Origin of the sequence: Kitasatospora griseola, assembly GCF_044999035.1 — a bacterium.
Taxonomy (GTDB): domain Bacteria; phylum Actinomycetota; class Actinomycetes; order Streptomycetales; family Streptomycetaceae; genus Kitasatospora; species Kitasatospora griseola.
On sequence record NZ_CP173360.1, the window covers coordinates 5,286,355 to 5,343,315 of the forward strand.

The following is a 56,961-nucleotide window of genomic DNA, read 5'->3' on the forward strand; positions in this document are numbered from 1 at the left end:
GCCCAGTTCGTTCTGTCGGAGATCGGCGTCGGTCTCCGCCGCAACCTGACCATGACGATCGCCGTCGTGGTCAGCGTCGCGCTCTCGCTCGCCCTCGCCGGTGCCTCGCTGTTGGTCCGCGACCAGGTCAACTCCATGAAGGACTACTGGTACGACAAGGTCGAGGTCAGCATCTACTTCTGTGCGAAGGCGGACCACAACTCGCCCCAGTGCGCGGCCGGAGCGGCCACCGACGACCAGATCAAGCAGGTCAAGGCCGATCTGGACAAGCTGACGCCGCTGGTGCAGAGCTCCACCTTCGAGAGCCCGCAGGAGGCGTACCAGCACTTCAAGCAGTCCAACCCGGACAACCCGCTGCTCGCGGCGGTCGGTGCGGACGCGCTGCCGGCGTCCTGGCGGGTCAAGCTCAGCGACCCGACCAAGTACGACGTGATCCAGAGCGCCTTCGCCGGCAAGCCCGGCGTGAAGTCGGTCGAGGACCAGCGCAAGATCCTGGAGAACCTGTTCGGCCTGCTGCGCGGCCTGCAGACCGCGGCGTTCGTGATCATGGCGCTGATGCTCTGCGTGGCGCTGCTGCTGATCGTCAACACCGTCCGCGTCTCGGCGTTCAGCCGACGGCGTGAGACCGGCATCATGCGACTGGTCGGCGCGTCCAACTTCTACGTGCAGATGCCGTTCATCGCGGAGGCCGCGTTCGCGGCGCTGCTCGGCGCGGGGCTGGCCTCGCTGCTGCTGGTGGGTGGGCACTTCTTCATCCACGGGTGGCTGGCGAAGAAGGTGCTGTTCATCAACTTCATCGGCCTGTCCTCGGTGTTGGCGGTCATTCCGCTGCTGGTGGTGGTCGGCATGGCGATGGCCGGCATCGCGGCGTTCTTCACCCTCCGCAAGTACCTGAAGGTCTGACGGTCCGTCGGCGGACCCGGCGGGTGGCCCTACACTCGCCGGTATGCCGACAGGACCGCGTGTACGCCAGGGGATGACCCTCGGCCTGGTGTTCGGCGCCGTGCTGTTCGCCGGAGCCGCTTCCGGGGCCTGGGGCGAGCCGATCGGTTCGCCCCGGGCCCCGTCGTCGTCCGACGGGGCCCGGGGCGCCGACCTGTCCGGGGCCGACCTGAGCCCGCAGGAGGCCCGGCAGTTGGTCGGCACCAGCGGCGACCGGTGGGCGGCCTACCTCAGCCCGCAGCAGTACCGGGACTTCACCGGCGGCCGCTACCCGGGCATCGGCCTGTCCCTGGACCGTGCCGCCGACGGCCCCACCGAGGTGGCCGAGGTGCTGCCCGGCTCGCCCGCCGCCCGGGCCGGGATCACCGCCGGCGAGAAGCTGGTCAGCGTGGACGGCGTCCCGGCCGACCGGCTGCCCGTGACCGAGGTGGTGTCCCGGCTGCGCGGCGGCCCGGCCGGCAGCGCGGTCGCGGTCGGCGTGCAGGGCGGCGACGGGCCGGTCCGCGAACTCAGCCTGACCCGGGCCGAACTGGCCGCCCGTGAGGTCGAGTCCGACCGTCCCCGCCCCGGGGTGGCCCGGATCGCCGTGCACGCCTTCACCGAGGGCGTGGCCGACCAGGTGCGCGCCGCCGCGGCCGGCGCCCGCGGCGTGGTGCTGGACCTGCGCGGCAACTCCGGCGGCCTGGTCGAGGAGGCCGTCGGCGTCGCCTCGGCGTTCCTCGACGGCGGCCCGGTGGCCAGCTACCAGGCGCACGGCGAGCGCCGCGAACTGACCGCCGCCCCGGGCGGCGACACCGCCGTCCCGCTGGTGGTGCTCGTCGACGGCGGCACCATGAGCGCCGCCGAACTGCTGGCCGGCGCCCTGCAGGACCGCTCCCGGGCCGTCCTGGTCGGCGGGCGCACCTTCGGCAAGGGCACCGTCCAGCAGCCCAGCCGGCTCGCCGACGGTTCGGTGGTCGAGCTCACCGTCGGCCGCTACCAGACCCCGGCCGGCCGCTCCCCGGACGGCACCGGCGTCCAACCCGACGTTCCCGGCCCCGCCGGCGACGACGACGGGACGGACGCCCTGGCGCTGAGGGTGCTGGAGGGGCTGAGTCCGACCGGCGCGCCGTAAAGGGGCTGCCGAGGCCGCCCCCGAGGTGCGAGAATGACGGAGCTATGGCAAAGGAAACGGGCAAGAAGCTGGTCGCGCAGAACAAGAAGGCGCGGCACGAGTACACCATCCTCGACACCTACGAGTGCGGCATGGTGCTCACCGGAACCGAGGTCAAGTCGCTCCGCGAGGGCCGGGCCAACCTGGTCGACGGCTACGCGTACATCCAGGGCGGCGAGGCCTGGATCGACAACGTCTTCATCCCCGAGTACACCCAGGGCACCTGGACCAACCACTCGGCCCGCCGCAAGCGAAAGCTGCTGCTGCACAAGATGGAGATCCGCAAGCTCGAGTCCAAGGCCAAGGACACCGGCCACACGCTGGTCCCGCTGTCCCTGTACTTCAAGGACGGCCGCGCCAAGCTCGAAATCGCCCTCGCCGTCGGCAAGAAGCTCTACGACAAGCGGCAGACCCTGCGCGAGCGCCAGGACCGCCGCGAGTCCGACCGCGCGGTGGCCGCGGCCCGCCGGCGGCAGGGCTGACCCCGCCGCCGGGGAACGGCTGAACCGGAGTCAGGTAAACAGTACCTCCCGGTTGTACGCGGACAGTTGGCGCGACCGTACGATCTGTGCGTGGAGATCTCACTGCTCAGCGGCTGGCTGCCCTGGACCTTGCGGATACTGGCCCTGGTGGCGGTCGCGGCGGCGCTGGCCCGCATCAGCCCGTTCTGGTTGCGCCGCAGACTGCCCTGGGTGGTCGGCGGCTCGATCGGCCTGACGGCGCTGACCGCGCTGCTGGTCGCCCTGGTCGGCGGCGTCGACGACCCGCTGCCGTTCGGCCTGTGGTTCTGGCTGTGCTGCGCCCTGCTCGGGCTCGGCGGCCTGGCGGCGGGCATCCGCAACTCCAGCTGGTGGAACCTGGCCGCGGTGCCGGTGGCGGCCGGGCTGTCGCTGCTGTGCGCCGCCAACTCGCTGAACATCTCCACCGGCTACTACCCGAGCGTGGACGCCGCCGTGGGCGACCTGTCGGGCGCCCCGGTGCCCCAGCAGATGAGCCTGGACGAGGCCCGCAACACCGTCGGCAAGGCGACCGAGGGCCGGGTCGTCCAGGTCGACATCCCCGCCGAGCCGAGCGGCTTCAAGCACCGGCGCGAGCTGGTCTACCTGCCGCCGGCCTGGTTCCGCAGCAAGGTGCGGCCCAAGCTGCCCGTGCTGGAGATGATCGGCGGCCAGTACGCCGCCCCCGACAACTGGATCCGGGCCGGCGAGGCGATCAAGACCGCCGACGAGTTCGCCGCCGCGCACAACGGCTTCGCCCCGATCCTGGTGATGGTCGACGCCACCGGAAGCTTCAAGACCGACACCGAGTGCGTCAACGGCGCCCACGGCAAGGCCGAGGACCACCTGGTCAAGGACATCCCGCAGTACATGGAGAAGACCTTCGACACCGCCACCGGGCCGCGTTCCTGGGGTGTGATCGGCTGGTCGATGGGCGGCACCTGCGCCGTCGACCTGGCCGTGGTCCACCCCGACGTGTTCGGCCGGTTCGTCGACATCTCCGGCGACGACGGCCCCAACGTCGGCAGCAAGCAGGTCACCATCACCCAGCTGTACGGCGGCGACACGGCCGCCTGGGAGGCGCACGACCCGGCGACGGTGCTCGGCAAGGCCAAGAAGGGCGTCTACCAGAACTCCAGCGGCCTGTTCGTGGTCGGCGACCAGGAGACCGAGAAGCACCTCACCGCCGCGCAGAACCTCGACAAGGCCGCGAAGGCCGCCGGCCTGACCACCGAGGTGCGGGTCCGCCCCGGCAAGCACGACTGGCAGCTCGGCTCCCTGGCCTTCAAGGAGTCGCTGCCCTGGCTGGCCAAGGAGTTCGGCCTGCCGGGCGTCACCGGCTGACCGGCGGCACTGTCGCAGCTTCGTCACCGTCCGCCGGGCGGTCCGCACCAGGGCCGCCCGGACGCCTACCATCCCGGGGTGGACATCTCGCTTCTGGACGGCTGGTTCCCGTGGACGGTGCGGGCGCTCGCCGTCGCCGCGCTGCTGGCCGTGATCGGCCGCCGTGAGCGCACCTGGTGGCAGCGGCGGCTGCCGGTGGCGGTCGCCGCGGCGGCCGGCACGGCGGCGCTGCTGGCGGTCGGGGTGCTGGAACTGTCCGGGATCACCGACCCGCTGCCGACCGCGCTGTGGATCTGGCTGGGCGTGGCGCTGCTGGCCGTCCTGGCCGTGGCGCTGGGCCGCCGCGGGGCCCGCTGGTGGCACTGGGCGGCGGCGCCCGTCGCGGTGCTGCTGGCGGTGCTGGCCGGCGCGAACACGCTGAACGCGGAGACCGGCTACTACCCGACGCTGGGCGACGCGGTCGGCGAGCTCTCCGGCTCCCCGGTGCCCGACCAGATGAGCCTGGACCAGGCCCTGCGCACCACCGGCCGCACCGGCACCGGCCGGGTGGTCGCGGTGGACGTCCCCGCCGACCCGAGCGGCTTCGCGCACCGGCAGGAGCTGGTGTACCTGCCGCCGGCCTGGTTCCGCAGCAAGGCCCGGCCCAAGCTGCCGGTGGTGGAGATGGTCGGCGGCGAGTTCGCCGCCCCCGACAACTGGGTGCGGGCCGGCAACGCGGTGAAGACCGCCGACCAGTACGCGGCCAAGCACAACGGCTTCTCCCCGGTGCTGGTGTTCGCGGACGCCACCGGCGGATTCAAGGTCGACACCGAGTGCGTGGACGGCCCCGCCGGGAACGCCGCCGACCACCTGGTCAAGGACCTGCCGAAGTACGTCGAGAAGACCTTCAACGCGTCCGCCGACCCGAAGAAGTGGGCGATGGCCGGGTGGTCGATGGGCGGCACCTGCGCGATCACCCTGACCGCCGCGCACCCCGAGGTGTTCGGCCACTTCCTGGACATCTCCGGCGACCTCGGCCCGTACATCGGCGACAAGCAGCAGACCATCGCGAAGCTGTACGGCGGCGACGCCGCCGCCTGGGCCGCCTACGACCCGCAGACCGTGCTGGCCGCGCACCGCGGCAAGTACCGGGGCGTGACCGGGATGTTCGACGTCGGCGACCAGGAGAGCGGGCAGATCGCGCACGCCAAGCAGCTGGAGGCGGCGGCCGGGAAGGCCGGGCTGGCCACCCACCTGAGCGTCGAGCCCGGACGCCACGCCTGGCAGTTCGCCGCGGGCGCGTTCGAACGCCAGCTGCCGTGGCTGGCCCAGCAGTTGGGCACCCCGGGGACGGTCGGGAAGAACCCGCCGGCCGCCGCCGGTTAATGCGCTGGACCCTTGACGCGCTGCCCGAGTACTATGGCAGCGCATCACCCGGAGGGCTCGTCCCGTCGGTGCTGTTTGTCAAATCAACATGGGGATGATCGGTTTCGACAGTGGTAGTCGAAACAGGAGAAGCGAGCCGAGGAACGCGGCAATGATCTCGTTAACCATCTGTCGCAAAAAAATAATCGCCAACTCTAAGCGCGATTCCCAGCAGTTCGCTCTCGCTGCCTGATCAGCGAAAGTGAATGGGTGTCAGCCCGGGGCGTTCCCGACCCGGATCCTGGCATAATCTAGGGAACTCAACCTTCCACCCCGGCCGCGGGGGTGGCGGGGAAACCAAACAGTGGCTGGGCCTGTTGGCGGCTTGTCCGCGTGACCGCCAGGGCCGAGAAACTCACAGCGGACTGCGCTCGGAGAAGTCCTGAATCCGCTCCACTGGACCCGGGTTCGATTCCCGGCATCTCCACCACCCCATGTGCATCGCAGAGCCGTCCTCCGCCCGGAGGGCGGCTCTCGTGCGTTCCGGAACGTGCGGTCCGGCCCCGGCCGCCCGCACGCTTCGGGGCGGGGGACCTCGTCGGCGGAACAGTTCATCCCTTAAGATCGTCCGTCCGCCTTTTTCTCCGCACCTCTGGGGGCTCCTTGGGCGCGCACGGCTCTGCCGAGCACCACACCGACACTGTCCGCGACCGCGAGATCGCGGGGGAGCAGCAGCATCTCGACACCGTCTACCAACGGCTCGAGGAGAAGCTCGCCGAGGCGGAGTACATCCTGGAGGACGCCGCGAAGCGCGTGCAGGTGGGCACACCCGGCGCGCTCGCCGAGCGTGACGCCCAGGTGTACCGCGCCGGCGCGCACCTGCAGCGACTCAACAACGAGTTCGAGGACTTCCTCTTCGGACGCATCGACCTCCAGCAGGCCGACGCGCCCGAGGAACACGGGATCCCCTCGCAGACACCGATGGACCCGGCCGACCCGGCGGTCGCCGAGAGCCTGCACATCGGCCGGCTCGGCGTGCTCGACGCCGAGTTCGGCCCGCTGGTGATCGACTGGCGGGCCCCCGCGGCCGCGCCGTTCTACCGGGCCACACCGCTGGAGCCGGGCCGGGTGATCCGCCGCCGGGTGATCCGGTCCAAGGGCCGCAAGGTCATCGGCGTCGAGGACGACCTGCTGCGTCCCGACCTGACCCCGACGCTGGACGGCGAGGAACTCGCCGTGGTCGGCGACGGCGCGCTGATGGCGACGCTGGGCCGGGCCCGCGGCCACACGATGCGCGACATCGTCTCGTCCATCCAGAAGGAGCAGGACGAGGTGATCCGGGCCGCCGCGGCCGGCGCCACCCTGGTCACCGGCGGCCCCGGCACCGGCAAGACCGCCGTCGCCCTGCACCGCGCCGCGTTCCTGCTCTACCAGGACCGCCGGCGCTACGCGGGCGGCATCCTGGTGGTCAGCCCGACGGCGCTGCTGGTCTCCTACACCGAGGGCGTGCTGCCCTCGCTGGGCGAGGAGGGCCAGGTGGCGATCCGCGCGGTCGGCAGCCTGGTCGACGGCATCGAGGCCGGCCGCTACGACACCCCCGAGACGGCCCGGATCAAGGGCTCCTCGCGGATGGTGCAGCTGCTGCGCCGGGCCGCCCGCGCGGCCCTGGAGCTGGGCGCGCCGACCGAGCTGAAGGTGTTCGCCCGCGGCCGGGCGCTGCGGCTGGACGCCGGCCGGCTGAAGACCGTGCGCGGCAACGTGGTCGGCGGCGGCGGCACCCCGCTGAACCTGCTGCGCCCGCGCGCCCGCCGCCTGCTGCTGGACGCGCTCTGGTCGGAGGCGGTCCGCGACCTGCCGAAGCCGGTCAGCCACGGCGAGCGCGAGCAGCGCCAGGAGGAGCGCGAGTCCTTCGACGAGTACGTGTCCGACGAGGCGGTGTTCCTGGACTTCCTGGACGCCTGGTGGCCGGCCGTCACCCCGCGCCGGGTGCTGGCCACGCTGCGCCAGCACCGGCACACCAACCGGATCGCCCGCCGGGCCGTCACCCCGGAGGAGTCCCGGCTGCTCGCGGCGTCCTGGCGGCACCTGGACGACCGGGGCGCCGGCGACCTGTCGGCGCACGACGTGGCGCTGGTCGACGAACTGCAGGTGCTGCTCGGCGAGCCGGCCCGCCCGAAGGTCCGCGAGGTCGACGCGATGGACCTGCTGACCGGCCTGGACGAAGTCACCACCTACGGCGAGCGGGCCTACGGGCGGCGCGAGCGCGAGCGCGTCCCGGAGGAGCGCCGCGAGTACGCGCACGTCATCGTCGACGAGGCGCAGGACCTCACGCCGATGCAGTGGCGGATGATCGGCCGCCGCTCCCGGATGGCGACCTGGACGATCGTCGGCGACCCCGCGCAGTCGTCCTGGCCGTTCCCCGAGGAGGCGCAGGCGGCGATGGACGAGGTGCTGGCGGGCAAGCCGCGCCGCCGGCACACGCTGACGGTCAACTACCGCAACCCGGCGGAGATCGCCGAGGTGGCGGCGAAGGTGCTGGCGCTGGCCGCGCCCGGCACCCCGTCGCCGAGCGCGGTCCGGGCGACCGGCGCGCACCCGCGGTTCGCGGCGGTCCGGGACACCGACGCGGCGTCCTTCGGCAAGGCCGCCCGGGCCGAGCTGGAGCGGCTGCTGGCCGAGGTCGACGGCACCGTCGCGATCGTCGTCCCGATGGACCGCCGGGCGGAGGCCGCGAGCTGGGCCGAGGGCCTGGGAGAGCGGGTGGTGGCGCTGGGCAGCCTGGAGGCGAAGGGCCTGGAGTACGACGCCACCGTGGTCGCCGACCCGACCGGCATTGCGGGCGAGTCGGAGGCGGGCCTGCGGGTGCTGTACGTGGCGCTGACCCGCGCCACCCAGCGGCTGACGGTACTGTCCGGCCCGGACGACCTGCCGGATGCCGCCGGAGTCCCCGCCCTGCTGAAGTAGGGCGAGCAAGCGCGAAGGCCCCCCACCTGGAGGTGGGGGGCCTTCGTCAAGCAGAACACCGACCCGCCATGCTCGCCTCGCGGCAAGTGGTCCCTCGAAGGGACGAAGGTTGGGCCCGGGGGCTTGGATCGAGCCGGTGCCGTTCCAATGTAACGCATCCGGGCCCACGGGCAAGGAGGCCGCCGGTCGGGGCCGGGCCGGTTTGTCGGATCCGCACACTCAATGAACGTTATTTCTGGCTGACCGCCGGTAGGTGCGACGATCGATACCTAGCATGCTGCGCGATTACCAGGCCGTACACGGTCTGCTGATTCTAGGAAGAAGGACGTCGATGGCGACGGTGCCCAGTGTCTCGAACTCGATCACGGTCCGGTTGGAGGTGCCGGCCACCGGCAACGCGGTGAGCTCCATCACCACCGCGGTCGAGTCCTCCGGCGGCTCGGTCACCGGCCTCGACGTCACCGCCTCCGGCCTGGAGGCGCTGCGCATCGACGTCACCGTGGCGGCGTCCTCGGTGGCGCACGGCCAGGAGATCGTCGAGAAGCTCCGTGCGATCGACGGCGTCACCATCGGGAAGGTCTCCGACCGTACGTTCCTGATGCACCTCGGCGGCAAGATCGAGATGTCCTCGAAGCTGCCGATCCGCAACCGTGACGACCTCAGCATGATCTACACCCCGGGCGTGGCCCGGGTGTGCATGGCGATCGCGGAGAACCCGGAGGACGCCCGCCGCCTGACCATCAAGCGCAACTCGGTCGCGGTGGTCACCGACGGCTCGGCGGTGCTGGGCCTGGGCAACATCGGCCCGAAGGCCGCGCTGCCGGTGATGGAGGGCAAGGCGGCGCTGTTCAAGCGCTTCGCCGGCATCGACGCGTGGCCGCTCTGCCTGGACACCCAGGACGCCGACGAGATCGTGGCGATCGTCAAGGCCATCGCCCCGGGCTTCGCCGGCATCAACCTGGAGGACATCTCCGCGCCGCGCTGCTTCGAGATCGAGGCCCGGCTGCGCGAGGCGCTGGACATCCCGGTCTTCCACGACGACCAGCACGGCACCGCGATCGTGGTGCTGGCCGCGCTGACCAACGCGCTGAAGGTGGTCGGCAAGGAGATCGGCGAGATCCGGGTCGTGATGAGCGGCGCCGGCGCCGCGGGCACCGCGATCCTCAAGCTGCTGATGGCCGCGGGCGTCTCGCACGCCACCGTGGCGGACGTGCAGGGCGTGGTCCACCTGGGCCGCGAGGACCTGAACGACAACCTGCGCTGGATCGCCGAGAACACCAACCGCTCCGGCCGCACCGGCACCCTAAAGGAGGCGGTGGCGGACGCCGACGTGTTCATCGGCGTCTCCGCCCCGAACGTGCTGGACGGCGACGACCTGGCCACCATGGCCAAGGACGCGATCGTCTTCGCGCTGGCCAACCCCGACCCGGAGGTCGACCCGGCGGTGGCCCGGCAGACCGCCGCGGTGGTCGCCACCGGCCGCAGCGACTTCCCCAACCAGATCAACAACGTGCTGGTCTTCCCGGGTGTCTTCCGCGGCCTGCTGGACGCCCAGTCCAGCAGCGTCGACACCGAGATGATGCTGGCCGCCGCCCGTGCGCTGGCCACCACCGTCACCGACGACGAGCTGAACCCGAACTACATCATCCCCAGCGTCTTCCACCCGGGCGTCGCCAAGACCGTCGCCTCGGCCGTCCGGGACGCCGCCGTGGCGGCCCGTGGCGACGCGGAGACGGCCCCGTCGAAGCCCACCCCGGGCATCGTCGGAACGCTCGACACCGCCGCGTTCCCGGCCGTTCAGCTCTGAGTCGGCGAGCGCCCGGCGCGTTCGTCGCACCCCGATTGCGGCGAACGTGCCGGATCCCTTGCGACACAAGGGAAAGGGGCGTGTTTGGGCTTGTCGGTGCCAGGGCGTACGGTAGCCCTGCGACGGGGTGGCGTGTCCGACAAGTACGGAACGTCCCTTGTTGCGCAACGGCGTGTCGTCCCGGCCGCCGCCCGCCCCGGCCACCCCGGAGCCGACGGAGCGTCACACCTCTGTCCGGCGGGCGCTGTTCGGGTCAACCACGCCGGTGCCCGATTGGCTTTCTCAGTGCCGGTCGGGGCAGGATTCGTACCCAGGCGGGCAGTTTGCGGCGCTTCGCGGTGCGAGCCCGGCCCCTGACCACCCCTCGCCTGAACGAGCACCGTCGCGCGGACCGGCCATGCCTCCGCGCACGGCAGAGCAACAGACCACAGGAGTACACATGAACCGCAGTGAGCTGGTGGCCGCGCTGGCCGAGCGCGCCGAGGTGACCCGCAAGGACGCCGACGCCGTGCTGGCCGCCTTCGCCGAGATCACCGGCGAGGTCGTCGCCAAGGGCGACGAGAAGGTCACCATCCCCGGTTTCCTGACCTTCGAGCGCACCCTGCGCGCCGCCCGCACCGCCCGCAACCCGCAGACCGGCGAGCCGATCCAGATCGCCGAGGGCTTCAGCGTCAAGGTGAGCGCCGGCTCGAAGCTGAAGGAAGCCGCGAAGGGCAAGTGACCCTCCGCTGAACGCACCGGTGGCCGGTCTCCCCTCGGGGGAGGCCGGCCACCGGCTTGTGCGGGCCCTGCGCGGTCAGGCGGTCAGCTGGACCTCGGCCGGCTCGACCTCCGACGGCAGCTCGATGTGCGCGCCCAGGTCGCGCAGCTTGTCCATGAAGTTCTCGTAGCCGCGGTTGATCAGGTCGATGCCGTGCACCGTGGAGGTGCCCTCGGCGGCCAGCGCCGCGATCAGGTACGAGAAGCCGCCGCGCAGGTCGGGGATGACCAGCTCGCCGCCCATCAGCTTGGACGGGCCGGAGACCACCGCGGAGTGCTTGAAGTTGCGGGCCCCGAACCGGCACGGGGTGCCGCCCAGGCACTCGCGGTACAGCTGGATGTGGGCGCCCATCTGGTTCAGCGCGCCGGTGAAGCCCAGCCGGGACTCGTACACCGTCTCGTGCACGATCGACAGGCCGGTGGCCTGGGTCAGCGCCACCACCAGCGGCTGCTGCCAGTCGGTCTGGAAGCCCGGGTGCACGTCGGTCTCCAGGGCGATCGCCTTGAGCTCGCCGCCCGGGTGCCAGAACCGGATGCCCGCGTCGTCGATCTCGTAGGCGCCGCCGACCTTCCGGAAGGTGTTCAGGAAGGTCATCATCGGGATCTGCTCGGCGCCGCGGACGTAGATGTCGCCCTTGGTGGCCAGTGCCGCGCAGGCCCACGAGGCGGCCTCCAGGCGGTCCGGCAGCGCCCGGTGGGTGTAGCCGTCCAGCTCGTCCACACCGGTGATCAGGATGGTGCGGTCGGTGCCCAGCGAGATGATCGCGCCCATCTTCTGCAGCACGCAGATCAGGTCGACGATCTCCGGCTCGATCGCGGCGTTGCGCAGCTCGGTGACGCCCTCGGCGAGCACCGCGGTCAGCAGCACCTGCTCGGTGGCGCCGACCGACGGGTACGGCAGCTCGATCTTGGTGCCGCGCAGCCGCTGGGTGGCCACCAGGTAGGTGCCCTGCGGGTGCTTCTCGATGGTGGCGCCGAACTGGCGCAGCACCTCGAAGTGGAAGTCCACCGGCCGGCCGCCGATGTCGCAGCCGCCCAGGCCCGGGATGAAGGCGTGGCCGAGGCGGTGCAGCAGCGGGCCGCAGAACAGGATCGGGATGCGCGAGGAGCCGGCGTGCGCGTCGATGTCCGCCACGTTGGCGCTCTCGACGTGCGACGGGTCGAGGATCAGCTCGCCCTCCTCGTCGCCGGTGCGGACGGTGACCCCGTGCAGCTGCAGCAGGCCGCGGACGACCTTGACGTCCCGGATGTCCGGCACGCTGCGCAGTCTGCTGGGGCCCTGGCCGAGCAGCGCGGCGACCATGGCCTTGGGGACCAGGTTCTTGGCGCCGCGGATCTGGATCTCGCCTTCGAGCGGGTTTCCGCCGTGGACCAGCAGGACGTCGTCGGTCATCGTTCTCGCAATCCGGGTGCGCAGGGGAGGTTTTCGGCTGCGGAGCTGAGGGAACGGCCCTTCGCCACCTCATAGATGGTAGAGGGTGGGCGATTGGTTCCCGTGTGCCCTATTGGTGATCATGCTGTGAGGCGTGCCGACCGGCACCGCCATTGGGCCGGACGGGTGGCCCTGCGCACGGCCTGCCGGGTGTCCCGCAGGGCCCGTCGGGAGGCATCATGGCAGGCATGGAAGCGGCCCCCGTGCTCACCGGCCGACTGCTCGTGGCCACGCCCGTGCTGACGGACCCGAACTTCGCCAGGTCGGTCGTCCTGCTGCTCGACCACGACTCCCAGGGGGCGCTCGGGGTGGTGCTCAACCGGCCCACCCCGGTGGACGTGGCCGCCGTGCTGGACGGCTGGGCCGCGCTGGCCGGCGACCCCGCGGTGGTGTTCCAGGGCGGGCCGGTCGGGCTGGACTCGGCGCTGGCGATCGCCGTGGTGCCCGGCGAGGAGACCCACCCGGGGCCGCTCGGCTGGCGGCGGGTGCACGGGGCGATCGGCCTGGTCGACCTGGAGGCCCCGCCGGAGGTGCTGGCCGGGGTGCTCGGCGGCATGCGGGTGTTCGCCGGCTACGCGGGCTGGTCGCCCGGCCAGCTGGAGCAGGAGATCGCCGAGGGCGCCTGGTACCCGGTGGAGTGCGAGGCCGGCGACGTCTCCTGCGTGGAGCCGGACCGGATGTGGCGGGCCGTGCTGCGCCGCCAGCGCGGGCCGCTGGCGATGCTCGCCACCTACCCGGACGACCCGACGCTGAACTGACCGGCGGGCCGGTTCCGCATGGTGGCCGGGTTCCGGGCGGCCCCCATAGACTTGGCACCCATGAGCACTCTTGAGCCCGAGCGCGGCCTCGGCACCGGCACCCTGGTCGAGCCCGTCCCGCAGACTTCGCACGGGGACGGCGACCACGAGCGCTTCGCCCACTACGTCCAGAAGGACAAGATCATGGAGAGCGCGCTCTCCGGGTCCCCCGTGGTGGCGCTGTGCGGCAAGGTCTGGGTGCCCGGCCGCGACCCGAAGAAGTACCCGGTCTGCCCGATGTGCAAGGAGATCTTCGACGGGCTGAACAACCCGGGCGGGGACGACAAGAAGGACTGACCGTCCGGCCGGAGCGAAGCCCCCGAGTGGTCTATGCCAATCGGGGTGAACCGGGGCAGGATGAGGCGCATGGACCTCATCCCTGCCCCGTTGCACGTCCACACCCCCGCCGACACCGCCCCGTTCGAGCTGCACGCCGGCACCCGGATCGCCGCCGCCCCCGGCGCCGAGGGCGTGGCCCGTCGGCTGCGCGCCGAGCTGTCCGCCGCCACCGGCTTCGACCTGGACCCGGCCCCGGCGGGGCAGGACGGCGGCCTGGTGCTCGCACTGGACGACGCCCTCGCCGCCGAGGAGTACCGGCTGAGCGCCGGCCCGGACGCGGTGCGGCTCACCGGCGGCGCCGCCGCGGGCCTGTCGTACGCCGCCCAGACGCTGCGCCAGCTGCTCGGCCCCGCCGTGTACCGCACCGCCCCGCTGCCCGGCGCGCGCTGGACGGTTCCCGCGGTGGAGATCCACGACGCGCCCCGGTTCGGCTGGCGCGGCGCGCTGCTGGACGTCTCCCGGCACTTCATGCCGAAGGCCGGGGTGCTGCGGTTCGTCGACCAGCTGGCCGCGCACAAGCTGAACGTCCTCCACTTCCACCTGACCGACGACCAGGGTTGGCGGATCGAGGTCAAGCGCTACCCGGAGCTCACCGGGACCGCCGCCTGGCGGGAGCGGTCGATGGTCGGCTTCCGGGCCGGCAAGCGGCACGACGACCAGCCGCACGGCGGCTACTACACCCAGGACGACCTGCGCGAGATCGTCGCCTACGCCGCCGCCCGGCACATCACCGTCGTCCCCGAGGTCGACCTGCCCGGCCACAACCAGGCCGCCATCGCCGCCTACCCCGAGCTCGGCAACACCGACGTGGTGGACACCGCCGCGCTCGGCACCTGGACCGACTGGGGCGTCAGCGAGAACATCCTGAACGCCTCCGAGGCCACCCTGCGGTTCTACGAGCACGTGCTGGAGGAGGTGCTGGAGATCTTCCCCTCCACCTTCGTCCACCTCGGCGGCGACGAGTGTCCCAAGGACCAGTGGAAGGCCAGCCCCGCCGCGCAGGCCCGGATCGCCGAACTCGGGCTGAGCGACGAGTTCGAGCTGCAGAGCCACGTCATCCGGCACTTCGACGGCTGGCTGGCCGAGCGCGGCCGCCGGCTGATCGGCTGGGACGAGATCCTGGAGGGCGGCCTCGCCCCCGGCGCGGCGGTCTCCTCCTGGCGCGGCTACGAGGGCGGCATCGCCGCCGCGCAGGCCGGGCACGACGTGGTGATGTGCCCCGAGCAGCACGTCTACCTCGACCACCGGCAGGACGGCGGCGAGGACGAGCCGATCCCGGTCGGCTGGGTGCGCTCGCTGGAGGACGTCTACCGCTTCGAGCCGGTGCCGCCGCAGCTCGACGAGCGGGCCGCCCGGCACGTCATCGGCACCCAGGCGAACATCTGGACCGAGTTCATGTTCGACGGCCGGGACGTCGACTACAAGGTGTTCCCGCGGCTCGCCGCGTTCGCCGAGGTCGCCTGGTCCGACCTGCCGCGCGACCCCGAGGCGCGCGACTGGGCCGGTTTCGAGGCCCGGATGGCCGGCCACTACCCGCGCCTCGACGCCCTCGGCATCGAGTACCGCCGCCCCGAGGGCCCGCGCCCGTGGCAGCGCAAGCCCGGCATCGTCGGCCGGCCGATCGAGGGTCGTCCCGGCGCCGGGCCGGCCGTCGGATAGGACCTGCCGGAACTCCGGGCGCGGCCGCCTCGTCAAGATCAAGTGAACAGCCGATCACCTGGACATCGGCCCGGTCGCGTTCGTGCGCGTTCGCGCCCGGAGTTGTCCCGAGTTGTTCGGACCTGTCCGCGACCTCGGAAATGATCAGCGGTCTTTGTGTGCCAGAGTTGCCCAACCCGCACCGATCGCCCGTACCCTACGGGCGGCAGGCCGCACTGCAAATGGAGCACGGTGGGAACCTGGTGAACCGGACGATCATGATGCCGGCCTCGGTGGACGAGGCGGTCGAAGCGCTGGCCGCCACCCCCGGGGCGGTGCCGGTGGCGGGTGCCACCGACCTGATGGAGGCCGTCAACGGCGGGCGGCTGCGGCCCGCCGCCCTGATCGGACTCGGCCGGATCACCGAACTGCGCGGCTGGCGCTACGAGGACGGCGGCACCGCCGTCCTCGGCGCCGGCCTCACCCACGCCCGGATGGACCGCCCCGACTTCGCCGCCCTGATCCCGGCCCTCGCCGACGCCGCCCGCACCGCGGGCCCCCCGCAGGTGCGCAACGTCGGCACCCTCGGCGGCAACATCGCCACCGGCGCCCCCGCCGGCGACACCCTCCCGGTGCTCGCCGCCCTCGAAGCCACCGCCACCCTCGCCCGGCCGGGCACCGTCCGCGAGGTGCCGATCAGTCACCTGCTCACCGGACTCGACCCGCTGCGACCCGGCGAACTGCTCACCTGGGTGCGGGTCCCGCTGCTGCACGCCCCGCAGGTGTTCCTGAAGTCCACCGGCCGCAGCGGCCCGTCCCGCGCCGCCGCCTCCGTCGCCCTGGTCCTCGACCCCGCCCGGCGCGGCGTGCGCTGCGCCGTCGGCGCCGTCGCCCCCGTCCCGCTGCGGCCGCTGGAGGCCGAGAGCTGGGTGGCCGGCTGCATCGACTGGGACGCCCGCGGCCAGGACGGCGCGGTCCTGATCGACCCCGCCGCGCTCGCCGCGTTCGGCGAATACGTGGCCGCCGCCTGCGTCCCCGAGGGCGCCGCCGGCGGCGAGGGGGCGGGCCCGGCGGGCGCCCGCCTGCGGCGTACCGTAGCCGTGCTGGCCCGCCGGGCGTTGGGAAGGGCGCTGAAGTGACCGACGAACTGCTGAACCACCCCGGAGCGCTCACCGGCGACGTGCGCCCCACCGCCTCGTACACGCTGCGCGTCAACGGCGTCGAACGACCCGTCAGCGACGCCTGGATCGGCGAGAGCCTGCTGTACGTGCTGCGCGAACGCCTCGGCCTGGCCGGCGCCAAGGACGGCTGCGAGCAGGGCGAGTGCGGGGCCTGCTCGCTGCAGGTCGACGGACAGCTGGTGAACGGCTGCCTGGTGCCCGCCGCGCTCGCCGCCGACAGCGAGATCAACACCGTCGAGGGCCTGTCCGGCGCCGGCGGCGCCAGCGACGTCCAGCAGGCGCTCGCCGACTCCGGCGCCGTCCAGTGCGGCTACTGCACCCCCGGCCTCGCGATGGCCGTCCACGACCTGCTGCAGCGCAACCACCGCCCCAGCGAGATCGAGGCCCGCCAGGCGCTGTGCGGCAACCTGTGCCGCTGCACCGGCTACCGGGGCGCGCTGGCCGCGGTCCAGACCGTCGCCGAGGCCCGCGAAGCCGCCCTCGAAGCGGAACTCGACGCCGCCGAACAGGCCGCGGCCACCGTTGAACCGGTGGTGCCGGCACAGGCCACCGAGCAGTCCTTCGCCGACCTCGCGCTGGCCGGCGAGCTCCCGCTCTACGCCGACTCCGAACTCTGGCACGAGGCCGACCAGTTGATCCCCCAGCAGGCGCAGGCCCAGCCGCCCCGGCCCGTCGAACCGGCCTGGTCCGGCACCCCCGCGCACGGCACCGCCGTCCCCGTCGGCTGGGAACCCACCCCCGCGCACGGCACCGCCGCCGACGCCGCGGCCTACGGCACCCCCGCGCACGGCACCCCGTACCTGCCCACCCCGCCGCACGGCACCCCGCACCAGGACCCGGGCGTCTACGAAGGCGCCCCGCCGCACGGCGCCCCGCAGCAGGACGCGGGCGGCTACGACGGCACCGTCTACGCCACCGACGGCTACGGACACCAGTACCCCGGCTACGACGCCACCCCCGCCCACGGCATCAGGCTCCCCGAGGACGAGAACGCATGACCTCCGCCACCGAGCTCCCGGCGGCCGCCCCCGCGGACGACGAGACCGGCTCCACCGGCCTCGGCAGCTCCCCGCTGCGCACCGACGCCCTCCCCAAGGCCCTCGGCATCTACCCGTACGCCGCCGACCTGTGGGCCGAAGGGCTGCTCTGGGGCGCCGTGCTGCGCTCCCCGCACCCGCACGCCCGGATCGTCTCCGTCGACACCTCCGCGGCACTCGCCGTCCCCGGCGTGCACGCCGTGGTCACCGCCGCCGACCTGCCCGGCGGCAGCGACGGCGGCGCCGACGGCGCGGCCCCCGGACCCGTCGTCGCCGACCGGCCGGTGCTCGCCTCCGGCGTGGTGCGCCACCACGGCGAACCCGTCGCCGCCGTCGCCGCCGACCACCCCGACACCGCCCGGCTCGCCGCCGCCGCGATCCTGGTCGAGTACGAGGTCCTGGAACCCGTCACCGACCCCGAGGCCGCCTTCCACGCCCCGCCGCTGCACCCCGACGGCAACCTGCTGCGCCACCTGCCGCTGCGCGCCGGCGACCCCGACGCCGTCGGCGAGATCGTCGTCGAGGGCCTCTACCAGGTCGGCCGGCAGGACCCCGCCCCGATCGGCGCCGAGGCCGGCCTCGCCGTGCCCCGCCCCGACGGCGGCGTCGAACTGCACCTGTCCTCCACCGACCCGCACGGCGACCGCGACCGCACCGCCGCCTGCCTCGGCCTCGACCCCGACCGGGTCCGGCTGGTCGTCACCGGCGTGCCCGGCGCCACCGCCGACCGCGAGGACCTGTCCTTCCAGGTCACCCTGGCGCTGCTCGCGCTGCGCACCGGACGCCCCGTCAAGATGACCCTCACCCGCGCCGAGTCCTTCCAGGCGCACACCACCCGGCACCCCGCGCTCCTGCGCTACCGGCACCACGCCGACGCCGACGGCACGCTGGTCAAGGTCGAGGCGCAGATCCTGCTGGACGGCGGCGCCTACGCCGACGTCTCCGCGGAGGCGCTGGCCGCCGCCGTCGCGTTCTCGGTCGGCCCCTACACCTGCCCCAACGTCTTCGTCGACGCCTGGGCGGTGCGCACCAACAACCCGCCGGCCGGCCGGATGCGCGGCGAGGGCGCGCTGCAGACCTGCTTCGCGTACGAGTCGCAGCTCGACCAGCTCGCCAAGCAGCTCGGCGTCGACCCGTTGGAGATCCGCCGCCGCAACGCGATGTCCACCGGCGACCCGCTGCCCACCGGACAGGCCGTCACCTGCCCCGCCCCCGTCACCGCGCTGCTCGACGCGCTCGCCGACTCCCCGCTGCCCGCCCTGCCGCTCGACGACCCCGAGGCCGACTGGCTGCTGCCCGGCGGCCCGGGCGGCGCCGGCGACCCCGCCGCGGTGCGCCGCGGCATCGGCTACGCGGTCGGCATGGTGCACATGCTCGGCGCGGAGGGCGAGGACGAGGTCGCCACCGCGACCGTCCGGGTCTCCGGCGACCACGCCACCGTGATCTGCGCGGCCGTCGACTCCGGACAGGGCTTCGCCACCCTCGCCCGGCAGATCGTCCAGTCCGTCCTCGGCGTCAGCGAGGTGTACATCGCGCCCGTCGACTCCGACCAGTCCGCGGCCGGCCCCGCCGCCCGCGGCCGGCACACCTGGGTGTCCGGCGGCGCGGTCGAACGCGCCGCGCTGATGGTCCGCCACCAGATGCTGCAGCCGATCGCCGCGGACTTCGGGATGTCCGTCGAACTGCTCACCATCAGCGACGGGAAGATCACCTCGTACGACGGCGTGCTCGGCATGCCGGTCAGCCAGGCCCTCGAAGGCCGCGAGCTGTGGGCCACCGCCCAGTGCCGCCCCCACCCCACCGAACCCCTCGACCCCGAGACCGGGCAGGGCGACGCCTTCGTCTCCATCGCCTTCTGCGCGATGCGCGCCGTCGTCGACGTCGACATCGAACTCGGCGCCGTCCGGGTCGTCGACGTGACCGTCGCCCAGGACGTCGGCCGGGCCCTGAACCCCCGCCAGATCGAGAGCCGCATCGAGGGCGCCGTCGCCCAGGGCGTCGGACTCGCCCTGCTGGAGAACCTCCGCACCGAACACGGCGTCCCCCTCAACGCCTCCCTCACCGGCTACCGCCTCCCCACTGCCCTCGACACCCCCGACATCCGGATCGCCGCCCTCCTCGAAGAACGCGACGTCGTCGCCCCCTTCGGCGCGAAGGCCGTCAGCGCCGCCCCCGCCGTCGTCGCCCCGGCCGCCGTGGCCGCCGCCGTCCGCGCCGCCACCGGCCTCCCGGTAGGCCGCCTCCCGATCCTCCCGGAGGACGCCACCCTCGCCTGACCGGCCACCAGGACCGCCGGCAACCGGGCGAACGAGCCCGGCGTGCCGGCGTGGGCGCCCAGCACTGCAAACGGCTGTGACATCCTCGCGCCGACCGAGGTCCTGGCCAAGGACATCCCGACAGGCGCCGGCTACCCGCAGCGGCCCTACCAGAGCGGCAGCTGGCAGTCGGTCGGCCGATCCGGCGATCGAATCCCGTTCGCACGTCCGGACCTGACCGGCAGTCGGGTCGCGGTGAGGCGAAACGTAGCGAACTCATCACTGGAGGTCTGCGCAGGGCCCGGGCCGGGCGATACGATCGGACGGTCCTGCGTTCCGGGGGCGTTGCGAGAACGAACGGGCTGTCACTCGACCGACGGGGTACTGATGAGGCTGACGAGACTCACACGCGTGCTCGGCGCGACCACGCTGACCGCAGGGTTCCTGTTCACAGGGCTGCCAATGGCGTCCGCGGACCAGGTTCGCGACACGCAATGGGCGAATCAGTACTTCAACCTCGACAAGGTGTGGTCGATCACCAGGGGCGAGGGCGTCACCGTCGCTGTTATCGATGCCGGGGTGGATCCCAATCACCCAGACCTTGCGGGTCGTGTGCTGCCCGGATACGACCCGAGCGGCGGCGGCAATGAAGTCGGGACTTCCAACCCGCACGGCACCGGGATCGCCAGCCTGATTGCCGGCCAGGGCCATGGCGACAATGACGGCGTGGTGGGCCTGGCTCCTGGGGTCAAGATACTGCCCATCTTCAAGGGCGGCCCCGGAGATCGTGACGGGATCCCGGAGGCGGTCAAGTGGGCGGTGGACCACGACGCGAAGGTGATCAACATTTCGCAGGGTGGCTCGGAAGACAACCCGCGCATGCCTGACGCTGTTGCTTACGCCGCCGCCCACAATGTCCTGATCGTGGCAAGTTCGGGTAACTCCAACGCGCCTGTCGAGTATCCGGCCAGGACCCCGGGAATCCTCGCCGTCGGAGCGGTCGACAAGGATCTGAAGATCTGGCCGAAGTCCAACTACGGTCCGGAAGTACTTCTTTCGGCGCCGGGCGTGCGAATCGTCTCCGCAGGCTCCTGCGGTACGGGGCAGTACTGCATAGGGGACGGAACCTCGGACGCGACAGCCTACGTCTCTGCTGCCGCGGCTCTGGTGCGAGCGAAATTCCCGAAGCTGACGGCTGGACAGGTTGCCGAGCGGCTGGTCAAGTCGGCATCGCGACCTGCTGGTGTGAGCAAGCTTCCCGATCAGCACTACGGCTACGGAGTCGTCCGCCCGTACGAGGCGCTGACCATGGACATTCCGGCGGGAACGACTCAGGGGCCGTTGGCACTTCCGGCCGGCGGTGACCCGAGTCCTGCGGCCGGCGGCGGTGCGACCACCGGTGGTGGAAGTTCTGCTGATCCGGGGTCCGGGCTGGGAGATCCGGGGGCGGTGCCGGAGCTGAAGCAGTCGTCCACTTCGACCATGCCGCTGATCCTCGGTGCGATCGGTGGAGCGGTGGTGCTGCTCATCGTGATCATCGCGATCGTGGTGGCGAACAGCCGGAGGCGCAACCGGTCGCAGAGCCTGCCTGGTCAGCCGGGTGGTCCTGCTCCGTACGGTGCCCCGCAGGGCTGGCCGCCCGCTCAGCAGCCACCGTACGGCCAGCAGCCCGGGGCTCCGCAGTACGGCCAGCAGCCGCCGCCCGGCTACCCTCAGCAGCCGCCGACGGGCTATCAGAACCCTTACCAGGGGCAGTAACCAGTCGCGTTCGGGACGTGTCAAGACATGCCCTGAACGCGATACGATCGAACGCTCTGAGTAAACGTCAGCCCACCCACCAGAGCGCTACCACGGGGAAGTTTCGACACTCCAGGGGGAGAGGGCCTCGTGTCCGACGGATTCAGCGTAAACCCGGATGAGCTGGAGGCAGTGGTCAAGCGACTGCGGGCCCTCCAGCAGAACATCAGTACGTGCGGCACCAACACGAAGTACAAGACCGACATCTCTCGGGATGCCTTCGGCGGCAACTTCGTCGAGGCGCAGGCGCTGTACGAGGCGCACGGCAAGATGCAGGCGTTCCTGACCCAGACGATCGCGGATCTTGACGCCCTGATCAACGAGTACGGCGACAAGACCCAGACCGCTCATGCCAGGTACACCGGCGGTGAGCTCGACAAGCAGGCGACGATGAACCAGCTGACCCCGAGGACGGTCTGACATGGCGTCACACAAGACTCCGTTCGACTCCTACGCCCTCATCCCGCTCAAGGACATGGTCGGGCACTCCAGCCCGGACCAGATCCGCCAGGTCGGCGAGCACTGGAAGAGCGTTCACCAGGAGTTGAACGACGTCGCTGCGAAGCTGCAGGAGGCCGTGCAGCACGCCACCGCGAACTGGCAGGGTGCTGCGGCCCAGGGCTTCGCGCAGAAGGGCGGTCAGATCCAGCAGAGCCTGGCCAACACCGCCGCGCATGCGTCGAACACCTCGGTCGCCATGGACTACGCGGCGACCGCGCTGCAGCAGACCAAGTCGACGATGTCGCAGATCAAGGTTCCAGGCTTCTGGGACCGGGTCGGCAAGACTCTCAACGACGGCTTCGCCTCTTCCGACGAAGGCCTCAAGCGGGACCTTGCCTCGGGGATGAACCGCATCGACGCGGTGAACAAGAATGCCCATGAACTGTCGGCCACCGAGGTTGCGCACCAGTACGCGATCGGCGTCATGGAGCACCTCGGTCCCCAGTATCTCGAGGCAGCGAGCTATCTGGACAATCCGCCGGGTCGGACCGGTGAACGGCACGAGGGCGAGGCTTTCCCGCCCGAGCCGAGCACGACGCCTCCGCCCGGGCACACCCCGCCCACCATGCCGATGCCGAAGTACCCCGAGGGGCACCCCAAGGACCAGCCCCCGCCCGGGTACGTGCCGCCCAAGGATCCCGGGCAGCCGTCGCCGTGGGCTCCCGGGCAGGTGGAGCCGATGCCTCCGACGCACGGGGTGCCGCCGATTACTCCGGGGCAGCCGTGGAAGCCGCCGTCCACCGGGTTGGACGGGTGGACTCCGCCTGAGACGGGGCCCGGGTTGCCCACGGGGCCCGGGGGTGGGTTGCCCGGTGGGGTTGGGACTCTGCCGGGGCCCGGTACGGGTGGTGGTGGTACCGGTGGTGGCGGGTTCCCCGGTGGCGGTGGTTACGTGCCCGGGGTCGGCGGCGGCGGGTACCTGCCCGGTGGCGGGTCCGGTGGCGGTCGTACCGGTGGCGTCGGGACCGGCGGGCTCGGGACCGGCGGCAGTGGCGGCGGCAAGGTCGGCGGTGCCGGCGGTGCCGGGGCCGGTGGCGCGGGCAAGGCCGGCGGTGCCGGTGGCGCCGGGGCTGCGGGTGCCGGTGCTGCGGGTGGTCGTGGTGCGGCCGGTGCCGGTGGCATGGGCGGCGGTATGCACGGCGGCGGCGGCATGGGTGGCGCCGGTGGCGCGAAGGGCGGTGCCGGCGGGAAGGGCAGCGGCCTGGTGCGCAAGGCCGGTGGCACGATCGGCGGCGCCAAGGCCGGCGGTGCCGGTGGCCGGGCGTTCACCGAGGGCGGTTCGGGCATCGGCAAGGGCCGCGGCGCCGGCCAGGGCGGTGCGGCCGGTATGCACGGCGCGCCCGGGTCCGGCAGTGCCAACCGGAAGAAGAAGGGCGAGGGCCACCGTCCCGACTACCTGATCGAGGACGAGGAGACCTGGCGCGGTGGCACGGCGAACCCGCCGGTCATCGAGTAGCAAAGCGGGTAGTAGGCAGCGCGCGGCGGGCGCCGGTGGTGGTCCTGGGGGATCACCACCGGCGCCCGCCGCATTTTGCCAGGAAACTCGCCGAGGAAAAGGAACAGGGCAGCGGAATTCACCGGGCGCGGTGGTGCATGAATGGCGCCCGGTGAATTCCGGAAGAGACCGTGACGGGAATCGAACCCGTGTAAACCGTTTTGCAGACGGTTCCCTGAACCACTCGGGCACACGGTCGTGAAGGGGTGCGCGCAGGCGTCAAGAGGCCTGTCGGCGCGGGGGAGTTGCGGTCAGGCGCAACAGGAGAGGGAACACCGGCAGCCGGGACAGGAGGCACAGGTGCGGGGCACTGCGAGGGCCACCAGCTTCCTGTTCATCGCCTTCTCCTGCCGTCGTGGGCTGCTCCGGTTCGTTCCGGTGAATTCACTATAGCGGGCGGGATCGGGGCGGCGTCAATGGAAAGCGGTAATTCGTCGATGAATTCCGCGTGTCGGCGCTGTGCTACGGTCGGGAGCGAGACGGGTGCTGGTGGCCCGTCCCGGACGAGGTGCGTCGTACCCGGTATGACAAGACGGCGCGGTAGGTGGTTCGACTACTGCGAGGAGTCCGTCGTCATGGCGTGGGTGGTTCTGATCGTCGCCGGTGTGCTGGAGACCGTCTGGGCGGTGGCCCTGGAGGCCAGCAAGGGGTTCTCGCGGCTGGTGCCGAGTCTGGTGTTCGCGGTGGGTCTGGTCCTGTCGATGGGCGGGCTGGCGTACGCGATGCGGTCGATTCCGTTGGGGACCGGGTACGCGGTGTGGGTCGGCATCGGCGCGGTGGGGACGGCGCTGTACGGGATGGTGGCGATGGGGGACGCGGTGAGTGCGGCCCGGATCACCTGCCTGGTGCTGATCCTGGCCGGGGTGGTGGGGCTGAAGGTGCTGCACTAGCGGAACGCGGCGGAGGCAGGGCCCAGGATCGGCGACGGAGGTCGTCGTCGGCCGAAGGGTCAGGACCAAGAGGCGATGACGGCACTTACCATGTCGTGGTGACCACCACCTCCCCGGCCGAAACGGCAGCATCGCGGCAGATACCCGACGACGACGGCACGGGAGGTGTGCTCAGCGGCCCCTGGCGGGCGCTGACGCTGGGCATCGTCTCGGTGGTGCTGCTGCTGGCGTTCGAGGCGACGGCGGTGAACACCGCGATGCCGACGGCGGCGCAGCAGCTCGACGGGATCGGCCTGTACGCGTTCGCGTTCTCCGCGTACTTCACCACCACGCTGCTGGCGATGGTGGTGTCGGGGCAGCTGTGCGACCGGCGCGGGCCGCTGGCGCCGCTGTTCAGCGGGATCGCGGTGTTCGCGGCCGGGCTGGTGATCGCCGGCACCGCCGTGAACATGTGGATGTTCGTCGCGGGCCGGGCGGTGCAGGGCCTGGGCGGCGGCCTGGTGATCGTGGCGCTGTACGTGGTGGTCGGCCGGGCGTTCCCGGAGCGGCTGCGCCCGGCGGTGTTCGCCGCGTTCTCGGCGGCCTGGGTGCTGCCGTCGATCCTCGGCCCGGTGATCTCCGGCGCGGTAACCCAGCACCTGGGCTGGCGCTGGGTGTTCCTCGCGGTGCCGGTGCTGGTGCTGCTGCCGCTCGCGGTGATGGGCCCGGCGCTGCGCCGTTCCGAGCGGCGCCAGCCGCCGCTGCAGGTGCAGCCGTACGACTGGCGGCGGACCCGGGACGCGGCGATGGTCGCGGTCGGCGCGGCGCTGCTGCAGTACGCGGGTCAGCGGCTGGACGGGTGGTCGCTGCTGCCGGCGGCCGCCGGGGTGGCGCTGATCGGCCCGGCGGTGCTGCGACTGCTCCCGAAGGGGACGCTGCGGGCGGCCCGCGGTCTGCCGACGGTGATCCTGCTGCGCGGGCTGGCGGCGGGCGCGTTCTTCGCGTCCGAGCTGTTCATCCCGCTGATGATGCAGACCCAGCGCGGCCTGTCGGTGACCATGGCGGGCCTGACGCTGGCGCCGGGCGGACTGTCCTGGGCGCTGGGGTCGTGGCTGCAGGGCCGGCCGGGTGCGGAGCGCCACCGGGAGACGATGATCCGGTACGGGTTCGTGCTGACCGCGGTGGCGATCGGCGCGGCGGCGCTGGTGCTGTTCTCGTCGGTGCCGGTCTGGGTGACGGCGGCGGCCTGGGCGGTCGGCGGCGCCGGCATGGGCCTGGCGATCGCCAGCATCAGCGTGCTGATGATGAAGCTGTCGGCACCGGAGGAGACCGGCGAGAACTCGGCGGCGCTGCAGCTGAGCGACGCGCTGGGCAACGTGCTGCTGACCGGTCTCGCTGGTGTGCTGTTCGCGGCGTTGGGCGGCGGGGCGGTCAGCGCCGTGGCCCGCGACGCGGCGCTGCCGGCGGGGGCGTTCGCCGCGGTGTTCCTGACGATGCCGGTGGTGGCGCTGGCCGGTGCGGCGCTCTCCGGCCGGGCCGCGGTGGCCCGGCCGAAGGTCCGGTGACCTGACGGCGGACTACTTGCCGCCGGACACCGGCGGCACGGACGGGCGGGTGGTGGCGGGGGCGCCCGCCCCGCCGAGGTAACTGCTCCAGCCGCCCTCGGGGCTCTGGCCGGGGGTGAGGGCCTGGAGCTTCTTGAGCACGGCCGGGTCCTGCACCTCCAGCCACTCGACCAGCTGACGGAAGGACACCATCCGGACCTCGGGCTTGTCGGCGATCGCCTTCAGGACCTCCTCGACGGCGTTCATGTAGATGCCGCCGTTCCAGCCCTCGAAGTGGTTGCCGATGATGAACGGCGCCCGGTTGCCGCGGTAGGCGCGGTCGAAGCCGGCCAGGTAGGCGTCGCGGGCCTGGGCCTGCCAGAAGGCGCGGCGGCCGGGGTCGCCCTTGGTGTTGTCGCCGGACTGGTTGTACATGATGTTGTAGTCCATCGAGAGCACCTGGAAGGTGTGCCCGGGGAACGGGATGGACTGCAGCGGCATGTCCCACAGCGCGCCGCCGGCGAACTTCTGCGGCCACATCTGCAGCCCGCCGGGGCCGGAACTGTCGTACTTCCAGCCGCGCTTGACGGCGGTGGGCAGCAGGCCGCGCTGGCCCTCCAGGCAGGGGGTGCGGCCGCCGATCAGTTCCTTGCGGTAGTCGAAGGGCAGCGCGGGCAGATCGGTGTTGCCGGTGTTGGTCTTCCAGTTCATGACGAAGTCCATCGCCTGCTGGATCTCGCTGTCCCAGTCCTCGGGGGACCAGCGGCCGCCGCCGTTGGCGCCGCAGAAGTGCCCGTTGAAGTGGGTGCCGATCTCGTGTCCGTCCAGCCAGGCCGCGCTGATCTGCTCGATGGTGGCGCGGATGTGGGCGTCGCTCAGGTAGCCGATGTCGGAGGCGCCGACCTGGTGCTGCGGCGGGTGGTACATGGACTTCTTCGACTCGGGCAGGGTGTAGATGCCGGAGAGGAAGAACGTCATGGTGGCGTCGTGGTCCTTGGCGAGCTGCCGGAACCGGCTGAACAGGCGGTCGTCGAGCTCGCCCGCGCCGTCCCAGGAGAACACCACGAACTGCGGGGGCTTCTGGCCGGGTTCCAGCGGTTCGGGGGTGGGCTGGCCCGGCTGGGGGCCGGTGTCGGAGGTGGAGCCGTCGCCGATCAGGGTGGCGGGGGGCTTGGGGACGGCGCTGGGGGTCCCGTTCGCGGCGAGGCCGTCGGCCCGGGCCGGCCCGTCGGCTCCGCCCCCGCTCCCGGAGGTGCTCGCGCAGCCGGCCGCGAGGGTGGCGGCGGTCGCCGCACCGGCGGCCAGCAGCGTCCTGCGGGAGAAGGCGTCCATGTCTCACATCCGTTCACCAGGGAGTAAGGGGAAGGCACCGGCCGGAGGTGCGGTCCGTCGGATGGAATGAACGGTGCGTCGTCCGGGGGAGTCGGCCCCAGCATCGCACGGGCCGCCACGCCGTGCCGGGAAGCACGGCCCGGGGTACGGATGACCGGGGGACGCCTCGCCGGAAGGCTCACCTGTTCGGCGCACCGGGCCGGTGCGGCACCGCCGTCCGGGCGTTGACCTGGCATCAGATGGCACGGACCGGATCGGACCCCGGACGAGGAGGACGCACCCGCCGATGTGGCAGTCGCTGCTGGACGCCTACCGGGACCGGATCGTCGACACCGGACGGGAGCCGCTGTTCCTGCTGCTGCTCGGCCTGGTGCTGTCGTTCCTGTTCATCCGGATCAGCACCCGGCTGATCCGCGCCCAGGTCCGCTGGTGGCCGGGCAACGTCACGCCGGGAGGGCTGCACATCCACCACGTGGTGTTCGGCCAGGCCCTGCTGCTGATCTGCGGCGTCGCCGCGTTCGCGGTGCGCGGCGACGGCGGCTCCTGGTGGAACCTGCTCGGCTTCGGGTTCGGGGTCGGCTGCGGACTGGTGCTGGACGAGTTCGCGCTGGTGCTGCACCTGAAGGACGTCTACTGGTCGACCCAGGGCCGCACCTCGGTGGACGCCGTGATGCTCGCCGTCGCCACCATCGGCCTGCTGCTGCTCGGCGAACTCCCGCTCGGCGGCTTCGCCCGGCACCCCGACGGGCCCACCCTGGCGGGGGCCTGCGGGCTGCTCGCCCTGGTGGTGGTCAGCCTGCTCAAGGGCAAGACCTGGACGGGCCTGCTCGGCATCATGCTCTGGCCGCTCGCCCTGGTCGGCGCGGTGCGGCTGGCCCGGCCGCAGAGCCCGTGGGCCCGCTGGCGCTACCGGTCCCGGCCCCGTCGGCTGGCCCGCGCCGAGCGGCGCGAGGAGCGCATCCACCGCCGCCTGGTCGCGGCGAAGACCGCCGTCTACGACCTGGTGGCCGGCACCCCCGACGTCGACCTCGAACCCGCGCGACCCGCGCCGGTGGCACCGGCCGCCGCGCCGCCGGCCGTCCCGCCGCCCGCCGTCGCCGAGGCGCCGCCGCCCGCGCCGTGGCGGCTGCGCTGCGCCGCGTTCGTCCAGTGGTACCTGCGGATCGTCACCCTGATCGACCTGCTCGGCGCGGTCGTCGCGCCGTTCCGCGCGCAGGTCCAACGGGTCGACCGCGGCGAGTACTTCACGCCGGTGCTGGTCACCTCCGGGTTCACCACGGCGCTGCTGGCCGGCCTGCTCGCGGTGATGCTGCGCCGCCGCAAGCGCGCCGCGTGGATCGCCGCGCTGGTCGTCGTGCTGGCGCACGCCGGGCTGTACGGGCTGGCGCTGGCCTTCCCGGAGTTCCGCGCGCACCCGTTCAACTGGTTCTCGGCGGCGCTCACCCTCGCCGTCCTGCTGGCGCTGCTGCTGAGCCGCCCCGTGTTCCGGGTGCGCGGCGGGCGCGGCAACGTGCCGCTGGCGGCCGCCGTGCTGGTGGTCGGCGGGGCGCTGCTCACCGCCCTCGGCGCGGTCGCCGTCCGGCTCGGGCACACCGACGGCGTGCCGGACTGGGGCGAGGCCGCCCGGTACGGGCTGCTGCGGCTGGTCACCCTCTCCGGCGTCGTCAAGGTCGGCGGCGTGGAGGTGCCGCGCTGGATCGACCTCGCGCTCAACCTGCTCGGCACCGCCCTGCTGCTGCTCACCCTGCGGATCCTGCTGCGCTCCCCGCTCGGCGCCGAACAGCTCGGCCCGGAGGACGAGTCGAGACTGCGCCGGCTGCTGGAGCGGCACGGCGGGCGGGACTCGCTGGGCTACTTCGCGCTGCGCCGCGACAAGTCGCCGTGCTTCTCGCCGAGCGGGAAGGCCGCCGTCGCCTACCGGGTGGTCAACGGCGTGGCGCTGGCCTCGGGCGATCCGCTCGGCGACCCGGAGGCGTGGCCGCAGGCGATCGAGGAGTGGCAGCGGCTGGCCCGTGCGCACGCCTGGATCCCCGCCGTCACCGGCGCGGGCGAGCAGGGCGGCACGGTGTACGCCCGGGTGGCGGGGCTGCGGGCGCTGCACCTCGGCGACGAGGCGGTGGTCGAGCCGGCCCGGTTCACCCTGGACGGGCGGGAGATGCGCGGCCTGCGGCAGACCTGCCGCCGGGTCGAACGGGCCGGGTACCGGGTGGTGGTCCGCCGCCACCGGGACATCCCCGCCGAGGAGTTCGCCGACCTGGTGCGGCTCGCCGACGCCTGGCGGCACGGCCGCACCGAACGCGGCTTCTCGATGGGGCTGGGCCGGCTCGGCGACCCCGCCGACGGCGACTGCCTGATCGCCGAGTGCCGCGACGAGGCCGGCCGGACCGCCGCCCTGCTGTCCTTCGTCCCGTGGGGCGCGGACGGGCTGTCGCTGGACCTGATGCGCCGCGACCGGGAGTCCGACAACGGGCTGGTCGAGTACACCGTGACGGGGCTGCTCGAACACGCCCGGGGCGGCGAGCCCGCGGTGCGGCGGGTGTCGCTGAACTTCGCGATGTTCCGCGAGGTGTTCGAGGAACGGATCGGTGCGGGGCCGGTGCTGCGGCTGTGGCGCGGGGTGCTGCGGTTCCTGTCGCGCCGGTGGCAGCTGGAGTCGCTGTACCGGGCCAACGCCCGCTACCGCCCGCACTGGCAGCCCCGGTACGTGCTGTACGAGAAGCCCTCCGAACTGCCCGCGATCGGCCTGGCCACCGCCCTCGCCGAGGGCTTCCTGACCCGCCCCCGGCTGCGCCGCGGCCGCCCGGCGGGGCGGACCTGACGGCCGGTCACCCGGGCGGAACGCCGGGCGTGCCGGGGCGGGCGGCGATCGGTTGACTGGGCGCAGCGGTTCGGCGCGGGCGGAGGGTGCGGTGGACGAGCGGGCATGGAGCAGGGCGGCGCTGGCCGCGGGGGCGATCGTGGCGGGGGCCTGGCTGCTGCACGGGGGAGTGCTGGGCGTGCTGCCGCCGGCCCCGGTCGCCGCGCAGGCCTACGACGGGACGCCGGTCGGGCCCGCGGTGCCGCCACTGCCGTCCTCGCCGCCGGTGCGGGTCCGGATCCCGGTGCTCGGGGTGGACGCCCCCGTCGGCCCGCTGGGCCTGGACGGCGAGGGCCGGCTGGAGCCGCCGCCCGGGGCGGACGGCAACCTGGCGGGCTGGTACCGGGACGGCGCGGCCCCCGGGTCGAGCGGCGCGGCGGTGCTGGCCGGGCACGTCGACACCGCGCACGGCCCGGCGGTGTTCTACCGCCTGGGTGCGCTGCGCAGAGGGGACCAGGTGGAGGTCGCCCGGGCCGACCGGGCCACCGCCTGGTTCCAGGTGGACGGCGTGGAGATCTACCCGAAGCGGGAGTTCCCCGACGCCAAGGTGTACACGGCCACTCCCGATGCCCAGCTGCGGTTGATCACCTGTGGGGGCGCCTACACCCGCGAGGGCGGCTGGGACGGGAACGTGGTGGTGTACGCACACCTGGTGCGCACTCAACGGGCCTGACGGCCACCCGATGAGCGCCTGCCCCTGACGGGAGCTCAGGCCAGCAGCTGGGCGAGCGCCCGGTCGCAGTCCAGGTGCCGCAGCTCCTGGCCCTCCGGGACGGCCAGGTGGCTGCGCCACAGGAAGCGGCGCAGGTCCGCGCGGGCGAACTGGAGCAGCGCGACGCCCTCCGGGGAGCGCAGCTCGACCATGGTGCGCATGCCGAACGCGGGCCGGATCCGGACGTCGCCCTCGCCGGCCAGCTGCTCCAGGCCGGCGGAGAGCAGCTGGCGGGCGAACACCCACTCGATGTCGGGCGCCGACCGGTCGGCGGGAGCGGCGGCGGTGTCGAACGGGTCGCTCGGGTCGTAGGGGCCGTGGGGGTCGTACGGGTCGGCGTCCAGCGCGTACTCGGCGGGGAAGGCCATCCGGACCGCCAGCGGGTCCTCGCAGCGGTAGCGCAGGGCGACCCGGAGCAGGGCGGAGCGGTGGGAGCCGAGGATCAGGCGGGCCTGGGTGTGTTGTTCGATCGGTGCAGGGGCTGCGGACACGACGATTCCTCCGGAGTGTGGGGGTGCGACCGGTGTCGCCTTCCGTGACTGAAGAGTCGGAAGGGACAGGAGCAATTACACCGGTTTTGGGGTCCTTTCGAGTGATCTGCGCCACATCGGCAGGGATGAATCAGGCATTTCGGTCGTCGAGCGTGGGGGTGTCGTGCGCAGCGGCCCGGCCGCCCGGGCTGGATCGCAGGAATCGGCCGGGCCGCCGCCGGTCCGACCGGGCCAGGGGGACGAGATCGTGGAGTCGTCGGTGCGGTCGGCCGAGCGCCGGTCGCTCGCCGGGGCGCACCGAGCTCTGCCGCAGCCACCACCCCGGCCTGCTGCGCTACGCCGGCATCCTCACCGGCGGCGACCACTGGCGGGCCGAGGACCTGGTCGCCGAGGCCCACCTGCGGGTCGGCGGCGGCTGGCCGCCGGGCAGCGGATCGAGGACCCGCGCGCCTACCTGGCCCACCACCGTCCGCCGCCCGGCCGCCGCCCCGGTGCGCGAGAGGGCCGTCCCGGACGTGCCCGGCGGCGAGAGCGGCGACCCGGCCGCGGGGGTGGCCGAGACCGACCGGATGCGCCGGCTGGTCGCCCAGCTGCCCGAGCGATGGGCGCACGCGTTGTGGCGGGCCGAGGTGGAGGGGCTGCCGCCCGGCGGGATCGGGGCCCGGCTCGGGGGCGGCGGGGCGGCGGTGCTGGTGCACCGGGCCCGCGAGGGGCTGCGGCCGGCCCACCTGCGGGCGTACCCGGGCAGCCCGCACCACCCGTCCTGCGCCGGGCACTGGGCGACGCCGGCCGGGCACGCCGGTGGCCGGGCCGGACGGCGGGCCGGGCAGCGGGTGGAGCGGCACCTGCCGCACTGCGCGGACTGCCGGCGCCCGCCGGCCCTGCTGCGCCAGGCCGACCCGGGCCCGGCCGGGCTGGCTGGCGGCGTACTGGCGCTGCCGGCCGCGCTGCTGGGGCCCCCGGCGGGCGTCGCCGGGCAGCGCGGCGGCGAGCCCGGGTCGCCGTGCAGCCCGGCGCCGGCGTCGAGGCCGGCTTCACGGGCGCCGCGACGGACCCGCACGCCGTCCCGGAGGTGTTCACGGTGAACGGCCGGCCGTGCCGCGTGAAGGTGCGGTGAGGGCCGCGCGACCGGAGTGGGACGCGCGCCACAGGACCTCGGCAACGCCGTGGTCCGCCCCTCGGAAGGGGCTAGGCTGGGCGGGTTCCACGACCGCCCGCCGACCGCGGGAGACGGGCCTCAAACCGGCCCTGACCTGCGACGACCCCGTTCGGAGACCGTGACTACCGCCGCCTCCTCCTCGATGTCCCCGCTGTTCTCGCACGCCGACAGCCTCCACCCCCGCCCCACCGGCACCTCCGCCGCCGCGCACCTCTCCCCGGCCTTCCCCGGCCGTGCCCCCTGGGGCACCGCGGGCAAGCTCCGCGCCTGGCAGCAGGGCGCGCTGGACAAGTACGTCGAGCAACAGCCCCGGGACTTCCTCGCGGTCGCCACCCCGGGCGCCGGAAAGACCACCTTCGCCCTGACCCTGGCGTCCTACCTGCTGCACAACCACCTGGTGCAGCAGGTCACGGTGGTCGCGCCCACCGAGCACCTGAAGAAGCAGTGGGCCGAGGCCGCCGCCCGGATAGGCATCCGGCTGGACCCGGCGTACTCCTCGGGCCCGCTGTCCAAGGACTTCCACGGCATCGTGGTGACCTACGCGGGCGTCGGCGTCAACCCGATGCTGCACCGCAACCGCACCGAGGCCCGCAAGACGCTGGTGATCATGGACGAGATCCACCACGCCGGCGACTCCAAGTCCTGGGGCGAGGCCTGCTTCGAGGCGTTCGAGCCCGCCACCCGCCGGCTCGCGCTGACCGGTACGCCGTTCCGCTCGGACACCAACCCGATCCCGTTCGTCCAGTACGAGGCGGGCGGCGACGGCATCCGCAAGTCGGTCGCCGACTACACCTACGGCTACGGGCACGCGCTCGCCGACCACGTCGTCCGCCCGGTGATCTTCCTCAGCTACTCCGGCAACATGCGCTGGCGCACCAAGTCCGGTGACGAGTTGGAGGCCCGGCTCGGCGAGCCGATGACCAAGGACCTGATCGCCCAGGCCTGGCGCACCGCGCTGTCCCCGCAGGGCGAGTGGATCCCGGCGGTGCTGCAGGCCGCTGACCGGCGGCTGACCGAGGTCCGCAAGGGCATCCCGGACGCCGGCGGCCTGGTGATCGCCACCGACCAGACGGTGGCCCGCGCCTACGCCAAGATGCTGCGCGAGATCACCGGCGAGAAGGTCTCGCTGGTGCTCTCCGACGAGACCGAGGCGTCCAAGCGGATCTCCGACTACGCCGAGGGCACCTCGCGCTGGATGGTCGCGGTGCGCATGGTGTCCGAGGGCGTCGACGTGCCCCGGCTGTGCGTCGGCGTGTACGCCACCTCGATCTCCACCCCGCTGTTCTTCGCGCAGGCCGTCGGCCGCTTCGTGCGCGCCCGCAAGCGCGGCGAGACCGCCTCGGTGTTCCTGCCGACCATCCCGATGCTGCTCGGCTTCGCCAACGAGATGGAGCTGCAGCGCGACCACGTGCTGGACCGTCCGAAGAAGGACGGCGAGGGCCTGTTCGACGAGGAGGACCGGCTGCTCGCCGAGGCCGAGAAGGCCAACGACGGGCCGGACACCGGCAGCGAGGAGTTCTCCTACGAGGCGCTGGGCAGCGAGGCGGTCTTCGACCGGGTGCTGTACAACGCCATGGAGTTCGGCATGCAGGCGCACCCCGGCAGCGAGGAGGAGGAGGACTACCTCGGCATCCCGGGCCTGCTCGAACCCGACCAGGTGCAGATGCTGCTGCAGAAACGTCAGCACCGGCAGATCCAGCGCTCCAAGGCCCGTCCCGCCGAGGAGGCCGACCTGCTGGAGCTGCCCGCCGAGGAGCGCCCGGTCATCACCCACCAGGAACTGCGCGAACTGCGCAAGGAGCTGAACGCGCTGGTCGCCGCCTGGCACCACCGCACCAGCCAGCCGCACGGCACCATCCACAACGAGCTGCGCCGCCAGTGCGGCGGGCCGCTCACCGCGCAGGCCACCGCCAACCAGCTGAAGGCGCGGATCGGCCGAATTCGGGAGTGGGCGACGACGGGCTGATCGGGGCGCCCGGGGGGAGGTTGACTGCCCGTCAGGGGATCGCGGCGGGACTTGGCGAAGGAAGTGTGGAGACGAGCGGTCCTACGATCCGCTAATCTTCCGCGTGCCGGTGCTGGGGGGACCAACACTCATGTGTGGTGCGCCTCGGCATGCGGTCGACCTGCCGATGCCGTCCCGTCCGACGCTCCGGCCCGCACTGTTAAGAGGAGCCCACGGTGGCGTACCCCAACCAGAACCCCGAGCTGTCCGACAAGTCCAAGGTCGTCGCCGGAATCCTGCAGATCCTGCTGGGCGGCTTCGGCGTCGGCCGCTTCTACACCGGCCACATCGGCATGGGCATCGCCCAGCTGCTCACCTGCGGCGGCCTCGGCTTCTGGGCGCTGATCGACGGCATCATCTTCCTGGTCAGCGACACCCGCACCGACGCCCAGGGCCGTCTGCTGCGCAGCTGACCTTGCACGCCGAGGAGAACGGCCGGCACCCCCGCCCCGCGGACACCCGCGGCGGGGGCGCCGGCCGTTCGCCGTTCGCGCTGCTGCGCCACCCCGCCGCCGCCCCGCTCGGCCTGCTCGCCGCCGGCCTGGCCGCCGCCGGCTACCTGTACACCCGCAATCCGCACCTGCCCGGCCAGGCCCTGCCGTTCTGCCCCTGGCGCCGACTGACGGGCCTTCAGTGCCCCGGCTGCGGCGGCACCCGGATGGTCTGGGACCTGATGCACGGCGACCTGCTCGCCGCCTGGCACGACAACGCCGCGCTGCTGCTCGCGCTCCCCTTCGTCGCCGCCTGGTACCTGGTGCGGCTGCGGCACGGGCTGGCCGGCCGGCACTGGAAGCTGCGCCTCGGGCCGCGTGCCGTCACCGCGATCCTCGTCGCCGCCGCGCTCTGGGCCGTCGGCCGCAACGTCCTCTGACCCCCGCCGCCGGGAGGCGGTGTCCGGCTACCGGTCAGATATCGAACACCAGAGCGGTCGAGGTCGGAGTTTTGGGTGCCTTGTCCGTTTTTTCATCGCGACTTTCCAACGATGTGGACCGGATTTTGAACAACCACTTCCGCAGCGCACCTCCCGTTCACTAGCGTCTCCCCAATCCCGTCCGGGCCCCCACCCCACAGGCCGGTCGGACAACCGCGGAGCCCTGCGACCGGCCGACGACGCCGAGGCCGGTCTCCCGCGCCGGACACCCACGCTGGCGTGTGATCAATTCCGGTGCAGCCAAAGGTAGTTGTGCCGTAGGGTCGGATTCGCCGCGGAAAGGACCTGGCGTTCGTGACTGCTGAGACCTCCCAGACTCTGGACCGAGGTGTCCGAGTACTGAAACTGCTCGCCGACTCCGAGCGCGGGCTGACGGTGACCGAGCTGGCCGCCCGACTGGCCGTCAACCGCACGGTGGTGTACCGCCTGCTGGCCACCCTGGAACAGCACGGCCTGGTCCGCCGCGACATCGGCGGCCGCGCCCGGGTCGGCCTCGGCGTGCTGCGCCTCGCCCACCGGGTGCACCCGCTGCTGCGCGAGGCCGCGCTGCCCGCGCTGCGCTCGCTCGCCGAGGACCTCGGCGCCACCGCCCACCTCACCCTGGTCGACGGCAACGAGGCGCTCGCCGTCGCCGTGGTCGAACCGACCTGGACGGACTTCCACGTCGCCTACCGCACCGGCCTGCGCCACCCGCTCACCGAGAGCGCGGCCGGCCGGGCGATCCTGGACGCCCGTGGCTTCCCCGGCCAGCGCCGCCCCGAGCAGGGCTTCGTGATCACCCGGGCCGAGGAGCAGTCCGGCGCCTGCGGCGCCGCCGCCGCGCTGATCGGCCTGAGCGGCATCGAGGGCAGCGTCGGCGTGGTGATGCTCAACGGCCTGGTGCCCGAGCGGGTTGGCCCGCGCGTGGTGGAGGCCGCCACCGAGGTCGCCGACGCGCTGCGCTGAACCCGGCCGCGGCCGGGTCGATCCGCGCGGCCGTCCCTGGCGGCGGCCCCGGTGTGTTTGGATGCGGGGTGTGCCTCTCCAGAACCTGCCCACGGCCCTGACCGCCCCGCGCAGCCGCGCCCTCGCCCTGTGCGCGCTGCCGGTGCTGGCACTGTTCGCGGTGGCCGCGTTCGTGCCGCTGCCCTATACGGTGGAGTCGCCCGGCATCACCGCGGACACCCTGGGCAGGTACAACGGCCGGCCGGTGATCACCATCACCGGGGCGCAGCAGCGCGCCACCGAGGGCCAGCTGCGGATGGTCACCATCTCGGCCACCGAGCCGGGGCGCCGCAACTCCCTGCGGGACTCGCTGCGGGCCTGGGTCGACCCCGAGCAGGTGGTGGTGCCCACCGAGGAGGTCTACCCGCAGAGCAACCCGAAGCAGGCCAACGAGGTGACGCAGCAGCAGATGACGCAGTCCCGGGACGACGCCACCACGGCCGCCCTGGGCTACCTTCACCTGTCGCCCGACCAGGTGAAGGTCACCATCGACCTCGGCGACATCGGCGGCCCCAGCGCGGGCCAGATGCTGGCCCTGGGCATCGTGGACAAGATCGCCGGCGACGGCCGGGGCGGCGACCTGACCGGCGGCCGGACCGTGGCCGGCACCGGCACGATCGACTCGGCCGGGCGGATCGGACCGGTCGGCGGCGTCCCGCTGAAGACCCAGGCGGCGGCCCGCGACGGGGCCACCGTGTTCCTGCTGCCGCGCAGCGAGTGCACCCAGGCCAAGGTCAACACCCCCGACGGGCTGCAGCTCGTCCCGGTGGACACCCTCGCCGAGTCGGTCGCCGCCCTCCAGGCGCTGCACGACGGCGGCGCCGTCCCGCACTGCTGAACCGCCCCGACGCCGAGTCGGTCGCCGCCCTCCAGGCGCTGCACGACGGCGGCGCCGTCCCGCACTGCTGAACCGCCCCGACGCCGAGTCGGTCGCCGCCCTCCAGGCGCTGCACGACGGCGGCGCCGTCCCGCACTGCTGAACCGCCGCGTCGGGCCGTCCGTCGGGGCGCCCCGCAGGCCGGCCTACACGCCGAACGCCGCAGTCGCCAGGTCCTCGCCGACCCGGGCTTGGAGCTTCCCGGCCACCGCGGTCAACCGGTGCGCCTGGGAGAGCGGCAGCGCCACCGCGATCGCCGCCAGTTCGCTGCCCAGCACGATCGGCACCGCCGCCCCCACCAGGCCCAGCTGGTACTCCTGGTACTGGGTGATCGGCGCGGCCCGCTGCGGCCCCGGTCCGGGCAGCAGCGGCAGCTGGGCGGGCTGCCGAAGGGTGTACGGGGTGAACGGCACCATCGGGTGGCTCGCCAGGTACTCCCGGCGCTCCTCGGCGGACAGCAGCGCCAGCAGGGTCTTGCCGCTGGCGTGGGCGTGCGCGCCGGACCGGAAGTTCGCCGGGTCGGCGGTGGCGGTGCCGGGCGCGGCGCGGGCGGCCACCAGCTCCACCTCGCCGTCCTTGTACCGGGCGTAGTGCACGGCGGCGTTCAGCTCGTGGGCGATCCGGCGGAGCATCCGGTCCAGCCGGATCCGCCCGGCCTCCGGCCCGTCCGGGTCCTCCGCGCTCAGCCCCAGCACCGCGGGCCCGGTTCGGTAGCGGCCCTCGCGGCGCTCCAGGTACCGGTCGTGCACCAGGGTGCGCAGCAGGTGGTAGGTGGTGCCGAGGGCCAGCTCGGTGTCCCGGGCGAGCTGCTTGGCGGTGGCGCCGGCCGGATGCCGGGCGGCGGCCTCCAGCAGCCGCAGGGCGCGTTGCGCGGAGGCGATCAGGGTGGGCGCCTCGGTGCCCCGCTTCACCGCGGCGCCCCGGAGGCGCGGAGGGCGGACGGCGGACCGGGGGCGGCCCCGGGGTTCACACTTGCGTTCATTGCCTGCACGAGCCATAGGCATATGTCATAACGCGGCGTTCGTCACCTGCGGACACGCCCGGACGCCCGGGGCGGCCCCCCGTCAGGACCCGTCCGCGGCCCCCGCGGCCTGCTCCACCAGCGGCAGGATCCGGTACGGCACCGGGTTCTCCAGGGCGATCGCGGTGGACGCCCGGACGATCCCGTCGAAGCCCACCACCCGGTCGATCACCCGCTGCAGATCGGCGTTCGACCGGGCCACGATCCGCACCAGCATGTCGCCGTGACCGGTGATGGTGTGCAGCTCCAGCACCTCCGGCACCGCCGCCAGGTGCGCCCGTACGACGGTGCCCTGCCCCTGCGAGATCTCCAGCGTCGCGAACGCCGTCACCGGATAGCCCAACGCCCCCGGGTCCACCTGCGGGCCGAACCCGCCGATCACCCCGCGCGCCTGCAGCCGGTCCAGCCGGGCCTGCACCGTGCCGCGCGCCACCTGCAGGCGGCGCGAACACTCCAGCACCCCGATCCGCGGCTCCTCGGCGAGCAGCCGGATCAGTCTTCCGTCCAGCGCGTCGATGGCGTCGGGCTGCGGGGGCACGGGCGGCTCCTCGGTGGTGCGGGCGTCGACCGACATTGTGGGGTCGGCGCGGCCCGCCCGTCAGCCCACTGAGCCGCACGTCACCCCGGGACGACCTGCACGTCCGGCTGGTAGCCGTTCCACGTCACGATCAGGTAGGAGACCCGGTCGTCCTTGCTGAAGTTGACCCGCAGCCACTGGTCGCCGTGCCAGACCTGCATCGCCCAGCCCGCCTCCGGGGTCGCCGACACCAGCTGCACGTCGTGTTCCCGGATGTCGAGCGCCACCCGGCCGCCCGGCATCAGGTAGCTCTTCACCGTCCCGGTCGTGCTGCTCGGCGTGGCGCGGATCGCCGCGGTGCTGCGCGACGGCGAGGCCTGACCGCGGCTCGGGCTCGGACCCCCGCCCGGGTTCGCGGGCGGGTCCGGGTCGGGACCGGGGCGCGGGGTCGCCGTGGCGCCGGCGGAACCCGGGCCGCCGGGTCCGCCAGGTCCGCCGGAGGCGCCCGGGTCGGTCGGCGGGGCGCCCGTCGCCGCGGGAGGCGGCGCGGTCGCCGCCGTCCCCGGCTCCGGCGAGGCCGCCGACGGCAGCGGAAGCGCCACCGGGCCTTCGAACACCGTGTCGGCCAGCACCGCGTGCACGCCGAGCCAGGACAGCGCCACCGCCGCCCCGGTGGCTGCCGTCCAGGCGCCCAGTTGAACCCATCCGCTCCGCATCGCGGGCCATCCTGCCGTACTCAGGTCACGAGCAGGTCAGTGCCCCGGTCAATCCTCAGCAACCTTGCAGATCACACCCCCAGAGGACCCGTCAGACAGCCGCCCGGGCCCGCCAGGGCCACCCAAGGTACAGACCAGTTGGTCGCGATGCCGTACCGTGCAGCCCCATGGCAACAGTGCTTGTGGTCGAGGACGACCCCTTTGTGCGTTCCGCCCTGATCCGCCATCTGGCCGACTCCGGCCACGCCGTGCGCTCCGTCGGCACCGCCCTGGAGGCGCTGCGGGAAGTCGCCCAGGTCGGCTGCGACCTGGTGATCCTCGATCTGGGCCTGCCGGATCTGGACGGCAGCGAGGCGCTCAAGATGATCCGCGGACTGACCAACGTACCGGTCATCATCTCCACGGCCCGCGACGACGAGGCGGAGATCGTCCGGCTGTTGAACGACGGCGCCGACGACTACCTGGTGAAACCGTTCTCCGGCGAGCACCTCACCGCCCGGATGGCCGCCGTGCTGCGCCGGCTCGGCGGCGGCTCGCTGATGGCCCCTCAGATCCTGCGGGTCGGCGGCCTCGCCATCGACCCGCAGCGCCGGGAGGCCCTGCTCGACGGAGAACGGCTCGACCTCACCCGGCGCGAATTCGACCTGCTGGCGTTCCTCGCGGCCCGGCCCGGCGTGGTCGTCCCGCGCAAGGAGATCCTCGCCGAGGTGTGGCGGCAGACCTACGGCGGCGACCAGACCATCGACGTCCACCTGTCCTGGCTGCGCCGCAAGCTCGGCGAGACCGCCTCCAGCCCGCGCTACCTGCACACCGTGCGCGGCGTCGGCGTCCGGCTGGAAGCGCCCTCGGAACCGGTCGGGTGCGCGCCGTGAAACGCCTGCTCCGCTCGCTGCGCTGGGCGATGGTCAAGGCCGCCGTCGCCGGCACCGTCATGGTCGCGCTGGCGTTCCTCATCCCGCTCGGCCTGGTCGTCCAGCACACCGCCCGCGACCGGGCCTTCACCGCCGCCCAACGGCAGGCCGCCGCCCTCGGTCCGGCGCTCGCCATCACCACCGACCAGGACGCCATCGCCCGCGCCCTGGCCTCCACCGACGCCGGGGCCGAGGACCGGCTCGCCGTCCACCTGCCCGGCGGCCCGGTGGTCGGCCACACCCGGGTCGACGCCGGGCAGCTCGGCTCCGCCGAGACCCAGGGCCGCTCCCGCGGCGGCACCGTCCGCACCGCCGGCGGCTACGCGCTGCTCCAGCCGGTCGCCGTCGACAACGGCCGGGTCGCCATGGTCGAGGTGTTCGTCGCCGACGCCGATCTGTCGCGCGGCGTCGGCACCGCCTGGCTGGTGCTCTCCGGCGTCGCGCTCGCCCTGGTCGCGGTGTCCGTCGGGGTCGCCGACCGGATGGGCGCCCGAATCGTCCGCTCCGCCCGCCGCCTCGCCACCGCCGCCCGCTCGCTCGGCTCCGGCAACCTCGCCGTCCGGGTCCCGGTCGACGGGCCCGAGGCGGCGGGCGCACCCGAAGAGCTCCGCGAAGCCGCCTACGCGTTCAACGCCATGGCCGACCGCGTCGTCCACCTGCTCGCCGCCGAACGGGAGCTCGCCGCCGACCTGTCGCACCGGCTGCGCACCCCGCTCACCGTGCTCCGGCTCAACGCCGCCGCCCTCGGCGCGGGCGACGCCGCCGACGCGACCCGGCACGCCGTCGCCCAGCTCGAACGCGAGGTCGACCAGATCATCCGCACCGCCCGCCGGGACCCGGTGGCCGCCCCGCCGGTCGTCCTCGGCTGCGACGCCGTCGAAGTGATCCGCGAACGCGTCGCGTTCTGGTCCGCCCTCGCCGAGGACGAGGGCCGGCCCTGGCAGCTGGCCGGCGACCGGGAGCCGGCGCCCGTGCCCGTGCAGCGCGGCGACCTGGCCGCCGCCGTCGACGCGCTGCTCGGCAACGTGTTCCGGCACACCGCCGTCGGCACCGCGTTCGCCGTCGACCTGACCGTCACCGAGGACGGCGTGACCGTCCTGGTCGGCGACGCCGGACCGGGCTTCGCCGACCCGGCCCCGGCGATCCGCCGCGGCGGCGGCCACGGCGGCGAAGGCTCCACCGGCCTCGGCCTGGACATCGTCCGCAAACTCGCCGAGAGCACCGGCGGCGACGTCGCCCTCGGCCGCTCCGCCGCCCTCGGCGGCGCCGAGATCGGGGTGCGGCTCAACACCCGCACCCAAGTCGAACTGCCGCGCCAGCAACGGCGCCGCTCCGGCCGCCTCATCCGCAAGGACTGACCACAGGCCGATGACACCGACACAGCAGCTGTTACCGCGGGGGCGACAGCTGGTGTCGCTCCTCTTCCTTAAGTACTCCCCAGTACCGCCTCAGCGGCGCCTGATGCCGCCCCGGCCGCGCGATTGCGGCCCGCCGACGCGGCTAGGGTCGGCCGCACGCCGATCACCGTCCGCATCGGCGGGCCGCACCCCGGGAGCGCGGCCACCCGAAACCGGCGGTCGCCCCGGGCCGGGGCCGAGCCCGCGCGGTCACCCTTCCCCGTGACCGCGCCGCAGGCCCCCGGCGGGGAGCCCGGGGCGACCGCGACCGGACCCGCGCCTCCCGGGCGCGCCCCGCGACGATCGTGACCGGTGGCGCGAACCGGGAGGTCGGGTAGTGTCGGCTGCTGGCCCAGCGCAGGTCGACGGCGGACGGAGCAACACAGTGACCACGGTGCAAGCAGAACGCGCCACACCCTCCGGCGGACCCGAACAACCACCCGTCCCCGCCTGGCAGCGCGCCCTCACCGCACCCGCCCGCCTGCTCGCCGACATCACCGCCGCGCTGCGCGCCGCCCCCCGGCGGCAGCTGCGCATCGCCGGCGCGGTCGCCCTGGTCTCCCTGCTCGGCTACGCGGTCCTGCGGCACTTCGTCGGCACCTCGATGGTCGACATGATCGTCTACCGGGCCGAGGGCGCCGCCGTCGCCCACGGCCAGGACCTGTACGCGCTCCGGGTCACCGAGTGGGACCTGCCCGCCACCTATCCGCCGTTCGCCGCCATGCTGTTCGTGCCGACCACCTGGTTCGGCATCCCGTTCCTGCGGGTCGCCGTCACCCTCGGGAACCTGCTGCTGCTGGCCACCCTCGCCCACCTGTCCTTCAAGCTGGTCGGCTGGCCGCGCCGCGAACTGCGCCCGGTCGGCGTGATCCTGATCACCGGACTGGGCGTCTGGCTGGAACCCGTCTTCACCACCCTGCGCTACGGACAGATCAACCTCGCCCTGGCCTGCCTGATCCTCTGGGACCTCACCCGCTCCGACCACGCCCGCTCCAAGGGCCTCGCCATCGGCCTCGCCGCCGGCATCAAGGTCACCCCCGGCCTGTTCGCCGTCTACCTGCTGATCACCGGCCGGATCCGGGCCGCCCTGGTGGCCGGCGCCGCCTTCGTCGGCACCTTCCTGATCGGCGCGCTGGTCCTGCCGGACGCCACCCGGGGCTTCTGGACCACGTACCTCTTCGACTCCACCCGGGTCGGCAAGACCGTCATCGTCGACAACCAGTCGCTGAGCGGCCTGGTCGCCCGCCTGCTGCACACCGAGAACCCCGGACTGCCCGCCACCGCGCTCGCCGCCCTGGTCGCCGTCGCCGGCCTCGGCATCGCCGTCTGGGCGCACCGCAGCGCCCGCTGGTCGCCCCGGGCCGACGCCTGGAGCGTGTGCGCCGCACTGGTCACGGCCGTGCTGATCTCCCCGATCAGCTGGACCCACCACTGGGTGTGGTGCGTGCCGATGCTGGTGCTGCTCGCCGCCGAGGCCGCCCACGAACGCTCCCGCCCCGCCGCCGTCCGGCGCTTCCGCTGGCGGATCGTGTTCGGCCTGACCCTGCTCGGCTTCCTCTCCTTCGCGATGTGGATCGTCCCGCACAAGGGCGACCTGGACCTGCACCTGCCGCTCCTCAGCCAGGCCCCCGCCTCCGTCTACCCCCTGCTCGGCCTGTGCTTCCTGGCCGTCGCCGCACTGCGCGTGCACTCCCGCCGCCGCGCCGCCGGCGCCCCGCTGGTCCGCCTCCCCGCCCCGCGCGCCGACCTCGACGGGCTCGGCAGCACCGGCACCCAGAAGGCCCCCGCGACCCACTGAGCACCGACGCGACCGGGGCGGGTGCGGGCCCCGGTGCGTCCATCGGCGCGGCTCTCGGCCCGGGCTGTCATGCCAGCAGCTCGGCGAGCGAGCCGTCCAGGTCCATCGCCTCCAGCTCGGCGCCCGGCGGCACCAGCCGGTGCGCCCGCTCCAGCCACGCCGCGACGGTGGGCAGCGGCGCCTCCAGCAGCGCGTCGCCGGCCGGCGAGCTCAGCGCCATGCACAGCACGCTGCGCCGCCCCGCGCGGGTCGGCCAGATCCGGACGTCGCCCTGGCCGCACGGCCGGAACGTTCCCTCCACCAGCAGCTCCCGGGCGAACACCCAGGTGACCGGCGTCCCGCTGTCCAGGTGGAAGGTCACGTACACCGCGAACGGGTCGTGGCTCCCGTACGACAACCGCGCCGGCACCGGGACGCTGCGCTCCGGCGACAGCACCAGCTCCAGCTCCAGCTCCTGCTCCACCACTCCGGTCGGCTGTCCGGCCATGGCCGCTCACCCTCTCGCCTCCGTGTGAGGCCGCTCGCCTCCGCGTGCGGCCGCCGATCGGCCGCACACCCGGAGAGAGGGCGGGCGCCGCGCACTCTTACACGGGTTTCCGAGAACTTTTCCGACGGACTTTCCGCAGAACCTTTTCCCCGCCGCCCCGGTTGTTCCGGAGAGGACACCGGGCAGGACACCGAACCGGCCGACCGCGGCCCCGGCGCGACCGACCCGACTCCCAGGACTCGCGCCGTACCACTCGAGTCCGTCCCGTTCCACCCGTTTCACGAGTTCCGATGAACCGGGCGGACCGGGCCCCTCCAGGTACTACTCTTTGTGACTGCCCGGCGACTCTCCGCCCGCGGCGGCCCTGTTGCGCACATCCGCACACCTGCACGCCGCGGTGCCGGTACGAAGGAAGAGGCAATGACGGACCGGCTCCCCACCGCAGCACCGATGCTCGGCACGACCGTGCCCGCCGAAGCCGGGGCACCCGGCTACTACCCCGACCCCTCGGTACCCGGCTTCGTCCGCTACTGGGCCGGCCACGCCTGGGTCCCCGGCACCAGCCGGGCCGCCCCCGCCCCCGGCGAACAGCTCCAGCCCCCGCGCTTCGTCGCCCGCTACATCGGCCCGCCGCCCTACAGCGTCCCGCCCGGCCTCGCCCCCGTCGCGCCCACCGGCCCGCTGATCGAGACCGGCCCGATCTACCTCGACGAGACCGGCGCCCACACCGCGTTCAACATGCCCGCCCACCCCGATCCGGTGGAACCCCCGCCCGCCGCCGTCGAGATCCGCCCGCGCACCGGGACGGCGCCGCTGCGCCCCGTCGAGCCCGCCCCCTGGGCCGTCACCGGCAACGGACTCCAGCCCGCTGCCGCGGAGTCCTGGGCCACCGCCGCCGCGCTGCGCCTGGGCCCGGTGTCGGTCCCGGCCCCTGCCCCGGTGCCGGAGGCGGCGCCGGTGCCCGAGGCGGTGGTGGTGGCGCCGCGCGGGCCGGTGGGGGACGGTCGGGAGGCGCGTGCCGTCCGGGAGCGCCGCGAAGCCCCGGAGGCGGCCGAGGTGCTGGACGCGGTTCACGACGCAGTGCGCGAGGCGGTTCAGGGCGCGGTTCAGGAGCCGGTGATCGTGGAGGAGGTCGCGCCGCGCCCCGCCCAGCCGCTCGGCGGGACGCCCTGGCACGGCGGCGGTGGCGGGGCGGGCGGCGACGGCTCGGTGGGGATGTCGGCCGCGCCCGGGCCGCTGTACGAGCCGCGGCCGGCCCACGAGCGGCCGGCCCCGCACGAGCCGCTGCGCGGACGGAGCGCGGGGGAGGCGCGTTCGGGCCCGGGCGCGCCGGCGGAGGAGGCGCACGACGCCGAGCCGGCCGCCGGTACGGGCTGGCGGGCGGACCCGCGGGCGCAGCGCGGCCTGATGGACACCGGGGAGGCGCCGCGGCGGGTGTCCTGGGGCGTCGATGCGGCGCTCGACGAGGCCGTCGAGTCCCCTCTGGAGCGGGCCGCGCGGGAGCCGCGGGCGGCCCACGTCACCAGCGAGCGGGTGCGGCCGCCGCGCGAGCGCGAGGCGGGGCCGCGGGTCGCCCCGGCCGAGGAGCGTCCCGTGGCGCGGGTGCGCGGCGGTGACGGCGGGAAGCAGCGCCGGACGGCCGCGCCGGCGCCCGTCCCGGCGGGGCTCGCGGCGCGGACCTTCGGGTGGCTGGTGGACGGGGCGGTGACGCTCGTGGTCGGGGCGGCCGTCGCGGTGCCGATGGCGGCCACGGTCTCGGCGCACGTCCAGAAGAAGATCGCCCAGGCGCAGCTGGCCGCCCGGTTGACCGGCCGGCAGCACCAGGTGTGGCTGCTGGACCAGGTGGTGCTGGGCCGGCTGGGCGTGGTGCTCGGCGTGCTGCTGCTGTTCGCCCTGCTTTACCACGTGCTGCCGGTCGCGCGGACCGGCCGGACCTTCGGCAAGCGGCTGGCCCGGATCCGGGTGGTCGCCGCGGGCGGCAGCCGTCCGCCGGGCTTCGGACGGGCGCTGCTGCGCTGGCTGGTGGGCGGGCTCGGCACCGTCCTGCTGGTGGGCCTGTTCGCGCCGCTGCTGGACCGTCCGGCCCGACGCGGCTGGCACGACCGGGTGGCCCGGACCCGGGTGGTGCGGGTGGCGCGGCGCTGACGGCGGGTTACCCGGCGCGCTCCCGGTCCGGTGCGTCGGCCGCTCGGTCGACGGTCGTCGAAAGGGACGGAAACGGCGTAAATGTCCCAACATCGTAGTAATCGCGGTGTTCTACTCGTGCCATGAGCACCCACGACGACCCCTCTGGGACCGAGCCGGAGGAGGAGGGCGGCAAGCCTTCCTTCGACAAGCAGCCGCCGTCGGCGGGCAGCCCGTACGACACGCCGCCCGGCTACGGTGGCCAGTACGGTGCGCCGCCCGGATCGGGCTCCCCCTACGACAACCGGCCGCCCGGCTACGGCCCCCCGCCCGGTCAGACCCCGCCCCCCGGCGACCCGTACGGCTCGCCCTACGGCGCGCCCGGCCCCGGCCCGATCCCCGGAATGCCCGCGCTCGGCGGCTGGGGCGCACGGATCGTCGCCACCGTGGTCGACTGGATCATGGTGGAGGCGGTCGCCGTCCTGGTTCTGCTGCCGTTCGTCAACTTCGGCCGGCAGGACGGCTGGGTCGGCTCGGCCTGGCTCGGCTACCTGCTCTTCCTGGTCTACCAGGGCCTGATGCTCAGCCGGGACGGCCAGACCCTCGGCAAGAAGCTGATGAAGGTCCGGGTCGCGATGCTCGCCGACGGCTCGTCCCCGACCGCCGGCGCCGCCTGGACCCGCGCCGCGACCTTCGTCGTTCCCGCCCTGCTCTGCTGCGGCGGCCTCTGGTGGCCCGTCGACGGCCTGTTCGGCGTCTTCGACAAGCCCTACCGCCAGTGCATCCACGACAAGGCCGCCAAGACGGTGGTGGTCTCCACCGCCTGACGGGCGCCCGGCTCGGCGTGGTGGGTTCTCTTGGGCCGGGTTCTCTTGGGCCCCGGGCCCGTGGCAGCCATCGACCTGCCGCGGGCCCGGGAGTCGCTGCGTCCGGCCACCGGTTCCGGGGACGCGGCTACCGGGACTGGTGGGCGTATTCGGGTTGGCGGGCCGGCGGCGCGGGGGCGGCGGCCGTCGGTACCCGCGGACGGGTGGTGAGCAGGACGGCGGACAGCGTCCCGAGCGCGACCGCGAACGCCACCAGCACCGCGACCCGCCACACGCCGGTCTCCCCGGACACGGCCAGCAGGACCACTGCGGCGGTCGTCGCGATCAGGGCGCCGAGAACCACCTGGACCGGGCCGGGACGGGCGGCGGCCGACGGGCGGACGGCGCGGGACGACGGGGCGGTGGGGCGCGTCATGGCGGTCAACCCTTCGCGCGGGGACTGGGGCCGGGTCGGGTTTCTCCGGCCCGTTCGGTAAGTTCAGCCTAGCCTTTGGGAGTTGAGCTGATCGGGGGCACAGGGGGCGCACAGGCTCACGCGGCTCGGCGTCGGGCCCTCGGTCTCCGCCCCGCAGCCCCGAGCGATAGCGTGCACACGGACAACGCCGGGGTGGGTGGCCGCCCCGTGCCACCTGTATCCGACCCGCCCGGAGTCGCCGTGACCGTCCCCGCCGACTGGCCCACCACCGCGGAAGCCGCCCGCGCCGAACAGGAACGCCTGCGCCCCCTGGTCGTCCCCGAAGGCCCCGAACCCCCGCGCCGCCCCGGCACCCTGATCGCCGGCGTCGACGTCGCCTACGACGACGAACGCGACGTGGTCGCCGCCGCGGCCGTCCTGCTCGACTACGCGACCCTCGACGTCGTCGAACAGGTCACCGCCGTCGGCCGGGTGGCCTTCCCCTACCTCCCCGGACTGCTCGCCTTCCGCGAGCTCCCCGCCGTCCTCGACGCGCTGTCCCGGCTCACCCGCACCCCCGACCTGATCGTCTGCGACGGCTACGGCCTGGCCCACCCCCGCCGCCTCGGCCTCGCCAGCCACCTCGGCGTCCACACCGGCCTGCCCACCCTCGGGATCGCCAAGACCCCCTTCACCTTCACCCACGAGCCGCCCGGCGACCGCCGCGGCGACTGGTCCCCGCTCCTCGACGGCCCCGAGACGGTCGGCCGCGCCGTCCGGACCCGGCAGGGCGTCAAGCCCGTCTTCCTCTCCGTCGGCCACCGCATCGGTCTACCCGAAGCCACCGCCGTCACCCTCGCACTCACCCCCTCCTACCGCCTCCCCGAAACCACCCGCCGCGCCGACTCCCTCTGCCGCCGGGCCCTTGCCGCCACCGTCCCCACCCTCTGACCCCACCTCCCTTCACCAGGGGGCGTTTTGACGGACCGTTCCATGTGTTAGACATATGGACTGGAGCCAATTTTCCATCAGGCCCCAGGCGGTCGAGCGGGCAGTCCAGCGGGCAGCAGGTACGGGGGAGGTACGAATACATGAGCACAGGTGGCAAGGGCTACCAGGTAGAGGTCGACAGCCTGCGCGCGTTCGCGACGCAAGTCCGAGGACTGCTCAAGGAGTTCGAGGACGGCGCGGGCGGCGCGAAGGTGCACGGCCAGACGGGGTTGAGCCCGGCGGCGTTCGGCAGCTTCGCGGAGGCGCAGGCGTTGCACTCCAAGTACGGCGAGATGCGGGAGGGGTTGAGGTCGGTCCTCGACCAGATCCAGCAGTCGATCGACGAGGCGCAACAGAACGCCGACCGGACCGCGAACAACTACGAGGAGCAGGAGCACAACGCCAGCAAGCACCTGAAGCTGGCAAGCGACGGCTGGTCCACTGTGGCGCCCGTCCCGGTGACCTCGACCCAGCGCACCACCGCGGCGGCACCGCAGGCCGTACCGCCGGTCGGGAACGTGTCGCCGGCGGGCAGCGGAGAACCGAGGCCGAAGTTTTGATCGTCCGACACACAACGGCACCGGGTGACGGCCGAGCCACTGTTCGGTGTGAGGGGAGCCAATCGTGACCGACATGACCAACTTCAACTCCTACAGCCATGGCCAGATGCGCGGCATGGTCCAGTCCATGGACTCCGGCGCGGTCATGGCCGCCGCCGATCCCTGGCGTCGCGCCACCGACACGCTGAAGCAGATCCGTACGGCGCTGAACACTGCGGCTGCCGACGCCAGTGACTCCTGGCAGGGTGACACCAGCGATGCGTTCTACTCGCGGATGACCACGCTCGCCAGCACCGTCAACAACGTCGCGGCCTATTCGAACGACGCTGCCAGCGCGTTGGAAATGATGTCCGAGGCCATCGACAAGGCCAAGCGAGACATGCCCGAGGAGCCCGGGCTCTGGGACAAGGTGGGCGACGCGATCAGCGACACCGCCCAGCAGACGGTCGGCATCGACAACGAGGACACCCGTACTGCCATTGCGGACAGCCGCAAGCAGCAGGCGGTCACGGTGATGCAGACACTGGCAGCCAGCTACCGCGCCACGACGAACTACCTGAAGCCGCCGCTTCGTGGCATCGATGACAACAGGGATCTGCAGCCGCCGGACAATGGCGGTAGCTCTGCCCTTGGTGCTCTGATCATGGGCATCGGGGCCGGAATCGCTGCGCCGAACGGCGGGGCGACGGGTTCCGCCGGATCGCGTACCTCGAGCCAGAGCCCGGTGAGCAGCCGCACACCTCAAGCGCCGAAGCTGAAGCAGGTCGTGGTCCGGCCGACCGATCCGGGCATCTCCGGGGGTACGGCCAACGCAGTCCCGCAGCCGAAGGGCCCGGGTACGGGCATTGACGGCACTCTGGGCAGCAACGGTGGTGTCCGTGGGGGCACCGGGACGATCGGTGGCACCGGAGGAGCCAGTGGGGTCCACGGTCCGTCCGGTGGAGGTGGCCTCGGTCCGTCCGGCGGTGTGGGCGGCGGTTCGATCGGCCGTGGCGAGGGTGGACTGCTCGGCGGCGGCTCAGGCATCGGCACCAGCCGTGCCGGGTTCAGCGGCAACAGCGTCTCCAAGGCGGGCACCTTCGGTTCCGGCGGTTTGGGCGGCAGCGGTGGCCCGGGTGGCAGCGCTGGTGCGGGCGGTGCCGGCGGCGCCGGTGCGCATTCCGGCGGCCTGGGCACTGGCGGCAGTGCGGGTGGAAGCGGCATCGGCGTGCGTTCCGGTGGAAACCTGGCCGGAAAGGCCGGCGGCGTGATCGGCGAGTCGACCCACGCCACCGCCGGCGGGCGGGCGTTCACCGAAGGCGGCTCAGGTATCGGCCGCAACCGTCTCGGCCAGGGCGGCGCGGGAGGTCAGGCCGGTGGCCCGGGACAGGCCGGTGCCGCGCACGGTGGCGGCATGGGCGGCCAGGGCCAGGCCGGCAAGAAGGACAAGAAGCGCGGCAAGGACCGTCCGGACTACCTCGTCGAGGACGAGGAAACCTGGGCATCCGGCGATCAGGTCAACCCGAACGTGGTGGAATGACGTTCGGTCAGTAGAACTGTCGAACACGGTCGGCCGTCCCGCAGATCCGATGGTCTGCGGGGCGGCCGCTTCAACGAGTGGGGTGACGAGGCTTGACGATCAGCCGATCCGTGCGCGGTCTGGCCGTGCTCGCTGCAGGAGCCTTGGTCTGGGGTGTCAGCGCGGGGCCCGCGACTGCGGACGAAATCCGTAGCGGGCAGTGGGCGCTGGACAGCTACAGCGCGGCCGAGAAGGTCTGGCCGATCAGCAAGGGCGACGGGGTGATCGTTGCAGTCCTCGACTCCGGTGTTGGAGAACATCCCGACCTGACCGGTCAGGTCCTTCCGGGCACGGACTTCACCGGTGCCGGTAAGGACGGGCGGACTGACACCGACGGTCACGGGACCGGTATGGCCAGTGTCATTGCGGGGCATGGGCACGGCGATGGCGCAGGAATCATGGGTCTCGCACCCAACGCCAAGATTCTTCCTGTGAAGATTCACGTCGGCACCGGCACGAATATTCAGTCCGGTGACGGGGCGGAGATCGGCAAGGCGATCCGCTACGCGGTCGACAAGGGCGCGAAGGTCATCAACATGTCCTTCGTCGGGGGAAGCAAGTTTGACGACGGATATCAGGATGCGGTCAATTACGCCGTCCAGAAGGACGTGGTCCTTGTCGCCGGCTCCGGAAATGAGCCGGGTGCGGAGATTCGCTATCCGGCAGCCTTCCCCGGAGTGGTTGTGGTCGGTGCGATCTCGGACAGCGGAGACCTGTGGCCGAAGTCGACCACAGGACCTCAGTTGACGCTCGCCGCTCCGGGCGTCAACATCTACCGCGCGAACGGGAAGCAGGGGTACAGCACCGGCGACGGCACGTCCGACTCCACCGCATACGTGTCCGCGATTGCCGCACTGGTGCGGTCGAAGTACCCGAACCTGTCGGCGGGCCAGGTCATCAACCGGATGATCAAGAGCGCGGTGAAGCTGCCGAACAAGGGAACGTTCCCGAACAACCAGTACGGGTACGGTGTCGCATCTCCGTCCGCAGCGTTGGCCCCCAACCCCGAGGTGGACAACGGGTCCAAGGAGAATCCGCTGCTGAGCCGCGCGGGTTCGGGCGATGGTTCGTCCACCAAGACCCCTGGCTCGGGCGCCACGGATCCCGCGAAGTCGCCTCAGGCCGGCGGCGACTCCACCACCCCGCAGGCGGGTGGTGACTCCAAGAGCAGCAACGGCATGCTGATCGCGGTCGGCGGCGGCGTCCTCGGCCTGATCGTCATCGTCGTGATCGTCCTGCTGGTCCGCCGTTCCAAGAGCGGCGGCAACGGCCCCGGTGGCCCCGGTGGTCCGGCCGGCCCCGGTGGTGGCCCCGGCTACGGGTATCCGCCGCATCAGCCCGGGCCCGCCGGTTACGGGCAGCAGTCGCAGCCGGGGCAGGGCTACCCGCCGCAGCCGCCCTACCCGCAGTCGCAGGCGCCCTACCCGCAGCAGCAGGCGCCGTACCCGCCGCAGCAGCCGCCGGCCGGGGGGAATCCGTACCAGCGGTGACGGGGCTCGTTGTCGACGGCTCCTCTGCGAACGGCTCGGTCGTTCGTGGGGGAGCCGTTGTGCGTTCGGAGGGGTAAGGAGAGTCGTGACGGGGTGCTACTCCTGCGAGCGCGAGGCCGAGTTCGAGCGGTTGCCGCGCTACGAGCGGATCGCGGTGGACGAGCACTGGCGAGTGGTGCACGCGGTGGACTGTGCGCTGCCGGGCTGGCTCGTGCTGGTGCCGAGGCGGCATCTGGAGTCGATGGCGGAGTTGAGCACGGCCGAGGCGGCGGCGCTGGGTGGGTGGCTGGTGCGGTTGGCGAGGGCGGTGGAGGTGGTGACGGGGTGCGAGAAGGCGTATGTGGCGCAGTTCGGGGAGGCGGCCGGGTTCGCGCACGTGCACTTTCATGTGGTGCCGCGCGGGCCGGAGTTGGGGGTGGAGTTGCGCGGCCCGCGGGTGTTCGGGTTGTTGGGCGCCGGGGAGCGGGCCCTGACGGCGGCGCGGATGGACGAGGTCGCCGACAGGGTGGCCGCAGCGTTGGAGCAGTGGTGATCGGAGGACCAGTGAGGGGCTGATCAGCCGGCGGTGGTCCAGGGGGCCTTGCTCATCAAGGCCTTCACGTTGGCGACGTACGACGGGTTCGGGATGACGGACTGGCCGACCTGGGCGCCGGTGGCGGGGTCGGTGGTGAGGTTGTAGTGGACGTTGCCCGCGCCGGCGTTGTAGGCGGCGATGACCAGGTCGAGCAGCGGGGTCTTGCCGCTGACGGGGTCGGGGGAGAGGTCGTAGTCGCCGCCGAAGCAGGAGTCGCCGTAGTAGGCGACCAGCCAGTCGAGGTACTCGGTGCCGAGTTGGACGTTGCCGGCGAGGGTGTGGACGTCGGCGGTGTTGTTGTACTTGGCGTTCATGGTGGAGACGGTGCCGGGCATGATCTGCATGGTGCCGATGCCGCCGTCGCAGGCGAGGATCGCGGACTGCCAGCCGCTCTCCTGCCAGGCGATCGCCTTGACCAGGGCGGCGGGCAGCGGCGGGAGGGTGTCGGCGGTGCGACCGCCGGACGGGGTGCCGAGGGTGAAGGTGCGGGTCCTGCCCGCGGCGGCGGTGAGCGCGTCGTTGACGGCGGACTTGGGCTCGTTGGCGCCGGTGTAGGACGGCTTGCAGGAGCTCTGCAGCGGCGGGGTGTGCGGCGGTACGGCGGGCGGCGGGGGCGCGACGGGGCCGGCCTTGGCGACGGGGGCGGGGGCCGCGGACGGCGGGCGGCTCGCGGTGCGGGTCGGAGTGGCGCTGCGGGACGGCTTCGGGCTGTCCGAGGCGCCGGGCGCGGCGGAGGCCGGCGGCGTGGCGGACGTGGACGCGGATGCGGAGCCGGACGGCGAGGCGTCGGCCGTCGGGCCGGGCGACAGTTCCGCCGCGGCGCCGGCCGCCGTCCGGCGGTCGTTGTTCGACGTCGACTTCTTGGCGCAGCCGGCGACCGGGGCCAGGACGGCGGCGGCCGACAGCAGGCAGATCGCGGCGCGCACCGGAGTGCGGACAGTCATGGAATCCCCCCATATGTGTACGAGCGATCCGTCCGCCGCAAGGCGGATCGGTCCGCGAGACGGGGGCATGCTACGCCCTCTCCCCGGAGCGGACTGCTCACGGGTCGTCAGCCGGCCGGGTGGCGGGATCTCGACGACCGGTGGCGGTGGCGCCCCTGGTGGGGCGGGGGAGGGGCGGGCGATGCTGGGGCACATGATGATCCCTGACACCAAGGACTGGACCTGGGTGCTCGAGCGCCCCTGCACGGAGTGCGGTCTGGACACCCCGTCGGTCGGCTTCGAGCGGATCCCGGGCATGGTCCGGGCGAACGCGGCGTCCTGGACGGGGCTGCTGGCGGGCGATCCGGCGGCGCTGCGGGAGCGCCCGCGGCCGGAGGTGTGGTCGGCGCTGGAGTACGCCTGCCACGTGCGGGACGTGTTCCGGCGGTGCGACGCGCGGCTGGCGCGGATGCTGACCGAGGACACTCCGCTGTTCGCCAACTGGGACCAGGACGCGACCGCCGTCGAGGAGCGCTACGGCGAGCAGGACCCGGCCGCGGTCTCGGTCGAACTCGCCGCTGCCGCCGAGCAGTTCGCGCGTTCGCTGGAGGCCGCGCCGGACGCCGCCCGGCCGCGCGCCGGGGTGCGCAGCGACGGCGCCCGGTTCACCGTGGAGTCCTTCGCCCGCTACGTGCTCCACGACCCGGTGCACCACCGCTACGACGTCACCGGCGAGCAGCATCAGGGCAGTTGATCGACCGCCAGGGCCGGGTCGCCGGGCTCCAGGGTCCACGCGGGCAGGCCGTGCGGCATCGCCTCGGCGAGCACCGTGGTGGGCCCGGCGCCGAGTCGGGCGGTGAGCAGGAAGCGGTGGCCGGGGCCGACCCGGCGCGGTTCCAGGGCGAGGTGGACGAACGGCGCGGACGGGCCGGACGCGGCCGCCAGGCGCTCCAACTCGGCTTCCACGGACCGCCATTCCTCGGCGGGGACGTACTGGCGCATGATCGAGTGCCAGACCACGGTGAGCGTGCCGTCGGCGAGGCGGACGTCGCGCAGGAAGGCGGCCGCGCCGATCGGTTCGACCGGGGCGGGGAGCCGGGCGGCGAGCGCGAGGGCGCCGTTCAGCCGTTCCAGTCGCGGGAGTTGGTCCGCCCACAGGTAGGCGCGCAGGGCGAGGGCGCCGTCGGCCGAGCGCGGGTCGATCGGCGTCGGGTCGCAGCCGCGCCGCTCCACCACCCGCTGCAGCGGCGCGTCCCGCAGCCAGGCGGGCGGCTCGCCCTGCCAGGCGTCGGCGAGCACCACGGGCGAGTCCGGCGGCCCGTACGCGAACCCGGGGGAGACGCAACGGAACTGCTCGGCAAGGAGGTTGAGGCCCGCGCTGGAGCCGAGTTCGTGCAGCCGGACCGGCAGTTGCGCGGTGTCGGGGGAGGCCTGGGCGAGTCGGTGCCGGGCCCAGGCCAGGCCGGTGAGCAGCAGGTTGGCGCGGCCGACCTCGTTGGTCTGCGGCGGGCGGGTGAGCCACTCGCGGATCCACGGCAGGTGGTCGGCGACGGTGGCGCGGAAGGCCGGCCAGGGGGCGTCCGGGTCGGCGGGGTCGAAGGCGCCGCCCGCACTGGGGTAGTGGGCGGCGAGTCCGGGCGCCCGGCCGGAGATCACCAGGGCGTGGACGGCGCCGAGCAGGCGCAGCGCGACGGCCGACGGCCCGGGGGCGTCCTCGTGGCCGGCGATCGCCGCGGCGCACGGGCCGCCCGCGGCCAGGTCCTCGGCGGCCCGGCGCAGCAGGGCGGCGGACAGCGGGGAGCCGAGCTCCGCGCAGGCCTCGGCCTGGTGCCGGAACATGGCCACGGCATGGTCGATGGACATCTCTGGAGCTCCTCCGTCCTGGGCTGACATCACGTCATCCTTCGCCGCCGGGAGGGCCCTCGGTAGCGCGCCGGGCGGTGATTTCGCTCACGGACGGTACGGGTGCGACCGGCGCGGACGCCCTGCACGCCGCGTACGGACGCGCGCCCGGGCGGCCGAGGCAGTTCAGGGGCGCACGATCTTCCCCGCGCGCCGGGTCCGGGGCCGCACGCCACCCGGCCGACACCACACTGTCGGGGCACCCGGTCACCGGTCCGGTCACCGGTCGGTGGTGCGCCACCGATGGGTCTGCCGGAGCTGGCTGGTGATGCTGGCGGTGTCGACGCCGACCACGTCGGCGATCTCGGGCGTGGCCAGGCCGACCACGTAGTGCAGGATCGCCAGGTCCTCCTCCGCGTCGACGTCCGGGCGCAGCCGCTCGGCGCCGGCCAGCGCGTGCTGCTCGGTGACGGTGTCGCGAAGGATCTGCCAGGCCGCGGCGGCGGGGTTGGGGCTCTCCAGCACGGCGGGCCAGACCTGGGCCAGTTCGGTCAGGGCGAGCCGGACCACTTGGTGGGCGGCGGCGGGCTCCTGGAACCAGACCCGGGCGTAGCTCCGGTACCGCGGCTCGTGCAGCTCGCAGAACGCCGCGAACTCGACGGAGACGCGGGGCAGTTCGACGGACCGATCAGCACATGCCGAGTCCGCGGCCGGGACATGACGGTCGGTCACATCAGCTGCCTCTCGATCTGGGTCCGGACGGGGAGCGTCAACGCTCACTCTAGGCCCTCGGGCGGGTGCTGTGGGTGACAAGTCTGCTGAGATGCCCGGGTTCGGCCCCGCGCCCGCGCGTTGTGTGACGGCCCGTCAACAACGGTCGCCCGCGGGACGCGGTTGCGAGCGCGTCGCACCTGGTCGGAGACGGTGGATCGGCAGTGGCTGCAGGGCAGTTGGTGTGCCACCGTAGGCCTCATGGGTGAACGCGGAAACGGCATCGGGGCTCACCTCCACGGGCGAAACCCGGACCACGGGCATGACCACCATCACACATCGGACCGGCAGCACCCCCACGAACACGCACACCGACACGCGCACCCCCACCAGCACGCGCACCCGCACGGGCGCCCCCGCCGGAGCGGCCTCGGCCACCGCCCGGCGCACCTGCTGCGGCCGCACTCGCACGCCGCCGCCGACCGGGTCGACCCGGCTCTGGAGTCCTCGGCGGAGGGCTTGCGCGCGCTGTGGGTCTCGCTGCTGGTGCTCGGTCTCACCGCCTCGTGCAGGCGGTGATCGCGGTGTTGTCGGGCTCGGTGGCGCTGCTCGGCGACACCGTGCACAACGCCGCCGACGCGCTGACCGCCGTCCCGCTGGGCGTGGCGTTCCTGCTCGGCCGGCGGGCGGCGAACCGCCGCTTCACGTAGGGGTACGGGCGGGCGGGGGACCAGGCGGGCGTCGCGGTGGTGCTGGACAGGCCCTGGCGGCGTCCTCGCCGGTCGCGGGCTGGACGGCGGTGGAACGGCTGCTGCACCCGCAGCCGGGGCGGCCGTCGCGGGGTGCGCCGGCAACGAGTGGGTGGCCCGCCACCGGATCGCCGCCGGGCGGCGGCTCGGCTCGGCGGCGCTGGTCGCGGACGGCCTGCGCGCCCGCACCGACGGGCCGACCTCGCCGGCGGTGCTGCTCGGCGCGGCCGGCAGCGCGCCGCTGCCGGGCGGTACGGCGCGCGAGGTGGGCCGACGGCTGATGGACGCCGTCGACCCGGCCCCGGTGGACGCGGCGGAACGGGAACCGG

At 73.4% G+C, this 56,961-nt stretch carries 48 protein-coding genes, 1 tRNA gene, 1 other RNA gene, 2 pseudogenes and 1 riboswitch (2 of these 53 cut by a window edge); of the genes and pseudogenes, 40 read left to right on the forward strand and 12 right to left on the reverse strand.

The window, feature by feature from the left end:
- From ftsX to ACI1MP_RS24080, 9 genes are all read left to right on the forward strand, one after another.
- Window positions 1-903, forward strand: the 3' portion of a protein-coding gene (ftsX, locus tag ACI1MP_RS24040; protein ID WP_043914200.1) for a permease-like cell division protein FtsX. 6 nt of this gene lie to the left of the window's left edge; 903 of the gene's 909 nt are visible here — the last part of the coding sequence; its start codon lies beyond the left edge, outside the window; it ends in the stop codon at window positions 901-903.
- A gap of 43 nt (window positions 904-946) precedes the next feature.
- Window positions 947-2,056 carry a S41 family peptidase gene (locus ACI1MP_RS24045; RefSeq protein WP_404869442.1) on the forward strand — a complete coding sequence of 370 codons (1,110 nt, stop codon included), beginning with the start codon at window positions 947-949 and terminating at the stop codon, window positions 2,054-2,056.
- Window positions 2,057-2,100: 44 nt separating this feature from the next.
- The gene (gene smpB / locus ACI1MP_RS24050; RefSeq protein WP_043914198.1) at window positions 2,101-2,577 is read left to right on the forward strand and encodes an SsrA-binding protein SmpB; all 477 of its coding nucleotides are present in this window, start codon (window positions 2,101-2,103) and stop codon (window positions 2,575-2,577) included.
- Window positions 2,578-2,667: 90 nt separating this feature from the next.
- Window positions 2,668-3,936: an alpha/beta hydrolase gene (locus ACI1MP_RS24055; protein ID WP_380340954.1), complete on the forward strand. Its 1,269-nt coding sequence runs from the start codon at window positions 2,668-2,670 to the stop codon at window positions 3,934-3,936.
- A 78-nt stretch (window positions 3,937-4,014) separates the two neighbouring features.
- On the forward strand, window positions 4,015-5,301 hold the full coding sequence (locus tag ACI1MP_RS24060) for an alpha/beta hydrolase (protein WP_404869443.1): 1,287 nt from the start codon (window positions 4,015-4,017) through the stop codon (window positions 5,299-5,301).
- Between the two features lie 90 nt (window positions 5,302-5,391).
- Window positions 5,392-5,770: a transfer-messenger RNA gene (gene ssrA / locus ACI1MP_RS24065) on the forward strand.
- Between the two features lie 173 nt (window positions 5,771-5,943).
- Window positions 5,944-8,244: a HelD family protein gene (locus tag ACI1MP_RS24070; protein ID WP_380340960.1), complete on the forward strand. Its 2,301-nt coding sequence runs from the start codon at window positions 5,944-5,946 to the stop codon at window positions 8,242-8,244.
- A gap of 331 nt (window positions 8,245-8,575) precedes the next feature.
- Window positions 8,576-10,051, forward strand: a complete 1,476-nt coding sequence (locus ACI1MP_RS24075) for an NAD-dependent malic enzyme (protein WP_100588581.1) — start codon at window positions 8,576-8,578, stop codon at window positions 10,049-10,051.
- Window positions 10,052-10,490: 439 nt separating this feature from the next.
- Window positions 10,491-10,772 carry an HU family DNA-binding protein gene (locus ACI1MP_RS24080; protein ID WP_014136004.1) on the forward strand — a complete coding sequence of 94 codons (282 nt, stop codon included), beginning with the start codon at window positions 10,491-10,493 and terminating at the stop codon, window positions 10,770-10,772.
- Between the two features lie 75 nt (window positions 10,773-10,847).
- On the opposite strand, the gene murA is transcribed toward ACI1MP_RS24080, so the two are convergent.
- A complete protein-coding gene (gene murA / locus ACI1MP_RS24085) occupies window positions 10,848-12,203 on the reverse strand; it encodes a UDP-N-acetylglucosamine 1-carboxyvinyltransferase (protein WP_100588582.1) in 1,356 nt (451 codons plus the stop codon).
- A 218-nt stretch (window positions 12,204-12,421) separates the two neighbouring features.
- Between murA and ACI1MP_RS24090 the strand changes: the two genes are divergently transcribed.
- The 9 genes and pseudogenes from ACI1MP_RS24090 (at window position 12,422) to ACI1MP_RS24130 (ending at window position 23,243) form a co-directional block, all read left to right on the forward strand.
- Window positions 12,422-13,000, forward strand: a complete 579-nt coding sequence (locus ACI1MP_RS24090; RefSeq protein ID WP_043914190.1) for a YqgE/AlgH family protein — start codon at window positions 12,422-12,424, stop codon at window positions 12,998-13,000.
- A 60-nt stretch (window positions 13,001-13,060) separates the two neighbouring features.
- Window positions 13,061-13,336: a DUF3039 domain-containing protein gene (locus ACI1MP_RS24095; protein ID WP_030459614.1), complete on the forward strand. Its 276-nt coding sequence runs from the start codon at window positions 13,061-13,063 to the stop codon at window positions 13,334-13,336.
- A gap of 69 nt (window positions 13,337-13,405) precedes the next feature.
- Window positions 13,406-15,037: a beta-N-acetylhexosaminidase gene (locus ACI1MP_RS24100; protein ID WP_380340964.1), complete on the forward strand. Its 1,632-nt coding sequence runs from the start codon at window positions 13,406-13,408 to the stop codon at window positions 15,035-15,037.
- A gap of 221 nt (window positions 15,038-15,258) precedes the next feature.
- On the forward strand, window positions 15,259-16,155 hold the full coding sequence (locus ACI1MP_RS24105; RefSeq protein WP_100588585.1) for a xanthine dehydrogenase family protein subunit M: 897 nt from the start codon (window positions 15,259-15,261) through the stop codon (window positions 16,153-16,155).
- A gap of 20 nt (window positions 16,156-16,175) precedes the next feature.
- Window positions 16,176-16,745, forward strand: a pseudogene (locus ACI1MP_RS24110) ((2Fe-2S)-binding protein); the annotation flags it as partial.
- 446 nt (window positions 16,746-17,191) lie between these two features.
- The gene (locus ACI1MP_RS24115) at window positions 17,192-19,510 is read left to right on the forward strand and encodes a xanthine dehydrogenase family protein molybdopterin-binding subunit (RefSeq protein ID WP_404869444.1); all 2,319 of its coding nucleotides are present in this window, start codon (window positions 17,192-17,194) and stop codon (window positions 19,508-19,510) included.
- 390 nt (window positions 19,511-19,900) lie between these two features.
- On the forward strand, window positions 19,901-21,247 hold the full coding sequence (locus ACI1MP_RS24120; protein ID WP_404869445.1) for a S8 family serine peptidase: 1,347 nt from the start codon (window positions 19,901-19,903) through the stop codon (window positions 21,245-21,247).
- A gap of 129 nt (window positions 21,248-21,376) precedes the next feature.
- Window positions 21,377-21,706 (forward strand): hypothetical protein, encoded by a 330-nt coding sequence (locus ACI1MP_RS24125; protein WP_100588588.1) that lies wholly within the window; start codon window positions 21,377-21,379, stop codon window positions 21,704-21,706.
- A 1-nt stretch (window position 21,707) separates the two neighbouring features.
- Complete coding sequence (locus ACI1MP_RS24130) at window positions 21,708-23,243, forward strand: hypothetical protein (RefSeq protein WP_404869446.1); 1,536 nt, start codon at window positions 21,708-21,710, stop codon at window positions 23,241-23,243.
- A 165-nt stretch (window positions 23,244-23,408) separates the two neighbouring features.
- Here ACI1MP_RS24130 and ACI1MP_RS24135 read toward each other — a convergent pair.
- Window positions 23,409-23,480, reverse strand: a tRNA-Cys gene (locus ACI1MP_RS24135).
- Between the two features lie 277 nt (window positions 23,481-23,757).
- Window positions 23,758-23,824, forward strand: a riboswitch (guanidine-III (ykkC-III) riboswitch).
- A gap of 33 nt (window positions 23,825-23,857) precedes the next feature.
- Between ACI1MP_RS24135 and ACI1MP_RS24140 the strand changes: the two genes are divergently transcribed.
- Window positions 23,858-24,172, forward strand: coding sequence for a multidrug efflux SMR transporter (locus ACI1MP_RS24140; RefSeq protein ID WP_100588589.1), 315 nt, complete (start codon window positions 23,858-23,860; stop codon window positions 24,170-24,172).
- 98 nt (window positions 24,173-24,270) lie between these two features.
- Window positions 24,271-25,716, forward strand: coding sequence for an MFS transporter (locus tag ACI1MP_RS24145; protein ID WP_404869447.1), 1,446 nt, complete (start codon window positions 24,271-24,273; stop codon window positions 25,714-25,716).
- 12 nt (window positions 25,717-25,728) lie between these two features.
- Here ACI1MP_RS24145 and ACI1MP_RS24150 read toward each other — a convergent pair whose 3' ends face one another.
- Window positions 25,729-27,027: a hypothetical protein gene (locus ACI1MP_RS24150; protein ID WP_404869448.1), complete on the reverse strand. Its 1,299-nt coding sequence runs from the start codon at window positions 27,025-27,027 to the stop codon at window positions 25,729-25,731.
- Between the two features lie 286 nt (window positions 27,028-27,313).
- Between ACI1MP_RS24150 and ACI1MP_RS24155 the strand changes: the two genes are divergently transcribed.
- Complete coding sequence (locus ACI1MP_RS24155; protein ID WP_404869449.1) at window positions 27,314-29,845, forward strand: phosphatidylglycerol lysyltransferase domain-containing protein; 2,532 nt, start codon at window positions 27,314-27,316, stop codon at window positions 29,843-29,845.
- A 91-nt stretch (window positions 29,846-29,936) separates the two neighbouring features.
- Complete coding sequence (locus ACI1MP_RS24160; RefSeq protein ID WP_404869450.1) at window positions 29,937-30,557, forward strand: class F sortase; 621 nt, start codon at window positions 29,937-29,939, stop codon at window positions 30,555-30,557.
- Between the two features lie 35 nt (window positions 30,558-30,592).
- On the opposite strand, the gene ACI1MP_RS24165 is transcribed toward ACI1MP_RS24160, so the two are convergent.
- Window positions 30,593-31,087, reverse strand: a complete 495-nt coding sequence (locus ACI1MP_RS24165; protein ID WP_100588593.1) for an SsgA family sporulation/cell division regulator — start codon at window positions 31,085-31,087, stop codon at window positions 30,593-30,595.
- Window positions 31,088-31,245: 158 nt separating this feature from the next.
- Between ACI1MP_RS24165 and ACI1MP_RS24170 the strand changes: the two genes are divergently transcribed.
- The 6 genes from ACI1MP_RS24170 to ACI1MP_RS24195 all read left to right on the forward strand — a co-directional run bounded on the left by ACI1MP_RS24170 (window position 31,246) and on the right by ACI1MP_RS24195 (window position 37,004).
- Entirely contained in the window at window positions 31,246-32,172 is a 927-nt protein-coding gene (locus ACI1MP_RS24170) for an RNA polymerase sigma factor (RefSeq protein ID WP_404869451.1), read from the forward strand.
- A gap of 216 nt (window positions 32,173-32,388) precedes the next feature.
- The gene (locus ACI1MP_RS24175) at window positions 32,389-34,212 is read left to right on the forward strand and encodes a DEAD/DEAH box helicase (protein WP_404870824.1); all 1,824 of its coding nucleotides are present in this window, start codon (window positions 32,389-32,391) and stop codon (window positions 34,210-34,212) included.
- Window positions 34,213-34,427: 215 nt separating this feature from the next.
- Entirely contained in the window at window positions 34,428-34,664 is a 237-nt protein-coding gene (locus tag ACI1MP_RS24180; RefSeq protein ID WP_043914175.1) for a TM2 domain-containing protein, read from the forward strand.
- 80 nt (window positions 34,665-34,744) lie between these two features.
- The gene (locus ACI1MP_RS24185; protein WP_100588718.1) at window positions 34,745-35,122 is read left to right on the forward strand and encodes a DUF2752 domain-containing protein; all 378 of its coding nucleotides are present in this window, start codon (window positions 34,745-34,747) and stop codon (window positions 35,120-35,122) included.
- Window positions 35,123-35,476: 354 nt separating this feature from the next.
- Window positions 35,477-36,127 carry an IclR family transcriptional regulator gene (locus ACI1MP_RS24190; protein ID WP_043914174.1) on the forward strand — a complete coding sequence of 217 codons (651 nt, stop codon included), beginning with the start codon at window positions 35,477-35,479 and terminating at the stop codon, window positions 36,125-36,127.
- A gap of 61 nt (window positions 36,128-36,188) precedes the next feature.
- Entirely contained in the window at window positions 36,189-37,004 is an 816-nt protein-coding gene (locus tag ACI1MP_RS24195; protein ID WP_404869452.1) for a S16 family serine protease, read from the forward strand.
- Window positions 37,005-37,189: 185 nt separating this feature from the next.
- Here ACI1MP_RS24195 and ACI1MP_RS24200 read toward each other — a convergent pair whose 3' ends face one another.
- The 3 genes from ACI1MP_RS24200 to ACI1MP_RS24210 form a co-directional block, all read right to left on the reverse strand.
- Entirely contained in the window at window positions 37,190-37,954 is a 765-nt protein-coding gene (locus tag ACI1MP_RS24200) for an IclR family transcriptional regulator (protein WP_404869453.1), read from the reverse strand.
- 153 nt (window positions 37,955-38,107) lie between these two features.
- Window positions 38,108-38,602 carry an Lrp/AsnC family transcriptional regulator gene (locus ACI1MP_RS24205; RefSeq protein WP_232734184.1) on the reverse strand — a complete coding sequence of 165 codons (495 nt, stop codon included), beginning with the start codon at window positions 38,600-38,602 and terminating at the stop codon, window positions 38,108-38,110.
- An 80-nt stretch (window positions 38,603-38,682) separates the two neighbouring features.
- Window positions 38,683-39,297 carry a hypothetical protein gene (locus ACI1MP_RS24210; RefSeq protein ID WP_404869454.1) on the reverse strand — a complete coding sequence of 205 codons (615 nt, stop codon included), beginning with the start codon at window positions 39,295-39,297 and terminating at the stop codon, window positions 38,683-38,685.
- 167 nt (window positions 39,298-39,464) lie between these two features.
- Between ACI1MP_RS24210 and ACI1MP_RS24215 the strand changes: the two genes are divergently transcribed.
- From ACI1MP_RS24215 to ACI1MP_RS24225, 3 genes are all read left to right on the forward strand, one after another.
- Window positions 39,465-40,169, forward strand: a complete 705-nt coding sequence (locus tag ACI1MP_RS24215) for a response regulator transcription factor (RefSeq protein ID WP_083462505.1) — start codon at window positions 39,465-39,467, stop codon at window positions 40,167-40,169.
- 17 nt (window positions 40,170-40,186) lie between these two features.
- Window positions 40,187-41,566, forward strand: a complete 1,380-nt coding sequence (locus tag ACI1MP_RS24220) for a sensor histidine kinase (RefSeq protein ID WP_404870825.1) — start codon at window positions 40,187-40,189, stop codon at window positions 41,564-41,566.
- Between the two features lie 424 nt (window positions 41,567-41,990).
- On the forward strand, window positions 41,991-43,403 hold the full coding sequence (locus ACI1MP_RS24225; protein ID WP_404869455.1) for a glycosyltransferase 87 family protein: 1,413 nt from the start codon (window positions 41,991-41,993) through the stop codon (window positions 43,401-43,403).
- A gap of 67 nt (window positions 43,404-43,470) precedes the next feature.
- Here the strand turns inward: ACI1MP_RS24225 and ACI1MP_RS24230 are convergent, their stop codons facing one another.
- A complete protein-coding gene (locus ACI1MP_RS24230) occupies window positions 43,471-43,890 on the reverse strand; it encodes an SsgA family sporulation/cell division regulator (RefSeq protein WP_404869456.1) in 420 nt (139 codons plus the stop codon).
- A 420-nt stretch (window positions 43,891-44,310) separates the two neighbouring features.
- Between ACI1MP_RS24230 and ACI1MP_RS24235 the strand changes: the two genes are divergently transcribed.
- On the forward strand, window positions 44,311-46,035 hold the full coding sequence (locus tag ACI1MP_RS24235) for an RDD family protein (protein WP_404869457.1): 1,725 nt from the start codon (window positions 44,311-44,313) through the stop codon (window positions 46,033-46,035).
- Between the two features lie 122 nt (window positions 46,036-46,157).
- On the forward strand, window positions 46,158-46,841 hold the full coding sequence (locus tag ACI1MP_RS24240; RefSeq protein WP_100588601.1) for an RDD family protein: 684 nt from the start codon (window positions 46,158-46,160) through the stop codon (window positions 46,839-46,841).
- A 127-nt stretch (window positions 46,842-46,968) separates the two neighbouring features.
- On the opposite strand, the gene ACI1MP_RS24245 is transcribed toward ACI1MP_RS24240, so the two are convergent.
- The gene (locus tag ACI1MP_RS24245; RefSeq protein WP_404869458.1) at window positions 46,969-47,256 is read right to left on the reverse strand and encodes a hypothetical protein; all 288 of its coding nucleotides are present in this window, start codon (window positions 47,254-47,256) and stop codon (window positions 46,969-46,971) included.
- 240 nt (window positions 47,257-47,496) lie between these two features.
- Here ACI1MP_RS24245 and ACI1MP_RS24250 point away from each other — a divergent pair, with 240 nt between their 5' ends.
- From ACI1MP_RS24250 to ACI1MP_RS24270, 5 genes are all read left to right on the forward strand, one after another.
- On the forward strand, window positions 47,497-48,186 hold the full coding sequence (locus ACI1MP_RS24250) for an endonuclease V (protein ID WP_404869459.1): 690 nt from the start codon (window positions 47,497-47,499) through the stop codon (window positions 48,184-48,186).
- 140 nt (window positions 48,187-48,326) lie between these two features.
- A complete protein-coding gene (locus ACI1MP_RS24255; protein WP_380341061.1) occupies window positions 48,327-48,785 on the forward strand; it encodes a hypothetical protein in 459 nt (152 codons plus the stop codon).
- Between the two features lie 64 nt (window positions 48,786-48,849).
- Window positions 48,850-50,304 carry a WXG100 family type VII secretion target gene (locus tag ACI1MP_RS24260; RefSeq protein WP_380341058.1) on the forward strand — a complete coding sequence of 485 codons (1,455 nt, stop codon included), beginning with the start codon at window positions 48,850-48,852 and terminating at the stop codon, window positions 50,302-50,304.
- Between the two features lie 92 nt (window positions 50,305-50,396).
- Window positions 50,397-51,833 (forward strand): S8 family serine peptidase, encoded by a 1,437-nt coding sequence (locus ACI1MP_RS24265; protein ID WP_404869460.1) that lies wholly within the window; start codon window positions 50,397-50,399, stop codon window positions 51,831-51,833.
- An 85-nt stretch (window positions 51,834-51,918) separates the two neighbouring features.
- Window positions 51,919-52,365, forward strand: coding sequence for an HIT family protein (locus tag ACI1MP_RS24270; RefSeq protein ID WP_380341054.1), 447 nt, complete (start codon window positions 51,919-51,921; stop codon window positions 52,363-52,365).
- Between the two features lie 23 nt (window positions 52,366-52,388).
- Here the strand turns inward: ACI1MP_RS24270 and ACI1MP_RS24275 are convergent, their stop codons facing one another.
- Entirely contained in the window at window positions 52,389-53,351 is a 963-nt protein-coding gene (locus ACI1MP_RS24275; protein WP_404869461.1) for a transglycosylase SLT domain-containing protein, read from the reverse strand.
- A 193-nt stretch (window positions 53,352-53,544) separates the two neighbouring features.
- Between ACI1MP_RS24275 and ACI1MP_RS24280 the strand changes: the two genes are divergently transcribed.
- Window positions 53,545-54,084, forward strand: a complete 540-nt coding sequence (locus tag ACI1MP_RS24280) for a DinB family protein (protein WP_380341049.1) — start codon at window positions 53,545-53,547, stop codon at window positions 54,082-54,084.
- Here ACI1MP_RS24280 and ACI1MP_RS24285 read toward each other — a convergent pair.
- Window positions 54,072-55,193 carry a DUF2332 domain-containing protein gene (locus ACI1MP_RS24285; protein ID WP_404869462.1) on the reverse strand — a complete coding sequence of 374 codons (1,122 nt, stop codon included), beginning with the start codon at window positions 55,191-55,193 and terminating at the stop codon, window positions 54,072-54,074. The genes ACI1MP_RS24280 and ACI1MP_RS24285 overlap by 13 nt on opposite strands.
- 258 nt (window positions 55,194-55,451) lie before the next feature.
- Window positions 55,452-55,904, reverse strand: a complete 453-nt coding sequence (locus ACI1MP_RS24290; protein ID WP_100588609.1) for a hypothetical protein — start codon at window positions 55,902-55,904, stop codon at window positions 55,452-55,454.
- Between the two features lie 240 nt (window positions 55,905-56,144).
- Between ACI1MP_RS24290 and ACI1MP_RS24295 the strand changes: the two are divergent.
- Window positions 56,145-56,961 (forward strand): annotated as a pseudogene (locus ACI1MP_RS24295) (cation diffusion facilitator family transporter) (it continues 221 nt past the right edge of the window).

Coding starts and splice junctions, on each gene's coding strand:
- ACI1MP_RS24045 (WP_404869442.1), top strand. CDS start 947: ATGCCGACAGGACCGCGTGTACGCCAGGGGATGACCCTCGGCCTGGTG.
- smpB (WP_043914198.1), top strand. CDS start 2,101: ATGGCAAAGGAAACGGGCAAGAAGCTGGTCGCGCAGAACAAGAAGGCG.
- ACI1MP_RS24075 (WP_100588581.1), top strand. CDS start 8,576: ATGGCGACGGTGCCCAGTGTCTCGAACTCGATCACGGTCCGGTTGGAG.
- ACI1MP_RS24080 (WP_014136004.1), top strand. CDS start 10,491: ATGAACCGCAGTGAGCTGGTGGCCGCGCTGGCCGAGCGCGCCGAGGTG.
- murA (WP_100588582.1), bottom strand. CDS start 12,203: ATGACCGACGACGTCCTGCTGGTCCACGGCGGAAACCCGCTCGAAGGC.
- ACI1MP_RS24090 (WP_043914190.1), top strand. CDS start 12,422: ATGGCAGGCATGGAAGCGGCCCCCGTGCTCACCGGCCGACTGCTCGTG.
- ACI1MP_RS24095 (WP_030459614.1), top strand. CDS start 13,061: ATGAGCACTCTTGAGCCCGAGCGCGGCCTCGGCACCGGCACCCTGGTC.
- ACI1MP_RS24100 (WP_380340964.1), top strand. CDS start 13,406: ATGGACCTCATCCCTGCCCCGTTGCACGTCCACACCCCCGCCGACACC.
- ACI1MP_RS24105 (WP_100588585.1), top strand. CDS start 15,259: ATGGAGCACGGTGGGAACCTGGTGAACCGGACGATCATGATGCCGGCC.
- ACI1MP_RS24115 (WP_404869444.1), top strand. CDS start 17,192: ATGACCTCCGCCACCGAGCTCCCGGCGGCCGCCCCCGCGGACGACGAG.
- ACI1MP_RS24130 (WP_404869446.1), top strand. CDS start 21,708: ATGGCGTCACACAAGACTCCGTTCGACTCCTACGCCCTCATCCCGCTC.
- ACI1MP_RS24140 (WP_100588589.1), top strand. CDS start 23,858: ATGGCGTGGGTGGTTCTGATCGTCGCCGGTGTGCTGGAGACCGTCTGG.
- ACI1MP_RS24150 (WP_404869448.1), bottom strand. CDS start 27,027: ATGGACGCCTTCTCCCGCAGGACGCTGCTGGCCGCCGGTGCGGCGACC.
- ACI1MP_RS24155 (WP_404869449.1), top strand. CDS start 27,314: ATGTGGCAGTCGCTGCTGGACGCCTACCGGGACCGGATCGTCGACACC.
- ACI1MP_RS24175 (WP_404870824.1), top strand. CDS start 32,389: ATGTCCCCGCTGTTCTCGCACGCCGACAGCCTCCACCCCCGCCCCACC.
- ACI1MP_RS24195 (WP_404869452.1), top strand. CDS start 36,189: ATGCGGGGTGTGCCTCTCCAGAACCTGCCCACGGCCCTGACCGCCCCG.
- ACI1MP_RS24210 (WP_404869454.1), bottom strand. CDS start 39,297: ATGCGGAGCGGATGGGTTCAACTGGGCGCCTGGACGGCAGCCACCGGG.
- ACI1MP_RS24215 (WP_083462505.1), top strand. CDS start 39,465: ATGGCAACAGTGCTTGTGGTCGAGGACGACCCCTTTGTGCGTTCCGCC.
- ACI1MP_RS24230 (WP_404869456.1), bottom strand. CDS start 43,890: ATGGCCGGACAGCCGACCGGAGTGGTGGAGCAGGAGCTGGAGCTGGAG.
- ACI1MP_RS24235 (WP_404869457.1), top strand. CDS start 44,311: ATGACGGACCGGCTCCCCACCGCAGCACCGATGCTCGGCACGACCGTG.
- ACI1MP_RS24240 (WP_100588601.1), top strand. CDS start 46,158: ATGAGCACCCACGACGACCCCTCTGGGACCGAGCCGGAGGAGGAGGGC.
- ACI1MP_RS24245 (WP_404869458.1), bottom strand. CDS start 47,256: ATGACGCGCCCCACCGCCCCGTCGTCCCGCGCCGTCCGCCCGTCGGCC.
- ACI1MP_RS24255 (WP_380341061.1), top strand. CDS start 48,327: ATGAGCACAGGTGGCAAGGGCTACCAGGTAGAGGTCGACAGCCTGCGC.
- ACI1MP_RS24275 (WP_404869461.1), bottom strand. CDS start 53,351: ATGACTGTCCGCACTCCGGTGCGCGCCGCGATCTGCCTGCTGTCGGCC.
- ACI1MP_RS24280 (WP_380341049.1), top strand. CDS start 53,545: ATGATGATCCCTGACACCAAGGACTGGACCTGGGTGCTCGAGCGCCCC.
- ACI1MP_RS24285 (WP_404869462.1), bottom strand. CDS start 55,193: ATGTCCATCGACCATGCCGTGGCCATGTTCCGGCACCAGGCCGAGGCC.